Here is a 43977-nt window from a genome sequence, read left to right as displayed (position 1 = left end):
CCGTCCTCGGCCGCCTGGTCGCCGACGCGGGCGGCCTCGGCGCTCTCCGCGACCCCGTGACCGAACGCCCGTACCGGAAAGTCAGCGTAGACTGCCCGGACCACGCCAAGGATGCAGTGATGGCACAGGTCGAGACGGAACTCCCGGGGGTCTTCGATGACGCAGAGGTCGACACCGAGTACGGCGTCCGGCTGTCGTTCCCGGACGCGTCGTGGACGCTAGTTCGACCCAGCGGCACGGAACCCTACGTCCGCGTGTACGCCGAGAGCGACGACGTCGACGAGCTCGTCGAGGCGGTTTCAGACGTCGTCGCCGCGGCCGTCGAAGACGCGATCTGAGGCCGTATCACCGCCCAATACCCTGCATTTATTGCCGCGTCTTCGTGCCATCTCGGGGGTAGCACTGCGGTACGTTCGTACTGCGAAACCTCCACAAACAACGTGTACGGACCGCGACACGGCTGTTGCGTGTTCGACAGCTTTATGAATACCTGCCCGAATCTTTGTGCCATCAATGAGGGACTTCGACAGGCGCGAATTCATCAAGACGACAGGTGCGCTCGGAACCGTTGGACTGGCCGGCCTCGCGGGCTGTACGGGCGGACCCGGTGGCGACGACGACGAAGAGACGACCACCGAAGAGCCCGGAACCGAAACGGAGTCCGGCGACGACAGCGACGACAGCGACGAGACGACCACCGAAGCCGACAGTGAGGACTCCGAGACGACGAACGTCGGGATGGTGTACGCGACCGGCGGACTCGGCGACGGGTCGTTCAACGACCAGGCCCAGGAAGGCATCCAACAGGCCGTCGAGGACTTCGACGTCGAGTACGAGGACGCCGAACCCGACGAGGTTGCCCAGTTCGGGAACTACCAGCAGCAGTTCGCGAGCTCGACGGACCCCGACTACGACTTGGTGTCCTGCATCGGATTCCTCCAGGCAGACGCACTCTCGGAGACGGCCCAGAACTACCCCGAACAGAACTTCCAGATCGTCGACAGCGTCGTGGAGGCGGACAACGTCGGGAGCTACGTCTTCCGCGAGCACGAGGGGTCGTACCTCGTCGGGATTCTGGCGGGCCAGCTGACGTCGATGAGCTTCAGCGCGGGCGCCGGCTCGACGGCGTCCGACTCCACGAACGTCGGCTTCGTCGGCGGCGTGGAGGGCTCGCTCATCGGGAAGTTCGAAGCCGGATTCACCGCCGGCGTGAAGGCGGTGAACGAGGACATCGACGTCCAGTCGACGTACGTCGGCGACTTCAACGACCCGAGCGGCGGCAAGGAGGCCGCGCTCTCGATGTACTCCTCCGGCAGCGACGTGGTCTACCACGCCGCCGGCAACACCGGCACCGGCGTCTTCCAGGCCGCCCAGGAGGAAGGCCGCTTCGCCATCGGCGTCGACCGCGACCAGTCGGTCACGAAGAGCAACTACGCGGACGTCATCCTCGCGAGCATGGTCAAGCGCGTGGACACCGCCGTCTACAACGCCGTCGAAGCGACCGTCAACGGGAACTTCGAGGGCGGCGCGCTCACGACGCTCGGCCTCCCCGAGGACGGCGTCGCCTGCGTGTACGGCGACCAGCTCGGCTCAGAGATTCCAGAGGACGTGAAGACGGCAGTCACCGACGCGCGGCAGGGCATCATCGACGGCGACATCTCGGTTCCGGACGACCCCTCGAACGCATAATCGGCCCGCGGCAACGACGTTCACAAGCAGATTCTACACGCAATGACGCAAACGGATACGGCCGTCCGACTGGACGCCATCACGAAACGGTTCCCGGGAGTCGTGGCCAACGACGACGTCGACCTGGCCGTCGAGCGGGGGTCCGTACACGCGCTCCTGGGAGAGAACGGCGCGGGAAAAACGACGCTGATGAACGTCCTCTACGGGCTCTACCAGCCCGACGGCGGCCGCGTCGTCGTGGACGGCCAGCCGCGGGAGTTCGACTCGCCGCGGGACGCCATCGACGCCGGCGTCGGAATGATCCACCAGCACTTCATGCTCGTGGACACGATGACCGTCGCCGAGAACATCGCGCTCGGCAACGAACCCCGGAAGTGGGGCGGCCTCGCCGTCGACAGCGAGGCGACCCGGCGGGAGGTCGTCGAACTCAGCGACCGCTACGGATTCGGCGTCGACCCCGACCAGACGGTCGCCGACGCGAGCGTCGGCGTCCAGCAGCGCGTCGAAATCCTGAAAGCGCTCTACCGCGGCGCCGACGTGCTCATCCTTGACGAACCGACGGCCGTCCTCACCCCACAGGAGGTCGAGGACCTCTTCGATGTCCTCGAGGAACTCACCGACCAGGGGAAGACGGTCATCTTCATCACGCACAAACTCGGCGAAGCGATGCACGCCGCCGACGACGTCACCGTCCTCCGCGACGGGAAGAACGTCGCGACGGTCGACGCCGCCGACACCACCCGCGAGGAACTCGCGGAGCTGATGGTCGGCCGCGAAGTGGTGCTGGAAGTCGAATCGCGGGCGACAGACGTCGGGGACGTCGTCCTGGACGTCGACTCGCTGTCCGTCCTCGACGACCGCGAGGTCCCCGCCGTTACCGACGTCTCCTTCGCCGTCCGCGAGGGCGAGGTGTTCGGCATCGCGGGCGTCGACGGCAACGGCCAGGCGGAACTCGTCGAAGCCATCACCGGCCTGCGCGACCCAGAAACGGGCGACGTCGCCTTCGACGGCCGGTCGGTCACCGACGACTCGCGGCGCGAGCGCATCGAGGACGGCATGGCCTACATCCCCGAGGACCGCCAGGAACGCGGCCTCGTGATGGACTTCGACCTCGTGGAGAACGCCATCCTCGGCAGCCAGCACAGCCCCTCGTTCTCCTCAAGGGGCACCATCGACTGGCAGCAGTCCCGCGAGCACGCCGACGCAGTCGTCGACGAGTACGACGTCCGCCCCGGCAATCCGGACGCGAGGGCCGTCTCGCTGTCGGGCGGCAACCAACAGAAGTTCATCGTGGGCCGCGAGTTCGAACGCGACCCGCGACTCGTCGTCGCCACGCACCCGACGCGCGGCGTCGACATCGGTTCCCAGGAGTTCATCCACGACCGCCTGCTCGAACTCCGCGACGAGGGCCGCGGCGTCCTCCTGGTGTCCTCGAAACTCGACGAGGTGCAGGGACTCTCCGACCGCCTCGCCGTCATGCACGACGGCGACCTGATGGCGGTCGTCGACCCCGACGACATCACCGAGGAGGAACTCGGCCTGCTGATGGCGGGCGAGTACCCCGAGGGGTACGAGCCCCGCGACGAGCGCGACGCCATGGAGGTGCCGCAGTGAGTCTCTCCCAGCGCGCTCGCGACGCGATGGGGCGACTCGTGCGCGCCTCCGGCTTCGAGCGCTTCCTCATCAGCGCGTCCGCGCTCCTGTTGTCCGTGCTCATCGGCGCGGTCATCGTGCTCGGCGCCGGCCGCATGACGTCCTGTGAGACGGCCGCGTACACGCTGGCGTTCCCCGGCGCGTTCGTCACGCAGTTCGTCGGCGGCGACGCGCTGTTCGCGATGGGGTTCTGTTACGACCCGATCGCGCTCTACGACCTGCTGTTCCTCGGGGCGCTCGGGGACATCCTGAACGACCCGACTAACGGGCAGTTCGCGACCACCATCGCGGAGACGACGATTCTGCTGTTCACGGGGGTCGCCGTCGCCGTGGCGTTCCGCGCCGGCATCTTCAACATCGGCGCGCAGGGCCAGCTCGTGATGGGCGCACTCGTCACTGGCGTCGTCCTCGTCTACGTCGCGCCGCCGCTGGCGGGTCTGGGCGTGTTCGCGGCCGTCATCCTCCTGCCGTTGGGTCTGCTGCTGGGCGCGTTCGCCGGCGGCGTCTACGGCGCCGTCCCGGGCGCGCTGAAGGCGTACGCGGACGCGAACGAGGTCATCACGACCATTATGCTGAATTTCGTCGCCACCTCCATCGCGCTGTTCTTCGTCTCCCGAGAGCAGTTCTTCAAGGACCCCGAGAGCTTCGCGAACCAGACCGTCAGCCTCCCCGACGTCGCGATGTTCCCCGAACTCGTGTTCCGCGCACGAGACGACGTCTCCCTGCTCGCGCTCGCGTTCGGCATCGCAGTGCTCGTCGGCGTCTGGTACCTTCTTCGGCACACGTCCTTCGGATACGACCTCCGGACGAGCGGCCTCCAGCCTGATGCCGCCGAGTACGGCGGGGTGGACGCCGACCGTACCATCGTCTCCAGCATGACGCTGTCCGGCGCGCTCGCCGGCATCGGCGGCGCGGTCTACGTGATGATGGTGCTCGGGAACTTCCAGCCCGGCGTCCCGTCGTACGGCTTCGACGGCATCACCGTCTCCATCCTCGCGGGGAACAACCCGCTCGGCGTCGGGTTCGCCGCGTTACTCTTCGGCATCCTGAAAAGCGGCAGCATCGTCGTGCAGGTCGGCTCGGACGTGCCGCCGGCGCTCGTCGGCGTGCTCCGCGGCCTCATCATCCTGTTCGTGGCGATGCCGGAGTTCTTCCGGATGGCGGGACGGAAGTTCGGCTCGTTCCACCAGCCCGGCGAGCAGCCAGTCGCAACTGACGGCGGCACCGGGGGTGGTGTCGATGAGTAGCGCGGACTACGTGCCATCGGCGTCGGACGTTCGTGCGCTGCCAGAACGAGCATACGACCGCCTGTTTGCTGGCCGCAGCCGCGTCCAGCAGAGCGTCATCGCCATCACGCTCGCGGCCGTACTCTCGCTCGTCGCCTTCGGCGTCTTCGCGCCGGAATCCACAGCCGGCAGGCTGTTCGCGGTCCTGACCGCGAGTTCCACCCTCGCCGCGACGCTGCGGCTCTCGGTGCCCATCGCGTTCGCCGCGCTCGGCGGCATCTTCGCGGAGAAGAGCGGCGTCATCAACATCGGCCTCGAGGGACTGCTCATCATCGCCGCGTTCACCGGCATCTACGCGACGGACGTCACCGGCAGCGTCTGGTACGGCCTCGCCGGCGGCGTCGTCGCGAGCACGCTGCTCGCCGCCTTGTTCGCCGTCGTCTGCATCGAGTTCCGCGCCGACCAGATCATCGCCGGCCTCGCCGTCTGGCTGATCGCGCTCGGCCTCGCGCCGTTCCTCTCGTCGGTCATCTACGGGTCGAAGAACACCGACAGCGTCGCGACGTTCCCGACGCTCACGGACATGGGGATTCCGTTCGTCTCCGAATTCGTGACGTGGGAACTCGGGTTCGTCCTCGACCTCCCGGTGGTCGGCGTGCTCGACCTCCAGTCCTCGTTGGTCGGCCTCCCGTTTTTCGGCGCGCTGTTCGACGCCGGCCCGCCCGTCTACCTGATGTTCGCGGCCGTCGCGCTGTCGTGGTACACGCTCAACCGCACCGCGTTCGGCCGGTGGGTGAAAGCCAGCGGCGAGAACCCGAAAGCCCTCGACACCGCGGGCGTGAACGTCCACCGCGTCCGGTACGTCGCCGTCCTGCTGTCCGGCGTGCTCGCCGGCGTCGGCGGCGCCGCACTCGCGCTCGGCATCGGCCAGTTCACGGGCAACGGCCCGACGATGGTCAACGGCAAGGGGTTCATCGCCATCGTCGCGTACCTCTTCGGGAACTACAACCCGGTCGGGGCACTGGCCTCGACGATGCTGTTCGCCGGTCTGGACGCCACGCAGCTCACGCTGCAGGCGCGTGACGTCTTCAACGTCCCCACCGAACTAGTGCGGACGATTCCCTACATCACGGTCATCGTCGTGCTCGCGCTGTTCGGTCGCACGCGGCTCCCGTCCGCGGCCGGCGACCACTACGAGTCCGGCGAAGACGAGTAACCACGCTCACGGTCGCGGACTCGCCGCTGTTTCATCGGTCGTGTGTCGTCCGGGCTGCAACGCGGCGGGTTTTTGGTGTAACTCCGCGAACCCCCTGGCATGAACGACGACGATTTGCTCGCCGCCGCCCGCGATGCGCTCCAGAACGCGTACGTGCCCTACTCGGAGTACCCGGTCGGTGCGGCCGTCGAGACGGCCAGCGGCGACGTCTACACCGGCTGCAACGTCGAGAACGCGAACTACTCGAACAGCCTGCACGCCGAGGAAGTCGCCGTCGGCGAAGCGGTCGCGGACGGTCACCGCGAGTTCACCCGCGTGGTCGTCACGTCCGCGGCCAGGGACGCCGTCACGCCCTGCGGGATGTGCCGGCAGACGCTCGCGGAGTTCTGCAGCGACGACACGCCCGTGCTCTGTGACACCGGCGACGGCTTCGAACGCTACACCGTCGGCGGACTCATCCCCGACACTATCACGCCAGAGATGCTCGGTAAGCAACCGTAACCGGACACACTCGTCGCCGTCGGCCGTACGGAACGCGAAGACACTTTGGGCTCCGGCAGCGAAACCGGGGGTATGCCTGGCGACAGCGAGGACCCGAACGACGAGGTCCAGTATCACGTCGAACTGGCGGCGGGGGACGTCGCGGACGCCGTCCTGCTCCCCGGTAACCCCGAACGCCTCGACAAGATCACGCCGCTGTGGGACGACCACGACGAGGTCGCGTACCACCGCGAGTACCGCACCGCGACCGGCACCTACGAGGGCACCCCGATCTCCGTCACGTCGACGGGTATCGGGTCGCCGTCGGCCGCCATCGCGTTCGAGGAACTCGCGCGGGTCGGCGCCGAGACGTTCATCCGCGTCGGGTCGTGTGGCGCGCTCCAGGCGAACATGGACCCCGGCGACCTCGTCATCACCCGGGGCGCGGTTCGCCAGGAGGGCACCAGCGACGAGTACGTCCGCGAGGACTACCCCGCAGTCGCCAGCCACGAAGTCGTCTCCGCGCTGATCGCCGCCGCGGAGCGCCTCGGCCACGACTACCACGTCGGCCTCACGATGAGTTCGGACTCCTTCTACGCGGGCCAGGGCCGCCCCGGCTTCGACGGCTTCGAGGCGGCTGGCAGCGACGAACTCGTCGAGGAACTGAAAAACGCGAACGTCGCGAACATCGAGATGGAGGCCGCCGCGATCTGCACCCTCGCGAACATCTACGGGCTGCGCGCCGGCGCGGTCTGCTCGGTGTTCGCGAACCGCGAGACCGGCGAATTCCTCACCGAGGGCGAGAGCACTGCCGCCGAGACGGCGAGCCTCGCGGTCCACCTCCTCGCGCAGATGGACCGGAAGAAAGCGGAGGCCGGCGTCGACGAGTGGCACGCCGGCATGAGCCTGGAGTAGTCCGGACGCACGCGGCCTCAGTGCGGAGGCAACTCGGCTTCGACGTCCGCGAGTTCCTCCAGTTCTCCGCAGCGCAGCACCGTCAGGTCCTCGCGCCAGTTGCCACGAAAATCAATTAGTTTATCGGACTATAATTTCGACGCCTGGCATGGTCAATATATATTCCGCTCTCAGTGTTTTGTTCTTCCTCTCGGTCGGCCTATTCTCCATTTTTGGGGGTCTGATGCAACTGTATCACGCTATCCTCGGAAACGAAACGCAGTTGCGCGTCGGAGGCCGGTTCAAATTCCTGTTCGATTTCGACGAACCGACGTTGAGGGGAAAGCGACTCTTTTGGGTCGTCGGCGGGGTGTCGCTGATCCTCGGTGGCCTCGCTGTTCTCGCATTGGGAGCACTCGCGTAATCTCGGGCTCTGACTGCACAGTCCGGGCCGCTACCGGACTGCGAGTTTGCTTCGGCTGTCGACCGAGGAGCGCAATCTCACTTCCAACTACGGCTATCCGATCGGGAAATCCCACTACGTCCCGCAAGAACGGCGGCGGTTCCACCCACGCGGCGGGCTCACTTATGCGGCCCGGCGTCCTCGGAGAGGAAGATGCTGTCCTCCTCGGAGTAGAACGTGTCAAGCGCGCGCAGCGCCCCGATGTACGCGCCGATGGCGATGACCGTGACGGTGACGAGGAGCGCGAAACCGTACCAGACGAGTTCGGCGACCATACCGGCCGTTGCCAGCCCGACGCCTTCAACGTTGACGACTGTGCGCCCTGTCGACGTCTCCACAAACCCTAACACCGGCCGCGGTGAGGGCAGCGTATGCAGGAGATTTGGGACGACGACGGACTCGCCGCGTCGTTCGTCGACGCCTTCGAGGCGTGGGCGGCGGCCAACGGCGGCGAGGTCGAGGAGCAAACCGGCGGGACGCTGTTCTGCGAATTCCCACCGAGCGACGACCAGATCCGGATGCGCGTCGGGCTCTACGAGGCCGGCGGCCGCCACCGCCTGCGGTTCGACACGGTCCGCGAGGAAATCGAGTTGAAGCTGCTCACGCACTTCGAGACGACGGACAGCAAACTCATCCTGCAGTCGGACAAGGCGAGTCGCACGTTCTTCCTGGACGTCCAGGCCGGCGAATGGCGCGTCGAGAAGCGACCCGTCGCGAACGTCTCGTAACTGTCCAGCGAGGGCAGGTGGCGAACGGTACGGGCGCTTCGAAGAAACTGCGGCCGCGCTCTACGAGTCAACACAGCGCCGTGCGCCTTACAGCGCGTCCCAGGCCTTCATCGCGCGAGACCACGAGGTGATCTTCGCGATCCAGCGCGCGGCGGCGCCCTTCTTGAGGACTTTCGCGGGCACACTGTTGAACGTCCGAACCGGCGCGGACACGCCCCCGACCTCGACGTCGTGGGCGATTGCGGTTTCGCCGATGGAGACCAGCGTCCCCTGGTCGTCGTACGTCCACGTCTGCAGCGGGCGGTCGTCGATGGCGCGCGCGATGTTCTCCGCGGCGACGTCGGCGGCCTGCCAGGCGGCCTGCGCGGTCGGCGGAGCGACGTCGTCGTCGCCCTGCTCGACCATCGAACAGTCGCCGACTGCGAACACGCGTTCGTCCTCGGTCTGGAGGGTCGACGCCGTCTGCAGGCGGTTGTGTTCCGCTTCGATGTCGACGTCGGCGAGTTCTGTTGGCCCGGTCACGCCGCCGGTCCAGAGGAAGACGTCGTAGTCGAGTTCGTCGCGCTCGCCGAACTCCAGGGAGTCCGCGTTCGCGGCCGTGATGGGGTCGTCCGTGAGGATGTCGACGTTCGCGTTCTCGAGGCGGTGGCGCAGCGCGCCCTGGATTTCGCTGTCGCCCGGCGGGAAGATCTCCGGGAGCGCCTCCACCAGCGTGATGTCGATGGGGGCGTTGTGTCGGTCGCGGAACTCCGCGATTTCGCCGGCGCTCTGGATGCCCGAGAGGCCGGCGCCGCCGACGACGACCTGCGCGGGGTCCTCGCGGGTGGCTTCTTTCGCGGCGGCCTTCACTTCCTCGTGGATCTCCAGCGCGTCGTCGAGGTTCTTCAGTGTGAGCGGGTACTCGGCCATTCCGTCGATGCCGTACGTCGCCGTTTCGGAGCCGATGCCGACCAGGAGATAGTCGTAGCCGAGATCGTCGCCGTCAGCGAGTTCGACCGTCCGGTCGTCCGTGTGAACGTCGACGACCTCGTCGTGGACGAACTCGGTCCCCCGGGACGCGATGTCCTCGACGGGGATCGTGATCTTCTCCTTGACGGCAGGGTCGCGGATGACGCGGTGGGCTTCGTGGAGCACGAGGTGGTAGTCAGTGTCGGACACCCACACGAGCTCCGTCCCCGCGCCGAGTGCGGACTCCAGCGTCGATATCGCGCCAGCGCCCGCGTACCCTGCACCGAGAACGACGACTCTCGTAGTCATATGTGATTGACTCTGGTGCGAGCCGATACAAACCCTTTGAAACAGTTCTTGTCAGGCCACGGCGTCGTGCGGTTCGTCAACGCGCACCGCCCTGCTGTGCGTCCGTTCGCCCGGCCCGTCGAACTCCCCAAGTCAGTACGGCAACACTCGCTCAGTCAGTACGGCAACACTCGCTCAGTCAGCACGGCAACACTCCGCAATCAGTGCTGGGGCGCTCGCCCTGTCGGCGCGCCAACACTCCCCCAGTCGGTTCCGGAACGCCCGCCCAGTCGGCGCGGGAACACTCCCCCAGTCAGTGCGCCGGCTCTTCGGCGGGCGCGCGCATCGAGTCTATTTTCAGGATGAGAATGTTCGCGGTGTCGTCCTTGCCGTCCAGTGTTCCCTCGACGACGAGTTTCGACAGCGGCGTCGGTCCGACCGTGATGCTGTCCCCCTCGTGGAACTCCCGGATCGACCCGCGGAGGTGGATCTCGGCCCGGCACAGCTCCGGGTGGTGGACGCTCGTCAGCCCGATCTCCTCGACGTTCGCGTCCTCGACTTCCTCGCCCTCGTGTACTACCGGTACTTCGGCCGCGGACTCCAGTTGCTGGATCTCCAGCGCCTCGTACGCGTCGACGGTCGGCTTGTAGCCGCCCTTCGGCCCGGGGACTCCTTCCACGAGCTGGAGTGCTTTCAGGCTCTGCATCTGGTTCCGGATGGTTCCCGGGTTCCGGTCGACCTCCTCCGCGATGTCCTCCCCCTTGACGGCCTGCTCCCGCTCGGTGTAGAGGTCGACGAGCGCGCGCAGAATCGTCTTCTGACTGGAAGTGAGTTCAATTGATGACATACAGGAAGATTGGCCAGTGTTTTGCATAAAACCCCCGATGGGCGGGCCCAGCGTGGCGGCCCCCGACGAACAAAACGGTAGACTTTACGGACCGAACCGACACCTCAGCGTATGGACGGTAATCGCGTACTCGTCACGGGTGGCGCGGGCTTCATCGGATCGAATCTCGCGAACCACCTCGCGGAGACCAACGACGTGGTCGCGCTGGACAACGGCTACCTCGGCACCCCGGAGAACCTCGCTGAAGACGTGGAGTTCGTGGACGCCGACGTGCTGGACGAGGACCTGCCGACGGACGTGGACGTGGTCTACCATCTCGCCGCGCTCTCCTCGCGGCAGATGCTCGAGGAGAATCCCCGTGAGGGCGCTCGCGTGAACGTCGAAGGGTTCGTGAACGTCGTCGAGCAGGCCCACGCAGACGGCTGTGACACTGTCGTGTACGCGTCGACGTCGTCGGCGTACGGCAGCCGCACCGAACCCAGTCCCGAGGACATGGAGTTGGAGGCGGCGACGGGCTACGACGCCTCGATGCTGGGCCGCGAGCGCTACGGCGAGTACTACAACAGCTACTACGACGACCTCACGTGTGCGGGGATGCGCTTTTTCTCCGTCTACCAGGGGTACGGCGGCAACGAGGGCCACAAGGGCGAGTACGCGAACACGATCTCGCAGTTCGCGGACAAGATCGCGTCCGGCGAGTCGCCGGTGCTGTGGGGCGACGGCAGCCAGACGCGGGACTTTACGCACGTCGACGACATCGTTGCAGGGCTCGTGGCGACCGCCGAGCACGAACTCACTGGGGTCTACAACCTCGGGACGGGCGAGCCGTACTCGTTCAACGAGATGGTCGACATGATCAACGACGTCCTGGGCACGGACGTCGAACCGGAGTACGAGCCGATTCCGCTGGAGAACTACGTCCACGACACGTGCGCGGACATCTCGAAGATCCGCGAAGCGACCGGCTGGGAACCCCAGATCTCCTTCGAGGAGGGCGTCGAACGCGTCTGTGCCCCCTACCTGGACAGCGAGTAGTCTGCGTACCACGCCACAGCGAAGTACCCGCCGACGAGCACCGCGCCGAAGCCGGCACCCACAAGCAGGAACGAACCCACGAACGCCACGGCACCGATGGGCATTACGGCGGCCAGATAGCCGAGGACCGCGACGGTGAGCGCGAGCAGCGACAGTTGCTTGACGACGGCTGACCGCTCGACTCGCGTCAATTCACCGTAGCTCCTGCCGTGGGTCAACCGACCGGTGAGAACGACCCACGCGAGCCACACTGCGACGCTTCTAGCGAACCGACGGGCTGACTGGAGGGACCAATCGGGCATCGACAGTGTATCGATACCACCATCGTATCAAACCACTGCTGGGAAACTCGACGGAACTCGACGAACCCAGCCTGCGCCGTCCTCCGGCGCATCCCGCTCGCCAGCGGCACCGCTAGTGGTGGTACATCCGCCAGTCGAGGAATTTGCTGGTGGCTGTCGTCGTGACAATGAGCGTCCCGCCGAGGACGGCTCCGAGCATCCACACTGTCACCGCCCACGGGAGGACGGTATCCGGAACGACCAGTAGCACGTACCCTGCGGCCAGTGCGTACCCGCTTACGGGCACCAGCATCACCGCGGCTTCTCGCGGGCTCAGTCGTTTCAGTTCGCCCCACGTGCGGCCGTGCCGCAGGGTCCCCGTGAACGGTGCCCAGAGCACCACCGCCGCCAGCTTCAGGCAGAGGTAGTAAAGTTCGCGCAGCTTGGAGGGCATACGGGTGACGATTGGTAGGTATTCCCATAAGTTCTTCGCCAGCGGACGGGAAACCGTTCGGACTAAAGTCCCCTCTACGTAGGGTCGGGTATGCCCAAAACAGTCCACGTCATCGGCGCCCCGATGGACTACGGGGCGGACCGACGCGGCGTCGACATGGGACCGTCAGCGATCCGGTACGCCGACCTCGCCACCGAACTCGGAAAGGCGGGCGTGGAGGCGGTCGACGCCGGCGACCTGCTCGTGCCGCGCGCGGAGGAACGAGCGCCCGGCCACGACCGCGCGAAGTTCCTCCCCGAAATCGAGGACGTCTGCACCCGCCTCAGCGACGAGGTCGCGGGCGCAATCGAGAACGACCGCTTCCCGCTGGTGCTGGGCGGCGACCACGCCGTCGCAATCGGGTCGATGGCGGGGAGCGCGCGGAACGCGGACGTCGGCGTGCTCTGGCTGGACGCCCACGGCGACTTCAACACGCCGGAGACGTCCCCGAGCGGCAACGTCCACGGGATGCCCCTGGCCGCCGCGCTCGGCGAGGGCGAGTTCGCGGACCAGCCCTGGGCGAACGCGGCGGGACTCCGCGAGGAGAACGTCGCGCTCGTCGGCCTCAGGAACCTCGACGATTACGAGCGCGAAGCCATCCGCGACACCGACATGACCGCGTTCACGATGAGCGACATCGACGAGCGCGGCGTCACGGCCGTCGTCGACGACGCCCTCGACGTCGTCACGACTGGCACCGACGGCATCCACGTCTCCCTCGACATGGACTGGCTGGACCCAGACGAAGCCCCCGGCGTCGGTACTCCCGTCCGCGGCGGTGCGACCTACCGGGAAGCACACGCCGCCCTCGAAGCAATCGCGGAACGCGACGAGAGCGAGGACTGTCTGCGCTCGCTGGAAGTCGTGGAAGTCAACCCCATCCTCGACGAGTCCAACCGGACCGCCGACATCGCCGCGGAACTCGCGGCGAGCGCACTCGGGAAGCGCATTCTCTGAAGCGACGGCTTGCTCTGCGGGGCGCCCGCGGTGCTCGTCGCCAACCACTCGGCCAACCTACCTCCTCCTTCGGTGCGCTCGGCCGTCTCGCGTCGTTCAGGCGTCGGCAAGCGTTCACGGCGTCGCTCATCGCGGTCTGAACCGCTTCAGTGTGGTTCGAGGAACCGCTCGCTCGCAGATGCTAGAATCGAAACCGGAGTGTTGCGTTACGCTTCGTCAGCCGATTCGTCTTCGCCGTCTTCGCCGTCTTCGCCGTCTTCGCCGTCTTCACCGTTCTCGTCTTTCTCGTCGTCGGCTTCGATGGGCGTGTACACGCAGACGTCGGCGACCTCGTCGCCTTCCTCGACGTCCATGATCTTCACGCCCTTCGTGTTCCGGCCGTACGTCGACACCTCGTCGACCGGCATTCGGATGATCTGGCCTTCCTCGCTCATCACGACCAGATTGTCGCCGTCGGCGACGGTGTCGAGGGAGACGACGCTGCCGTTCCGGTCGCCGGTCTTGATGTCGACGAGGCCCTTCCCGTTCCGGGACTGCTTGCGGTACTCGTCGAGCGCCGTGCGCTTCCCGAACCCGAACTCGGTGACCGTCAACAGCGTGCGGTCGTCGTCCGGTTCGACCGCCGCGACGCCCACGACGCGGTCCTCGCCCTCCAGATTCATGCCGTGCACCCCGCGCGCAGTCCGCCCCATCGCGCGGACGTCGGTTTCGTCGAACCGGATGGCCATCCCGCGTTCGCTCCCGAGAACGACGTCGTGGTTGCCTCCGGTGACTTCCACGTCCGCCAGTTCGTCGCCGTCCTGGAGGTCGATGGCGATAATGCCCGTCGAGAGGATGTTCTCGAACTCGCCGACGGTCGTCCGCTTCACGTAGCCGTGGCGCGTCACCATCGTCAGGTACTCCTCGTCGGCTTCGAAGTCCAGGTCGTCCGCGGTGACGACAGCGGAGATCTCCTCGCCGTCGTCCAGGTCGAGGATGTTCACCGCCGAGGTGCCACGCGCCGTTCGCGACATCTCGGGGACCTCGTACGTCTTGAGCTTGTAGACCTGGCCCTGATTCGTGAAGCACAGCAGGTAATCGTGCGTGCTCGCCGTGAAGACGGCCGACACGCGGTCCTCGTCCTTGAGGTCCGTCCCGATGATGCCCTTCCCGCCGCGGTGCTGGGGGTCGAACGTGTCGGCGGGCACGCGCTTGATGTAGTCCTGCTCGGAGAGCACGACCACGACGTCCTCCTCGGGGATGAGGTCCTCGTCGGTGACCGTGCCCGTGTCCTCGATGAACGACGTGCGGCGCTCGTCCGCGTACTCGTCTTTGATCTCGCGGAGCTCGTCCTTGATGACCGAGAGGAGCTCCGACTCGCTGCCGAGAATCTCCTCGAGGCGCTCGATGCGGGCGGACACGTCCTCGTACTCGTCCTCGATCTCGGCGGTCTCCATCGACGTCAGGCTGCCCAGCTGCATCCGGACGATGTGGTCGGCCTGGGCCTGCGTGAACCCGAAGTCGTCCTTCAGGGCGTCCTTCGCTTCGTCGCGGTCCTCGGAGTTCTGGATCGCGTCGACGACCTCGTCGGCCTGTTCGAGGGCCTTCAGGCGTCCCTCGAGGATGTGCGCGCGGTCCTCGGCTTCCGCCAGGTCGTGCTCGGAGCGCCGCCGCACCACTTCCTTGCGGTGGGCGACGTACTCCTCGAGCATCTCCTTGAGCGTGAGGACCTTCGGCTGGCCGTCCACGAGCGCGAGGTTGATGACGCCGAACGTCCGCTCCAGGTGGGACTCCAGGAGGTGGTTCTCCACGACGTCCGTGTTCGCGTTCCGCTTCAGTTCAACGACCACGCGGATGCCGTTCCGGTCGGACTCGTCGCGCAGGTCGCGGATGCCCTCGAGTTTCTCGTCCCTGACGTCGTCGGCGATGCGTTCGACGAGCTTGGACTTGTTCTGCTGGTAGGGCAGCTCCGTGATGACGATGCTGTCGCCGGAGTCGTCCTCCTCGACGTGGTACTCGGCGCGCATCCGCACGCGCCCCCTGCCAGTCTGGTAGGCCTTCTTGACGGCCGAACGACCGACGATGTTCCCCGCCGTCGGGAAGTCAGGCCCCTTCACGTGGTCCATCAGGTCCAGGACCGTGCAGTCGGGGTTGTCGATGAGGTGGATGGTCGCGTCGATCACCTCGCCGAGGTTGTGCGGGGGAATGTTCGTCGACATCCCGACCGCGATACCCGAACTGCCGTTGACCAGCAGGTTCGGGAACGCCGACGGCAGGACCGTCGGCTCCTGCAGGCGGTCGTCGTAGTTCGCCTGGAAGTCGACCGTGTCCTTCTCGATGTCCGTCAGCAGCTCCTCTGCGATGGACGCCATGCGGGCCTCAGTGTACCGCATCGCGGCCGCGGGGTCGCCGTCGACGCTCCCGAAGTTCCCCTGCCCGTCGACCAGCGGGTACCGCATCGAGAAGTCCTGGGCCATCCGAACGAGCGCGTCGTAGATGGGCGAGTCGCCGTGCGGGTGGTAGTCACCCATCGTGTCCCCGACGATGTTCGAGGACTTCCGGTGGCTCGACCCGCTCGTGACACCGGCCTCGTGCATCGCGTAGAGGATGCGGCGGTGCACGGGCTTCAGGCCGTCCTCCACGCGGGGGAGCGCGCGGCCCGCGATGACGCTCATCGCGTAGTCGATGTACGACTGCTCCATCTCGTCGTCGACGCGGACGTTCTTCACGCGGTTCGCAACGTCGTCAGGGACGTCCGGGTCTGGTGCGTCGGAACTCATGTTAGATGTCCACCCACTCTGCGTCCGTCGCGTGGTCCTGGATGAACTGCTTGCGCGGCTCGACGGCGTCCCCCATCAGCACGGAGAACATCTTGTCCGCCGCGGCCGCGTCCTCGACGTTGATTCGCTTGAGGATGCGGTTCTCGGGGTCCATCGTCGTGTCCCAGAGCTGCTGGGGGTTCATCTCGCCGAGGCCCTTGAACCGCTGGACCTGCGTCGGGTTGCCGTCGCACTTCTCCTCGATGATGCGTTCGCGTTCGTCCTCGGTCATCGCGTCGTACGTGTTCCCGCGGTACCGGATGCGGTACAGCGGCGGTTGGGCGGCGTACACGTAGCCGGCCTCCAGCAGCGGCTTCATGTGGCGGTAGAAGAACGTCAACAGCAGCGTTCGGATGTGGGCGCCGTCGACGTCGGCGTCTGTCATCATCACGATCTTCTTGTACCGGAGCTCCTCGATGTCGAACTCGTCGCCGATGCCGGTGCCCAGGGCGGTGATGATGTGGCGGATCTCGTCGTGTTCGAGGATCCGGTCGAGGCGGTGTTTCTCGACGTTCAGGATCTTCCCGCCGAGCGGCAGAATCGCCTGGAACTCGGGGTTGCGGCCCTGTTTGGCGGAGCCGCCCGCGGAGTCGCCCTCCACGATGAACAGTTCGGCGTCGTCGGGGTCTTTCGTCTGGCAGTCCGCAAGCTTGCCGGGGAGGCTCGTCGACCCCAGCGCGGACTTCCGGCGCGTCAGCTCCTCGGCCTTCTTCGCGGCTTTCCGGGCTTTCGCGGCCTCGACGGCCTTGTTGACGACGGCTCGCGCGGTGTCGGGGTTCTCCTCGAAGAACGTCCCGAGGCCGGCGTGCACCGTGCTCTCGACGATGCCCCGTACCTCGCTGTTTCCGAGTTTCGTCTTCGTCTGTCCCTCGAACTGGGGGTCGGGGTGTTTCACGGAGATGACCGCGGTCAACCCCTCGCGGATGTCCTCGCCCTTGAGGTTCTCGCCGTCGAGTTCCGACAACAGGTCGTTCTCGTTGGCGTAGTCGTTGACGGTCCGGGTGAGCGCCGTCTTGAACCCCGTGAGGTGGGTGCCGCCCTCGCGTGTGTTGATGTTGTTCGCGAAAGCGTGCGTCGAGGACTGGAGGTCGTCGGTCGCCTGCATCGCGATCTCGACCTGGATGCCCTCGTCCTCCCGTTCGAAGTAGATGACGTCGTCGTGGAGCTCCTGGCGGCTCTCGTTGAGGTACTGGACGAACTCCTTGATGCCGCCCTCGTACTCGAACGTCGAGGACTGCACGTCGTCGCCGCGCTCGTCGACGAGCGTGATTTCGACGCCCGAGTTCAGGAACGCGAGCTCGCGCAGCCGGTTCTCCAGCGTCGAGTAGTCGAAGTCCAGCGTCTCGAAGATGTTCTCGTCCGGCCGGAACCGGATGAGGGTGCTCGTGTCGTCGCTCTCCCCGATCTTCTCGAGGTCGGTGACGGGCTCGCCGTACTCGAACTTCTCGCGGTACTTCCCGCCGTCGCGCTCGACGACCACCGCGAGGCGCTCGGAAAGCGCGTTCACGACGGAGACGCCGACGCCGTGCAGGCCGCCGGAGACCTGGTAGGACTTCGCGTCGAACTTCCCGCCGGCGTGCAGGACGGTGAGGATGACCTCGACCGCCGGGCGGTCGTACTCCTCGTGGGTGTCGATTGGGATGCCGCGACCGTCGTCTTCGACGCTCACGGACCCGTCGTCGTGGAGCGTCACCTCGATGTGGTCGCAGTATCCAGCCAGTGCTTCGTCGATAGAGTTGTCCACGACCTCGTAGACGAGATGATGGAGGCCACGAGAGTCCGTGGAGCCAATGTACATCGCCGGCCGCTTCTGGACGGCTTCGAGGCCCTCCAGGACCTGGATTTGGCCAGCGCTGTACTCGCTTTGGTCAGACATGAACGTTGCATCTTCCTAGACCCCCTGGGGGTAAAAAAGGCACGCACGCGTGCGCGCGAAAATTGACTGACGGCAGCCACTTCGCGTCAGACGGCGTCCCGTGCCCCGATGCGGACGTTCAGTCGGGTTATGCGGGGGATAGACCGGCGGTAACGCGGTGTTTCCGGAATCGTGGCGCGGTAATCACTTCCTACGCGGATTTGGCGCGGGCAGTCGCCCCGTCGGGCGACCAGTTTCACTTTCACCCCGCACACCGCTGGGGTTTTACCCTCTCGCCGGAAACACAGAGGCACCGAATGACGTCCTTCCAGCAGACACTCGGTGAGGAAGACGGCATCGCGGAGGAGCTCGCCGCGAGCCAGCGCGAGATCTCCATCGCCGAGTTCTTCGAGAAGAACAAGCACATGCTCGGCTTCGACAGCGGAGCGCGAGGGCTGGTCACGGCCGTCAAGGAAGCCGTGGACAACGCCCTCGACGCCACCGAGGAAGCCGGCATCCTCCCCGACATCTACGTGGAAATCCAGGAGAACCGGGACTACTACACCCTGATCGTCGAGGACAACGGCCCCGGCATCACGAAAGAACAGATCCCGAAGATCTTCGGGAAGCTCCTCTACGGGTCGCGGTTCCACGCCCGCGAACAGGCCCGCGGCCAGCAGGGCATCGGGATTTCCGCGGCGGTGCTGTACTCACAGCTCACGTCGGGGAAGCCGGTCCGCATCGAGAGCCGCACCCAGGACAACGGTGTCGCCCACTACTACGAGCTCATCATCGACACCGACACGAACGAACCCGAGATCGACGTCGAAAAGGAGCTGTCGCCCGCGGAGAGCAACCTCCGGGGCACGCACGGCACGCGCATCGAGATGGACCTCGAAGCGAACATGCGCGCCCGCTCACAGCTCCACGACTACGTCAAGCACACCGCGGTCGTGAACCCGCACGCCCGCATCGAACTCCAGGAGCCGGCGGGCGAGATCAAGGCCGAGCGCGCCGAGGGCGCCGGTCTCCCCGACGAGACGGAGGAGATCCGCCCGCACCCCCACGGCGTGGAACTCGGAACCCTCATCAAGATGCTCGGGGACACGGACTCCCACACCATCTCCGGGTTCCTGCAGGGCGAGTTCACGCGCGTCGGGAAGAAGACCGCCGACAACATCGTCGACGAGTTCAAGGACCGCCACTACGGCCGCGAGATGCGGTGGCGACCGCCCGGCGTCGACAGCGACACCGACCTGAACGCGGTGGTCGTCGGCGCCGTCTCGAACAAGGACGCCACGCACACGAAGCTGTACGCGGACCGCGTCGTGGACGCCATCGAGGACGCCGGGCGGGTCGCGTACTCGGAACTCGAGGCCATCGTCGCCGACGTCGCCGACGACATGGAGTCCGAGACCGGGACGGTCTTCGGCGACACGGTCCAGGAGAACGTCGTCGACGCGGTCTGGGCGGAACTCACTGCAGACCGCGCCGGAGACGTGTTCGTGGCCGTCGACGACGCCACCACCAACAAGAAAGACGACGCCACTGTGCGCGGCCTCGCCGAACGCATCGCCAACAAGTTCGGCGGGGAGGACGCCCGCGACCGCGCCACGCGCGACGAACTCGGCGAGTACGTCTACCGCGCAGCCGAGAACACCGAGGAGTACGACGACGCGACCATCGGTGAAACCGCCCGCGAGAACGTCGTCGACGAACTCTGGGCGCAGATGACGACGGTACCCGACGACCCGCCGCTCGTCCGCGAAGTCGCCGGCGACCGCGACACCGCCAGCGAACTCATCTCCGCGATGGAACAGGTAGACGTGATGGCGCCGCCGACGTCCTGTCTCTCCCCCATCGACGCCGACCTCCTGGAGGCCGGCCTCCGCAAGGAGTTCGACGCCGATTTCTACTCCGCGGCCACCCGGGACGCGGAAGTCCACGGCGGCGACCCGTTCATCGTCGAAGCCGGCATCGCGTACGGCGGCGAACTCCAGGACGAGGGCGGCGTCGACCTGATGCGGTTCGCGAACCGCGTGCCGCTCGTCTACCAGCGCGGCGCCTGCGCCACGACGAACGTCGTCAAGGACATCGGCTGGCGGAACTACAACCTCGACCAGCCGGGCGGCTCCGGCCTCCCGCAAGGCCCCGCCGTCATCATGGTGCACGTCGCGTCGACGAACGTCCCGTTCACCAGCGAATCCAAGGACGCGGTCGCCTCCGTGCCCGAGATCGAGGACGAGATCGAACTCGCCGTCCGAGAGGCCGCCCGCGACCTCAAGTCCTTCCTCAAGAAGCGCCGGTCGATGCGGAAACGCCAGGAGAAACAGAGCGTCATCATGGACATCCTGCCGACCATGGCCGAGAAGGTCTCCGAGATGACCGACCGCGGCCAGGTCGACGTCGAGGATTCGCTGGCGCGCATCATGAACAACGTGCTCGTCGAGCGCGAACGCGAGGACGGCACCGTCACGCTCCGCGTCGAGAACCACGGGAGCTCCGCGGCGGACGTCGACGTCACGGACATCGTCGACGCCGAACCCGGCGACCCGTCCGACGGCAACGTCGTCGAGATGGACGGCGAGTGGTTCGTGAAGTGGTCGCCGTCGGTCTCCGGCGGCGAGACGGCCGAACTGACCTACGAGGTGCCCGAGGACGCCTCCTCGGACATCTCCGTGAAGGGCGTCGAGGACGCCCGCCTCACCGTCAACCAATGACCCAGCCCACCAGCACTACCAATGAGTGACGCAGAATCCACCGAGCCGGACACGCCGAAGGGCGACGACGCCCGCGACCAGCTCATCGAACTCGCCGAACAGTTCTACGACCAGTTCGAAACCGGGGACGTCCCCCGGATGACGCTGCCGACGCGGTCGAAATCCAACATCGAGTACGACGAGGACGCCAACGTCTGGGTGTACGGCGACCGCACCAGCACGCGCTCCGCGAACTCCGTCAGGGCGCCCGCAAACTCCTGAAGTCCGTCTACACCATCGACTTCCTCGCCCAGCAGCTCGACGAAGACCGCTCGTCGACCCTGCGTGAACTGTACTACCTCTCGGAATCCTGGGACGAGACGGAAGCGCAGTTCAACGACCAGAGCGAGAGCGACAAGCTCGTCGAGGACCTCGAAATCGTCTCCGGCGTCAAACGCGAGGACTTCCACATGCGACCGGAGGAGTCCGGCGCGAAAGTCATGGGGCCGCTGTTGCTCCGCGAGCAGACCAACCGCGGCGACCGCGAAATCCACTGCCAGGACGACGTCGGCCAGGGCGGCTACCAGATCCCGAACAACCCCGATACCATCGAGTTCCTGGAGTGCGACGCCGACTTCGTGATGTGTGTGGAGACCGGTGGGATGCGGGACCGCCTCGTCGAGAACGGATTCGACGACGAGTACAACTGTCTCGTCGTCCACCTCGGCGGGCAGCCCGCACGCGCCACGCGTCGGCTCACCAAGCGCCTCCACGACGAACTCGACCTCCCGGTCATGGTGTTCACTGACGGCGACCCCTGGTCGTACCGCATCTACGGCTCCGTCGCCTACGGCTCCATCAAGTCCGCGCACCTCTCGGAGTACCTCGCGACGCCCCAGGCCCGGTTCGTCGGAATCCGCCCCCAGGACATCGTCGACTACGACCTCCCGACCGACCCGCTGGGCGACTCCGACACGAACGCTCTCGAATCCGAACTCGAAGACCCCCGCTTCCAGAGCGACTTCTGGAAAGAACAGATCGAACTCCAGCTCGACATCGACAAGAAGGCCGAACAGCAGGCACTCGCCGCCCGCGGCCTCGACTTCGTGACGGATACCTACCTCCCGGACCGCCTCGACGAGATGGGCGTCCTCTAACCCACTTTTTGCGCTGTCACGGACAGAGCGCGGAGCGCTCTGTCCAGATGACGAGACACGCCGAAGGCGTCTCTCGAACCACGTGGGGCGCGCTCCGCGCGCCCGACTCGGCAAGAACTTGGGAAAATGCGCCGTCGGACCACCGTCAGAGCAGAGCTCTGACGTACTCTCGTTCGCTCCGTTCACGAGAACCCCACTACGGGGTCCTCGGCGCCCGAGCGCTCCGCGCTCGATGAACCGCTCGCCTCGGGTTCTCCGAACCGCTCGGCTCGCGGATGCTTGTATCGGTTGTCCGGCCAGGAGAAATTCGGCGGTTAGCTGAATCCCGCAGCCTGCGCACCGCCGGCGATCGCGCTGTCGGCATCGCTTGGGTCGACGGCTTCGAGCGCTTCCTCGAAGTGGTCGCGGGTGACGACGACGTCGTCGAGGTCGGGGTCGTCGCCCTCGTGGACGGCCTGGACGTACTCCCGGACCGCAGCCTGGGAGGCCTCACGACAGACCGCTTCGACGTCGGCACCGACGTACTCCTCGGTGCGGGCGGCGAGGTCGTCGAGGTCGACGTCGTCGCCGAGCGGCGCGTCGCGCGTGTGGATGGCGAAGATTTCGCGGCGGGCGTCCTCGTCGGGTTCCTCGACGTCGACGTGGTGGTCGAGGCGGCCGGGCCTGAGCAGCGCGTCGTCCACGAGGTCCGGGCGGTTCGTCGTGGCGATGACGACGACGTCCTCCATCGCTTCCAGGCCGTCCAGTTCCGTGAGGAGCTGGCTGACGACGCGCTCGCCGACGTTCGAGTCGCCGACGCCGCTGCCGCGCTCGGTCGCGATGGCGTCGATTTCGTCGAAGAACACGACCGCGGGCGCGTTCGAGCGCGCCTTCTCGAAGACTTCGCGGACGGCCTTCTCGGATTCGCCGACGAACTTGTCGAACAGCTCCGGCCCCTTCACGGAGATGAAATTCGAGTCGGCCTCGTTCGCGACGGCCTTCGCCAGCAGGGTCTTCCCGGTACCGGGTGGACCCCGTAGCATGACGCCCTGGGCGGGGTCGAGGGCGACGTGCTCGTAGGCCTCGGGGTGTTCGAGCGGCCACTGCACCGTCTCGCGGAGGCGTTCTTTCGCGTCCTCGAGGCCGCCGACGTCAGTCCAGGAGACGTCCGGGACTTCAACGAACACCTCGCGCATCGCGGACGGTTCGACGCCGCGCATCGCCGCCTGGAAGTCGTCGTCGGTAACCGCCACGGACTCCAGGACTGACGCGTCGACCTCGTCGCCGTCCAGGTCCAACTCCGGCCGGATGCGCCGGAGCGCGTGCATCGCGGCCTCCTTCGCGAGGTTCTCGAGGTCCGCGCCGACGAACCCGTGCGTGTTCTTCGCGTACCGCTGGCGGTCGACGCCGTCGCCGAGCGGCATCCCGCGCGTGTGAATCTGGAGGATCTCCTCCCTGCCGTCCTGGTCGGGGACGCCGATCTCGATCTCGCGGTCGAAGCGGCCGGGGCGGCGGAGCGCGGGGTCGACGGCGTCCACGCGGTTCGTCGTTCCGATGACCGTGATGCGGCCGCGTTCCTCGAGGCCGTCGAGCAGCGACAGGAGTTGCGCGACGACGCGGCGCTCCACGTCGCCGCTGACCTCCTCGCGCTTCGGCGCGATAGAGTCGAGTTCGTCGATGAAGACGATCGCGGGCGCGTTCTCCTCGGCTTCCTCGAAGACGTCCCTGAGTTGCTCCTCGCTCTCGCCGTAGTACTTCGACATGATCTCCGGCCCGCTGATGGTCTGGAAGTGCGCGTCGATCTCGCTGGCGACGGCCTTCGCGATGAGGGTCTTCCCGGTGCCCGGCGGGCCGTAGAGGAGCACGCCCTTCGGCGGTTCGATGCCGAGCGTCTGGAACAACTCCGGGTGGCGCATCGGCAACTCCACCATCTCGCGGACGCGGTCGAGTTCCTCGTCGAGGCCGCCCACGTCCTCGTACGTGACGGCCGGCGCATCAAGTTCCGGGACGCCCGTATCGGCGCCTTCGCCAGCGGCGACGTCGGCCTCGCCGGTCGTCCGGTCGGCGACCTCGACCCGCGTCGCATTTTTGACGACGACAGTGCCGCGGGGATCCGTGTCGATCACCTGGAGCGGGACGCGTCGGCCGCGGGTCCCGAGACCGCTGAACCCGATCGGGACCGTCTGGCCGACCGTGACTGGCTGGTCGGAGAGTTCCTCGCGGACGTAGGACGCGAGGTCGCCGCGGATCCGGAGGGTCTGCGGGAGCGCGACCGTGACGCTGTCGGCGGGTTCGACGTCTGTGGGCTCGACAGTCACTCGGTCGTCGACGCCGACGTTCGCGTCCGACCGTAACTGCCCGTCGATGCGGATGAACCCGCGGCCCGCGTCCTGCGCGTCGCTCGGCCAGACGCGCGCGACGGCCCTGCCGTCGTCGCGGCCCTGGACGACGACGAACTCGCCACTCTGAACGCCCAGGTCGTCGAGCGCCTCCCTGTCGATGACTGCCATCCCGCTGCCGGGGTTGCGATTCTTGAGCGGTTTGACTGTCAGTCGCATGGCCCTCGAATTGCAGAAGTGCGGCGGTTGGCGAGCAGTGCGCTTGAGGCGCCGGGGTTACCCGGTCACTTCGATGCGTTTGCCGTCTATCGTCGGAGTCGACTGGATCGGCAACCGGACCTCGAGGATGCCGTTCTCGTACTGCGCCTCGATGGCATCGTCGTCGACGTCCTTCGGGACCCGGAAGCGCCGGTGGTAGGTCCGTTCACCGCGTTTCTCGTCCTCGCGTTCGGCGGCGACGTTCAACAGCCCGTCGTTCCACGTCACGGTGATGTCCGCGGTCTCGAAGCCCGGCAGTTCGATGCTCAGTACGTACTCGTCTTCGGTCTCGTAGAGCTGGTAGTCGGTGTCCTGCGAGCCGCTGCGTCGGTTGCTGCGGCCGAAGCCACTTCTCCGGGGTCGGATGGATGACCTGAACGGAGTCATAACTGCTCACCCGAGTACATGAAAACCTTGTTTGAGCTTCTATATAAATCTTATTGTAGTCGTCGCACGTGACTTGTCGACCAGCTCGCGGACGCAGACGACCGGACTGCTCGATTCCGCCCGACCTTGCGCGGTCAGCCCGTTCGCGAGTCCACGGCGACCGGAATTCCTCGCCGCGCGACGGCCGCGACGAACGCGTCCTCGTCGGCGGCGAGGCCAGCGAACGTGTTGTAGTGAATCGGGACGACGAGGTCCGGCGCCAGCGTCGCCGCCAGCGTCGCCGCCTCGGACTCGGTCATCGTGATGCCGGCGCTAATGGGCGGCAGAAAGACGTCCGGGGCGAGCGCCTCGTGCGCATCCAGGGGGTCGGTGTCGCCCGGCCAGAACGCGCTCCGGCCGCCGCGGGTGAGCACGAACCCGCAGCCGAACCCGGGTGGATGCGAGGATGTGCCGCCCGGCTCGTCCGGTACTGTCTCCGCGGGCAGCACGGAGAGGTCGACGCCCGCTGCGGTCAGTTTGTCGCCGTACGCGACGCGCACCACGTCGTAGTCTAGTTCGTCGACGGGCGCGACGTCACGGGAGATGTTGGCCGCGTCGACGGCTTCGTAGACGACGACTGACGCGTCCGCCGCCGCTACGCGCTCGATGCCGTCCGGGTCGTAGTGGTGGTCGTGGGTGACGACCACCAGGTCCGCGTCCTCGGCGCGATAGTCCCGGGCTGCCGGGTGGGCCGCGGCGGTGTCGAACGCGCCCGGCGTCCACTCGCCGGTGAGGACGCCGTACCGGCCCGGGTCGGTGTAGGCGACGGTGGCGTCCGGCCACTCGATGCGGGTCGTCGCGTACCCAAGCCAGTCCACGGTCACTCCGCCCTGACGAACCGTCATGCCCGAGGATTGCGCCGAATCCCGGAAAAGGATTGCTCCGGTCAGTCGAGCAAGTCCACGACGTCCGCCAGCGAGTCCACCACGTAATCGGGCGACACGTCGCCGGCATCGACGTCCTCGTCCTCGCTGACGCCCGTGCGGACCAGGACTGTCGTCATCCCCGCCTGCTCTCCCATGGCCACGTCGGTGTCGAGGCGGTCGCCCACCAGCACGCACTCGCTGGCCGGGACGCCCAGTCTGTCCGAAGCGAGGCGCGCAGTCGTCTCCGAGGGCTTGCCGAGGACTTCGTCGGCGTCGCGACCCACGACGCCCGCGACGGCGTTGATTATCGCGCCAGAGCCCGGCGTCAGGCCGTCCTCGGTCGGGACCGTGCGGTCGGGATCAGTCCCGACGAACGCGACGTCTCCGTCGGCGAACGCGTCGAGCGCGGCCTGCATGTCCCGGTAGTGGAACTCGCGGTGGTAGCCCGCGACGACGACCTCGGCAGCCTCCGGGTCCTCGGTCACGTCGACGCCCGCCGCGCGCAACTGGTCGACGATGGCGTCCTCCGCGACGGGAAACACGCGCTCCCCGTCGTGTTCCGCATGGAGGTACTCGATTGTCGCCACCGCGGCCGTCAACACGTCCTCGGCAGTCGCTTCGACGCCGAGGCTCCGGAGGTGGTCGGCGTACTCCGCCGGCGGCACGGTCGGATTGTTCGTCAGGAAGAGGACGCGGTCGGCGTGCTCGCGGAGCGCTCCCAGGCTCTCTATCGCGCCGGGGATGGGCGACCCGCCGTGCAGGACGGTCCCGTCCAGGTCGACGACGACGCCGCGGAATGACATGGCGGTCGTTGGGTGGCTCGCCAGTTCAAGCCACCGACACCGGCACGCACGCGCCGGTCCGGGCGGCCGTCGTCTCCATTACAGGATGAAGGAGACGATGGCGAGCACGACGAAGATGATGACTAGCCACTTCGCGATAGTCATGCTGAGTCCGGCGATGCCACGAGCGCCGAAGATCGCGGCGACGATGGCAAGTACGAGGAAGAGGATGGCGTACTCGAGGAAGCCGCCGCTGGACTGCAGCGGGAGCGGTTCGGCCAGCAGGTCGGCCACCGTGAGCCCGAGCGTTGGAATCGAAACCATACTAGCGAGACGCACCTCGCACAGAAAGGTAATCTGGCCGTCTGTAAAGAAATGATATCTTACAGGTTCGCGGTCTGTGCCAGACTGGTTGCTTGCTCCCCGCCCGTATCGGGTCCGCTACGACTGCTGGTCGGCGAGTCGCTCGACGCGCTCGATGGTGTCTGCCGCGTCCGGCGTCTTGTCCTCGCGCACGGAGACGAACCGCGGGAACCGGAGCGCGTACCCCGACGAGTAGGTGGGCGACGCCTGGATCTCCTCGTAGCCGACCTCGAAGACGACGGCCGGGTCGATGTCGACCTCCTGGCCGTCCTCGGCGCGGATGTGAGGTTCGAGCAGGTCGGTGAGGTCCGCGAGTTCCGCGTCGGTGATGCCGGTCGCGACCTTCCCGATGGTGGCGAACTCGCCGTTCGTGTCTTCGCGGTCGTCGCGGGCCGACAGCAGGAACGTCCCGAGGAACGAGGCGCGCCGCCCCTCACCCCACTCCGCACCAGTCACCACCAGGTCGAGGGTCTCCACGTCGGGTTTGCGCTTGAGCCAGTGCTTCCCCCTATCGCCCGGCGTGTACGCCGCGTCGGGGTCTTTCAGCATGATGCCCTCGTGGCCGGCCTCGAGGGCGTCAGCCTCGACGTCCGCAATCTCCTCGGGGTCGTCGGTGACGAGGAGGTTCGAGACGGCGGACTCGTCGTCGACGACGGACGCGAGGCGGTCGTGGCGCTCCCGGAACGGCTGTTCGAGGAGGTCGTTCCCGCGAGCGTGCAGGCAGTCGAAGGCGTGCAACCGCACGCGGATCTCGTCGCGCATCTCCGCGACGTCGTGCTTCCGACGGAACCGCTTCAGAATCTCCTGGAACGGCAACGGACTGCCGTCGTCGTCGACGGCGACCGCTTCCCCGTCCAGAATCACCGGGGGTTCGACGTGCTCCTCGACGAACTCCACGAGTTCCGGGAGCGCGTCCGTCACGTCCTCCATGTTCCGCGAGTACAGCGCCACGTCCTCGCCGTCCCAGTGGACCTGGACGCGCGCCCCGTCGTACTTCGTCTCCACGGCCGCCTCGTCCCACTCCTCGAGCGCGTCCGTGACCGTGCCGGCCTGCGCGAGCATCGCCTGCACGGGTCGCCCGACCTCCAGGTGCATGGCTGACAGGCCCGCCTCGCCCTCATCGCGTGCGGTCACGGCGACGAGGCCGTAGTCGTTGGACACCTGCAGCGCCCGCTTCACCACCTCGACGTCCACGTCGAAGGCGTCCGCGATGGCGTCCCTGACGGTTCCCTCTCCGACGCCGATGCGCATCTCCCCGAGGACGAGGCGGGCGAGGTAGCGGGCTTCCTCCCCGGAGCAGTCGTTGAACAGGCCGAACAGCAGCGTGACTTTCTCGTCCTGGCTACCGTCGCCCGCCGCGGCCGCGAGCGCCTCCAGGTCGCCGTAGACGTCGGCGACGGTCAACGCGTCGTCGTCGTTCCCGCCGCCGAACGCGCCGAGGCCCGCCTGTCCGCCGAGGTCCAGGGCGGACGCGACTTCGCCGATGTCCCCCGTCTCGGCGAGCCGGCTCTCCACGTCGTCGGCGGTGACGTTCGTGGACGCCGCGCGCGCCAGCGCCTCGTAGCAGAGACGCGGGCCGATGTCGAGTTTCGTCTCGGAGTGCGCGGGAAACACCCGGCCCTGCACGAACCGCGCGACGACGACGAGGTCGTCGCCGGCCTCCGCGAACAAGTCCGCGACCAGGTCGACGACCTCGAGGTCCGCGTCGGCCGCCTCCACGTCGGCGGCGTGCGCGGCGAACGAACCGAATTCCATTACTCGGCGGTAGCCCGGTCCCGTAGTTAAAACAGTCGAACCGCCTCCGCGCTCGGCTGGCGCCTGACCGCCAAGCCCTTCTTAAGCCAGGAGCGCCAACCCCACGCTCATGACAGGGTCGGACCTCGTGGACCGGGTGCAGGAGGTGCTCGACGTGGACGCGGAGGCATTCCAGCGACAGGTCCGCGAGGACGCGGAAGTCGTCAAGACCGAGATCGCCGCCGGAACGTTCGACAACCCCCAGGCCATCGTCGGCCTCGAGTACGAGTTCTACGCAGTCACCGACGACGGGTCGCTGGCACGCGTCCCGCGTCGCGTCCTCGAGTTCGTCGGCTTCGAGAAGGAACTGGGCCTCCACAACGCCGAGATGACGACCAGCCCGCAGCCGTTGAACGAGCGCGGCCTCCGCGCGCAGGAGGCCGAGGTGAAAGCCAACCTCGCAGCGGCCGAGGAGCCGATGGCCGCGGAGGGCCTCCACCTCGTCAGCGACGGCATGTGGACGATTCCGCCGGAGGGCGAGACGGCACGCAGCTACCTCACCGACAGCGTGGAGCGCGACGGCGTCGAGATCGCGACCAACATGAGCGCGTCGGCGCGCTACCACGCGATGGCGAACACCGACGATCCCGCGGGGATGCGCCTGGACTCCCCCCACGTCTCCCTGGATGCGGCGACTGTGATGCCGGAGGCGCTCATCACGTCGATCCAGCCGCACTACCAGGTGCCGCAGGCCGTCGACCTGCCGACGTACTTCCGGTACGCGCTCCGGTTCGCCGGCCCGCTGCTCGCGCTGTGCGTGAACTCGCCGCTGTTCCCGCCGGACCTCTACGACGAGGACGCCACGCCCGAGGCGATTCTCGCGGACGGCTGGCAGGAGTCCCGCATCGACGTCTTCGAGACGGTACTGAACGTCCCCGGCGAGCGCGAGAAAGTCCGGTTCCCGGCCGACATGGGGAGCGTCGCGGACGCCGTCGACCGGGTCGCAGCGGACGAGACCATCGTCCCGATGCCGGCGTCCGACGGCGGGCGCTTCGACGACGAGTTCGCGCACTGGCGCCGGAAGCACGGGACGTACTGGCGGTGGGTGCGGCCCGTGTTCGGCGGGTCGTCGACGGAGAACGCGAACGCCCGCATCGAGTTCCGCCCCATCGCCGGGCAGCCGACGGTCCGCGACACCATCGCGGTGCAGGCGGCCTTCGCGGGCCTCCTGGAGAATCTCCCGCGGACGGAGCACCCCCTGTACGACCTCGACTGGGAGACCGCCCGCGAGAACTTCTACAACGCCGCTCGGAACGGCCTGAGCGCCGACCTCACCTGGATCGATACGGACGGCGACCGCGTCACGGACACGAAGGAGCTGTACGCGGACCTCTTCGACCAGGCCCAGGCCGGTCTGCACCGTCGCGGCCTCTCGGACGAACAGGCGGCGAAGTACCTGTGGCCGCTGCGCCAGCGCGCACGCCACGAAATCACGCCCGCCTCGTGGAAGCGCGACCGCGTGCGGAGCGCGCTCTACGACGGCAACACGTTCGAGAACGCCGTATACGCGATGCAGTGCGAGTACATCGAGAACCAGCGCGAGACGCTGCTGTCGGGGAGTTTCGCCGACTGGCTCGGCCGCGGCGACGAACTCGAGTAACGCGGCTGCAGAGCGGCTGGAGCGGCGACAAACTTGAATAATGCGCCTCCAGAGACTCGGCAACGCCGACGAATTCGAGTACAGCGGCTTCGCGGGCGCTGGAGTAGTCGGGGAGAGACGAGAGAGAAATCGGGATTGCGACGGCCTGGGCCGCCGCCGACGATGACGTCCCGTGGTAGCTGTTCGGGTCCGGGTGCGGCCTCAGAGAACCTCGTCGATGTCCTTGTGGCCGACGATTTCGACTGCTTCCTCCGTGATTTTCGTGATGTGGATGCCGTTGCCCGACGCCGTGTCGCGTTCGCTGGCGGAGTCGATGGCCTGCGCGGCGACGCCGACGGCGTCGTCCATCGTCAGGTCCTCGGAGAACTCCTGTTCGAGAACACCGAGCGCGTACGGCATCCCGGAGCCCTGTGCGGTGTAGTTGTCGGAGAGCGAGCTACCGGATGGGTCGAGGCTGAAGACGTGGCCGCCCTCGTCGTCGACGCCGCCGAGAATCGGGACGACGCGGAAGAACGGGCCACCGCGCAGGAGGTTCGACCCCATCGTGGCGAGCGCGCTGATGGACATGTACTCGCCGCGCCGGGCCTCGTAGAGGTTCGCTTCCGCGCGCAGCGACCGGATGAACGACTGGGCGCCGCCGACGGACCCCGACATCGAGAGGGCGGCGTTGGGCTGGATCTCTTCGACCTTCTGGACGTCCTTGTTGGAGACGACGCGGCCGCCGAGGCTGGCGCGCATGTCCGAGGCCATCACGACGCCGCTGTCGGTGGTGAGGCCGACGATGGTGGTGCCGGTCTTGTTGATGTTGGCGTCGTCTGCGCCTGCCTGATTGCCGTCGGGGAGGGTACCGATTTCCGGCTCGTAGGGGTTCTGGGTGCCGCCGAAGCGGTCCTGGTTTCGGGCGAACTCAGGGCCGTCGTTGCTGTTGAACATTACCGGAAGTTACCAGTCCGCCACTGATAAAACCATCTTTTCCGGGGATTCGCGGCCTCGAAGAACCAGCGGGGAGCGGCCGTCACGGCGGCGTCCGCAGTCGGCGGCCTGGGCGGTCAGTTGACGGCCGGAGTCGTCACTTGCAGTTGGAGGCGGGTAGTTTCTGGCGTGAGCCGTGACGTGCCGTTTGTACGGTGGTCTGCGGCGGCAGTCGTCAGGTGGCGGGACTGAGAATCAGTTGGCGGCTTCGTACGCACGCTCGGTGCGTTCGACGAGCTGGTGGACCGGGAGTGTGACGCCGGCCTGGCGGACGAGCAGCGCGACGGGCAACAGCAGGATGCCCAGCGCGAGGCTGGACTGGTACAGCGTGAACAGCGCGAGTCGGGTGGTGCGGTCGAGCATCGGAGTACTGCTGCCCAAGACGCACCCATATATAAGTCTTCCGGGCGGCGGGGTCGACCGAAACCCGCGCTGTATGGCGGTTTTGTTTTCGTCGGACGGGGGCGGTTGGATGTTGCGGTCCTCCCGTAGCGAGTCGTAGGGGCTCTGTTGCTGTCCCGGCACCACGCCATAACTTACAGGGACCATTTTGGTGACGTGCGCTGTGAGGCGGCCAAACCACAAAGCACGACTATCCGCGCCCCGATGAACACGTATGAGCAACTACGTCGTTGCGATGGAAGCCGCGTGGCTGGTCCGTGACGTCGAGAACTCCGACGACGCCATCGGCGTCGCCGTGAGCGAAGCCGGCAAACGACTGAACGACCAGGACCTCGACTACGTCGAAGTCGAGGCCGGGGTGACGACGTGTCCAGCCTGCGCGGAACCGCTGGACGCCGCGTTCCTCGCAGCGAAGACCGCGCTGGTCGGTCTCGTCCTGGAGCTGACGGTGTTCAACGCGGACAGCGAGGAGCACGCCGAGCGCATCGCGAAGAGCGAGGTCGGCGGCGCGCTCCGCGACGTCCCTCTCGAGGTCATCGAGGTCATCGAGGAGGGCGGCGAGGTCGAGTCCGAGGACGCGTAAGCCTCCCGAACATTTATTAATAACTGTTGGTTATTCGGGCGTATGCGACTGCCGACGCCCAAGGACCTGCGCGAACGGCGCACGTCGCTGGAACTCACCCAGAGCGAACTCGCCAACCGCGCGGGCGTCTCACAACCACTCATCGCCCGCATCGAGGGTGGAGACGTCGACCCGCGACTGTCCACGCTGCGCCGGATCGTCGAAGCGCTCGACGAAGCAGAGGGCGACGTCGTCCGCGCGAACACCCTCATGAACGAGGAGGTCATCAGCGTCGCGCCCGAGGACACCGTCAGCCACGCCGTCGAGAAGATGCAGGACGCCGGCTACTCCCAGCTTCCGGTCATCACGAACGGCGTCCCCGTCGGCTCGATCAGCGACAGCGACGTCGTCCACGCCGGCGAAGACGTCGGCGACCACCCGGTGCGTGACGTGATGAGCGAGAGTTTCCCGACGGTCTCCGGGGACGCCACGCTCGACGAGATATCGAGCCTCCTCGACCACTACAAGGCCGTGATGGTCACCGAGGACGGCGAGACGGTCGGCATCATCACGCAGGCCGACGTCGCCGCCCGCATCAGTTAGCGGCGCAGTTCCGGCTGTCGTCCGGCTGGCGTGGCCTACAGCGACAGCCCGCGGATCTCCACGCTGCCGCCGTCCTCCGACGGGTCCGCGACGCGACCGATTCGCTCGCCGTCAGAATTATCGACGAGGCCCTCGGCGGCGTCTTCCGGGAGCGCGACGACGAACCCGGTGCCCATGTTGAACGTGCGGTGCATCTCCTCGTCGCTGACGTTTCCGGCGTCCTGCACGAACGCGAAGACGTCGTGTGCGGGAAGCGGGTCCGTGACTTCGTAGCGGAACTCGCCCATCCGCTCGAGGTTCGTCCACCCGCCGCCGGTCACGTGGGCCGCGGCGTGCGCGTCGTATTCGTGCAGCGCATCGAGGAGGTACGCGTAGATCCGGGTCGGCTCCAGCAGCGCTTCGCCGACAGTGTCGTAGCCGTCGCCCGGGAACGGCTCGTCGAACCCGCCTGCGCGGTCCGCGGCTTTCCGCGCGAGCGTCAGGCCGTTCGAGTGGATGCCGGACGACCGGAACCCGACCAGAACGTCTCCAGCCTCGGCCTCGCCCGGCAGCAGGTCGTCGTCGGTGGCGAGGCCCGCGACGGTGCCCGCCAGGTCGAAGTCCATCACGACTTCCGGCATGACGGCGGTTTCGCCGCCGATGAGCGCGACCCCGGCTGCCTCGGCGCCAGCCGCGAGCCCTTCGCCGAGTTCCGCCTCGCGGCGCTCGTCCGGTTCGTCCACGGCCAGGTAGTCCACGAACGCCGCGGGTTCGACGCCCGCCGCGACGAGGTCGTTGACGTTCATCGCGATGCAGTCGATGCCCACCGTCGAGTAGTCGCCCAGGGCCTCCGCGACCAGCAGTTTGGTCCCGACGCCGTCCGTCGCCAGCGCCAGGTACCGGTCGCCCATGTCGACGAGCCCCGCGTACTCGGTCGTATCTGCGACCTCCGAGACGGCGCCGACGAGTGCCGCCGTGGCCGCTTCGCTGTCCTCGATGTCCACGCCCGCGTCGGCGTACGTCAACTCCGCCCCGTTGTCGTCCTCGCCTCCGTTCTCGTCGCTCTCGGTCATACACGAGCGTGCGTATCTCGCGGCGTTAAACGTGCCGGTCTATGCGTCGAAGCACAACACGGGCGAGCCGAGTGCGGTCGAAGCGACCGGCGGAACGAACCCCGTCGTCAGCCGAAGAACAGGAAGAGCGCGGGGCCGATGGTCGGGACGGCTGCAGCCGCGTACGCCACTGGGCTCCAATCGAGGACCGTGCGGCCGTCCAGCGGTCCGAACGGGATCATGTTGAACCCGGCGAGCAGGACGTTGATGAACAGGCCCCGCCACGCGAGGTCCGGGAACACCGTCAGCAGACCGAGGGAGACGGCGGCGAGCGCGACGTTCGTCAGCGGCCCGGCGACTGCGATGAGGCCGTGCTCGCGGGGCGTGATGCGGCCGCGGTGGTGGACTGCGCCGGGCGCGGCGAACAGGAACCCGGCGAGGCCGCCCGCGACGGCCAGCGCGAGCATCCCGAAGTCCGCGCGGAACTCCGCGTGCTGACCGAAGTGCACGGCCACGAGCTTGTGCGCGAGCTCGTGCAGGAGGAACGCGACGCCGACCGTCGCCAGACTCAACCCGAACTCGAACGCGAACGTCTGGCTCACGAGGACATCCGCCATCGTCGTCGCGGACACGGGCACGTAGAGGAGGCTGAACGCGAACCCGAGCGCCACCCACGCGATGAGGAGGTCGCGCAGTTCACGGCTGCTGAACTGCATCAGAACAGCCCCCAGATGGCGTCGATGCTGTTCTCGACGCCGCGGAGCATCGCGTCAGTCACCGCGCCGACGCTGTCGAACGGCCCGCCGATGAGCGGCAACACGACGAACGGGAACAGCGCGCTCGCGACGAAACTCCCGACGTTCGTCATCGCCACGACGGAGATGAGGCGGAACAGCGGGACGTCCAGCATGTCCGAGAGGATGTCCCGAATCGGGCGGGTCTCGTCGTCCAGGAGTTCGTTGAGCGTCCCGATGTCCGCGACCCGAACGGAGAGATACCGGAGTTCGACGTAGCCCGCGAACCAGCCGGGCGCGAGCAGGGGGTTGACGCTCGTCAGCCACGCGACGGCGCCGCCGACGCCCGCGCTCGACCAGTGCGCGCCGGCGAGCTTCGCGGCGGTCATGGAGATGACGCCGTTGAACAGAAACCACGCGCCGAACACCTTCAGCAGGACGGTGTTGCTCACGCCCGCCATCACGAGCAACACGAAGAACACGAGGAAACCGACAGTCAACAGCAGGCCGAGCAGCCGGAACACCGAGAAGCGCTTCTTCTGGGTGCCCTGCAGTGACGCCATCGGCGGGAGTTCGCCGGGGTTCGCGAGGTAGTGTTCGATGCCCTCGCGGTGGCCCGCGCCGACGACGGCGACGACGTGCTTGCCCTGCTCGCGGAGCGCGACGAGGTTGTGCGCGATGTACGCGTCGCGCTCGTCGATGAGCGCCTGGGCGCCCGACGGGCTGAACCGGCGGAACTCCTCCATCATCGCGGACACGACGTCCGCGTCCGTCAGGTCGTCCATCGAGAACTCGTCGACGTCCTCTGGCTCGGTGCGCGCGAACAGCACCGCGAACACGACGCCCAGCACGACGGCGCCGGCGCCGGCGAACAGCAGTGCTTCCGCCAGCCCGGTCGCGAGCAACACTGGCGTCGCCAGGAAACCGACGTCGACGGGCGGCGGCGGGATGAAGAACGGCCCGGCGACGAACTCCGCGGCGACGCCCACGAGGAACCCCGCGAGCGCGCCCACGCCGAGACCCAGGGTTCGGCTGTCGGTCACGCCGAGCGCGAGTTCGCCGACGAGGCGGAGTTTCTCCACGCCCGTCATGCGCGCCCAGAAGCGCTGGATCGTCACCTGGATGTCTCGGTCCACGAGCGCGACGTCCGCGCCGATGCGCTCGGCGGCGTCGACGCCGGCTTTCATGTCCGCGCCGGGCTCGATGCCGAACTTCTCGCCGAGCCGCTGCTGGACGTACGACAGCAGCCAGTACGCCAGGAACTGGAACGCCATGCTCCCCTTCAGCAGGTCGCTCGCGTCGAGGTCCTCGGGCGTCTCGCCCCGCATCTGGCGGAACCGGCCTTCGTCCAGTTCGACCGCGACCGTGTCCGGCTGCTCCGCCTCGACGACGCGCTCGACCTCCTCGACGCTGTCCGCGGAGACGTGCGCGGTCCCGACGACCCGTACCGAGCCCTCGTGGGTCGCCGCGGGTTCCTCGCTCATTGCCCCAGAGTTAGTCGTGGCGGCCTTACGCTTGTCGGAACCCTGCCGAGAGTGGGCCGCATGCGAATCCGAGCGGGCGCCGAACCCGGACGCCGCAGCCCCGAAATTGAAGCAACTCCCCGCACTATACTCGGATATGTCCGGTACGCGACTCGCTGCGGACGTCCGCGAGGTACTGGACACGGACCTGGCGTCGTTCGGCGAGGCCGTCCAGCGCGAAGCCCGCTTCCTGAAGGAGGAACTCGACGCAGGGACGTTCGACAACCCGCAGGCAATCGTCGGCCTCGAGTACGAGTTCTACGGCGTCACCGAGGACGGCGCGTCGCTGCGCCGGGTGCCGCGGCCGCTGCTGGACCTCATCGGCTTCGAGCCGGAGCTGGGGCTGCACAACGCCGAACTGTCCACGAGCCCGCAGCCGCTGAACTCCCACGGTATCGCCGCCCAGGAGCGCGAGGTGAAGGCCCGGGTGTCGGCCGCGATGGACGCCACGACCCGCGCCGAGAACATCCAGCTCGTCAGCGACGGAATGTGGACGATTCCGCCGGAGGGCGAATCGGCTGTCGACTACCTCACAGCGTGCGTGGAGCAGGACGGCGTCGTGCTGTCCACGAACATGACCGAGTCGCCGCGGTACCAGGCGATGGCGAACTCAGAGCTCGACCCGGGGCTCCGCATCGACGTTCCCGGGGTCACGCTGACCGCCGACACAGTCGCACTCGAGAGTCTCGCGACGTCCATCCAGCCGCACTACCAGCTCCCGACGGCCGACGACCTCCCCGAGTACTTCGGGTACGCGCTCCGGGCGGCGGGGCCGCTACTCGCGCTCGGCGTGAACAGCCCGTTCTTCCCGCCGGAGGTCTACGACGACGACGCCACGCCGGAGGCAGTGCTGCGCGAGGGCTGGCTCGAGAACCGCGTGCACGTCTTCGAGGGCGTGATGAACCCCGAGGACGGCCCGAAGAAGGTCAGATTCCCCGACGACGTCGACTCGGTCCGGGACGCCGTCGACCGAATCGTCGACGACCCGCCGGTGGTTCCGGCGTCCGTCGAGGCCGCGGGCCGCTTCGACGACGAGTTCGCGCACATTCGCCACAAACACGGGACGTACTGGCGGTGGGTGCGGCCGGTCTTCGGCGGAGCGTCGCGCTCGGCGGCGAACGTCCGCGTGGAGTTCCGCCCGCTCCCGGGCCAGCCGACGGTCCGCGACACCGTCGCGTTCCAGGCGGCGTTCGCGGGCCTCCTGAAGAGCCTCGTCGCGACCGACCACCCGGTCCGGGAGCTGGACTGGCAGACCGCACGCGAGAACTTCTACGCCGCCACGCGTGACGGCCTAAACGCCGACCTCACCTGGATCGACGCCGAGGGCGACCGCACGACCAACACGGACGTGCTGTACGCGGACCTCTTCGAGCACGCCGCAGACGGCCTGGAACGCTGCGGCCTCTCGAACGACGAGGCCGCAACGTACCTCCGGCCGCTCCGCCAGCGCGTCGACCGCCAGGTCACGCCGGCGTCCTGGAAGCAGGACCGCGTCCGCCGGTATCTCGCCGACGGCGCGTCCTTCGACGACGCCGTCACTCGGATGCAGCGCGAGTACGTCCAGCGCCAGCGCGAGACGCTGGTCGACGGCGACTTCGCGTCCTGGCCCGACGCGGCCGTCGAGTCACGGTGACGCGTCGCGGCTATCGAGCCACGGTACCGCGGCCCGACGCCGCCGGACTCGGAAGCTTTCAAGCGCCCTCCCGCGCAACCACGAGGCATGCCAGAGTCGGCGCGCCTCATGGACTCCTACACGGAGATGACGGAGATGCTGTTGCCCAACGACACTAACAACCTCGGCCGCGCGCTCGGTGGCGCGGTGCTGCACTGGATGGACATCTGTGCGGCGATTGCGAGCATGCGGTTCTCAGGCCGGCAGTGCGTCACGGCGTCGATGGATCACGTCGACTTCATCGCGCCCATCGAGATGGGTGAGGTCGCCGTCGTGGAGGCGTACGTCTTCGACGTCGGGTCGTCCAGCATCGACGTGAAGGTGGACGTCCACGCCGAGGACCCACGGGAGGGCACCGAACGCAAGACCACCACGTCGTTTTTCACGTTCGTCGCGCTGGACGACGACGGCAAGCCGACGCAGGTTCCGCGCCTCGACTGCGACTCCGACGCCGAACAGCAGCTCCGCGACTCCGCGCTCGAAGAACGCCAGAACCAGCGGTAACCCACGCCCGCGTCGGATCCGCTCCGCCCGACGCCCCCACAAGCCTATTGTCCTGCTCGTCGTCGATTCAGACACGACAATGTCCGAACACACTGACCAGCTCGTCCGGGACATCGACGAGGTCGTGACGGACGTCTTCGACCTCGCGGACCGGAGGCGCGCGAAGGAACGCGCGGGGTCGCGCCGCGACGCCTACGAGAAGGGGCTGACGGAGGTCCAGCGCATCGCTGGGAAGCCGCAAGCGACGAAGCTCGCTGAGTGGATTCAATCACAGATGCGCGAGCGCGAGGCGTTCCCGTCCGCCCGCGAGGTCCGCAAGCAGGGCGCGCGCATCTGCCGGGAAAGCGGCCACGAGGTATCGACCAGCAGCTGGCTCGGCGCGTAGGCTTCTACTTACAATGGGGGTCGCGGCCGTCCCGGTTCACTTGCCATGTCTGAAACGACGAAGGTCATCGAACTCATCGGGAACTCCCCGGACTCGTGGGAGGACGCCGCACAGAACGCCCTGGACGACGCGGACCAGACGCTGGAGGAAATCACCGGCATCGAAGTCATCTCCCAGACGGCGAAGGTATCGGGCGGCCAGATCGACCGGTACAAGACGACGCTGCACGTCGCGTTCGAACTCCAGCGGTGACGCCAGTCGCGTTGCCGCGCCGGCCCGTCCCGGCAACAGCCACGCTTAACCGTGGTCTGTCCGTAGGAAACAGCGTGACGCTGCGCGTCGCTCCCCCGGACCCGCCGGCCCTCGGCGAGACGGATCCCAACGAGTACGAGGACGCCGAGGTGGTCGGTGACACCGACTACAAGCGCGAGGAACTGGAGTCGCTGCTCAGCGATGGCGCGTGGGCGGACGCCTTCGAGGAGTGGGCGGCCGACACGCACCTCGACGAGGAGGCGTTCGGCATCGTGACCGACCTCGAGATGATACAGGAGTTCGACTTCTTCTGGGACGACTTCGCTGACCGCGTCGGCTACCACGCGCCCGGCCTCCCGGAGAACTGGCGGGAGCGAGCCGTCCATCCCGACCTCGACTCGTGGGAGACGGTCTCCGCTATCAACGCCGGGCTCGCCGAACTCGGCGAAACGGTCAGCCAGACCCTGAAGGCCGATTACATCGACTGGGAGGCCGAGTACGACGCGCCCGACGACCTCCCCGACTTCTGAGACCCGGTGTGTCCGGGCTTACGCCACTGCCGTGGGCTTCGAACCGGACGACGACGCTACGATCGCGGACACCAGCTGGTGGTGGTGTCCCTTCCCGGCCTCAGTTTCGGTTCCGCCCTGACCGCCACAGTTTGCGTCGGCGAAGACTCCGCGCTCGAAGTCCGCGTTGAGCACCGAGTACTCGAAGTAGACGCGGTCGTACGCGGTCGTCTCGTACTTCCCGTACAGTTCGACGTCGCCGTTCTGGCCGAGGAACGGTGCGAGGTCCGACATCGCGAACTCGACTTCGACGGTTTCCTCCCCGATGGTAACCGATTCGGCGGCGACGCGCTCGGAGGAATCCGCGTGGGTGACGTAGAAGCTGTCCGGTGCGGTGCCGTTGATGCCTTCGGGCGCGTCGAGCGCGACCGTGGCTGCGCCCTGTCGGACCGAGACCGACTCCACCGCCGAGAAGTCGTCGACGCGACGGATGCGGTTCGCGTCGTCCGGCGTCACTGGGGAATTCGCCTGGAGGTACTCGAGGAGCGCGGTCCCGTACAACACGTCACTCGTGCTGACGCGGGGCGCATCGGCCAGCACGGAGCCGTCCCAGCCCGCCATGTAGGAATTGACGGTGACATCGTACGTCGCGTCGTCGTCCACGGGTTCGCCGTTCACCCAGGCGTCCCGGATGGGGTCCTGGCTCTCGTGGCTCGCCCACTCGTAGGTCACGCCGCTGACCTGCAACTGGGCTTCCGGCCCGTACCGCCGGCCGGTCTCGCTCTCCATCGTGACGACCTGGCTCGCCAGCAATTGCTCCAGTTCGGCACCGGTGAGTTCGACGGTCACGAGCGTGTTCCGGAACGGGAGGACGTTGTATACGTCACCGACAGTGACGTTCCCCGGGCCGTAGACGCTGTTCGACCGGATGCCGCCCGCGTTCGTGATCGCCACGTCGGCGCCGGTCTGCGCGCGGAACGCGTCGGTGATCGTGTTCCCGAGTGCGGTCTCGTCGTGATAGTTCGACGAGAAGCGCGCGTCCAGCGGCTCCGTCGTGCGGCCCGCGACCTCGTTCAGTTCGTCCTCGCGGGCGTCCGAGATGATCGCGGACACTGTCTCGTTCTTCGGGACGTCCTCGGTCACGTTGAGGAGGCGGCCGTTCCACGAGGTGACGTCGCCGTCCTCGACGGTGAGGTTCACTTCGCCGACGTGTTCGGCTCTGGCTTCCGCCTCGACGATGACCGTGCCATCGGTTTCCTGTGGCTCGTACTCGACCTCGTCGTCCCCCACCACGACGACGTCGACGTTGTCCGTCGTGCGCGCGAGAGTTTTCGATTCGGGAATGCCGATGTGCGCCGCGGCGACGACGACGTCCACGTTGTGTTCGTCTGTCAGCATCGTCGCGTACTCGCTGGCGACCGTCGAGTAGTTCTGCAGTTCGTAGCCCGCCTCGTCGAAGTCGACAGCGGTCTTGCTCTCGATGGCCTCGTCGGCGAGGCCGACGACCCCGACGGTCACGCCGTCGCGCTCCACGATGGTGTACGGCTCAGTCCCGGGGATGGGGTCGCCGGTCTCCGCGTCCACGATGTTCGCCAGCAGCCACGGGAACTCGGAGTCCGCCGAGACGTTCCCCACGCTATCGAACCCGTAGTCGAGGTCGTGGTTCCCGATCACCTCGGCGTCCGGATCGAGCACGTTCAGCGCATCGACCGGGACTCGCCACTGGCTGAGCGGCGAGAGCGCGTGCGGGCTCACCTCGTCACCGCCGCCGACCGTGACAGTGGGATTGTCGTGTGCAGCGCGCCGCTCGTTCAGCAGCGTCACCATCCGCGGGAGTGTCGTGTTCTCCGCGGCCGCTGTCTGGACGTCGTTGTAGGTGAGGAGTGTGAGCGTCGTCTCCCCGGAGGAGTTGTTGGTCGAATCCGTCGCGACGGCCGTCACGACAGTGTCGTTCGATAGGGTATCCTGTGCGTCACTACCGTCGGTGGTCGCGGGAGCAGCGCTCGCGGGACCGGCAACGCCCGCGAGCACGAGGCCCGCCACGACCAGGAGTGCGAGCACCCTGGACATGCAGTATTTTACTCACTGTGCGATTGCATAAATCTAACTAGTAGGGAAACAAACTGGAACGCCTGTATCGGTGATAACAAGGAGTCCTCCCTACCCGAACGTACCGGGCTCGCTTGGACGGCAGGACTCGATACCGCTGCATCGCTTCGGAAGCGAACGTGCCGATTTCGGATCGAGAACCAGGGACCGCCGTTATTCCAGCGCAGCGGCGGCGTTGATGATGGTTTCCTCGCCGAACGCCGGGCCGACCAGCTGGAGGCCGACCGGGAGGCCGTCGGCTTCCCCGGCGGGCACCGAAATCGCGGGGAGGTTCGCGAGGTTCACGGGCGTCGTGTTGGCGTCTGCGAGGTACATCTTCAGGGGGTCGTCGAGGCTCTCGCCGAGTTCCGGCGGGAGAATCGGCATCGTCGGGGACGCCAGCACGTCGACGTCCGCGAAGGCGTCGTCGAAGTCCTGTTTCACCCACGCGCGGGCTTCCTGGGCTTGCTTGTAGTACTTGTCGTGGTAGCCCGCTGAGAGCGCGTACGTGCCGAGGAGGATGCGGCGCTTCACCTCGTCGCCGAAGCCCTCCGAACGCGCCTTCGCGAACGACTCGTTCCAGTTGCCCTCGTAGCCGCCCGAGTGGCCGTACCGCACGCCATCGAAGCGCGCGAGGTTCGAGGACGCCTCGCTCATCGCGATGACGTAGTACGCCGCCACCGCGTACTCGACGGACGGCAGGCTGACCTCCTCGACGGTCGCGCCCTGGTCGCGCAGGTCGTCGAGCGCGTTCTCGAACGTCTCCACGACGCGGTCGTCCGCGCCGTCCACGAGTTCCGTCGGCACGCCGATAGTCAGGCCGTCCACGTCGCCCCTTGCGGCGCTCCCGTAGTTCGAGTCCTCGCCTTCCTCGCGCGTCGTGCCGTCGTTCTCGTCCGGACCCGCGATGACGTCGAGGAGTTCCGCCGCGCCCTCGACGGTCGGCGCGATGGGACCGATCTGTTCGAGGCTGTTCGCGTACGCGACCAGGCCGTACCGAGATACGAGGCCGTACGTCGGCTTGATGCCGACGACGCCGCAGAACGCCGCCGGGCAGCGAATCGACCCGCCGGTGTCGCTGCCGAGCGCGTAGTCAACGTCGCCCGCGGCCACGAGCGCGGCGCTCCCGCCGGAGGAACCCCCGGGGACGCGGTCCTCGTCCACCGGGTTCTTCGTCGCGCCGAAGTACGACGTCTCAGTCGTCGTCCCCATCCCGAACTCGTCCATGTTCGCCTTCCCCGGAATGGTCGCGCCCGCGTCCTTCAGGCGCTCGACCACGGTCGCGTCGTACGGCGGTTCGTAGTTCTCGAGCATCTTCGACCCGCAGGTCGTGCGGACGCCGTCCGTCGAGATGTTGTCCTTCACGGCGACGGTCTTGCCCGCGAGGGGGCCGTCGTCGCTGCCCTCGATGGTCTCCTCGGTGATGTAGGCGTTCAGCGACATTACGACACCTTCGGTCCCTTGAATCGGCCGTCTTCGCTGTCGTCGGCGTTCTCGAGCGCCTCCTCCTGGCGCAGGCTCTCCCGGATCTCGTCGTCGCGCATCACGTTCACGAGGTCGGGTTCGGCCTCGACCTCGGGCACCTCCTCGAGCGCTTCGAAGTGCCCGAGGATGTCGCCGAACTGGTCGGCGAACGCCGCGAGTTCGTCGTCGTCGAGGTCGACCCGCGCGAGGTCGGCGACGTGCTCGACCTCGTCGGCGTCCACAGAATCGCTCATGTCTGGGGATTGCCCGTCGCGGCGGTAAGCGTTTCGATGCCCTACGCGCGAGACGCGCGAACTCGGCTGTCTACGCAGGGGTAGCCTCGTCGCACTGTGACCGCCGCCGGACCGGCGAGTCGTGTGAGGTTTTGCCACAGTCCTTTTGTACGCTCGAGTTCTCTATCTACACGTATTAGACGTTCTCGCGACCACAGAAATCGCCCACCCCATGAGTGACCGAAAAACGCGGGAGACCGAACGCGAATCGGACGACGACGGCGAGTCCCCGCCGCAGGAAGCCAGCGGCCGAATCGGGGACGCCGACCGCGAGGCCGAACAGGCGGACGACGAGAAACAGCGCCAGGAAGACGCCGACGCGTCCGCCAGCCTCCAGTGCCCGGAGTGCGGGGGCGACCTCGTCGTCGACGAGGAACGCGGCGAAACCGTCTGCGAGGACTGCGGGCTGGTCGTCGAGGAGGACTCCATCGACCGCGGCCCCGAGTGGCGGTCGTTCGGGAACGACGACGGCGACCAGAAGTCCCGCGTCGGCGCCCCGACTACGAACCTCATGCACGACAAGGGGCTGTCGACGAACATCGGCTGGCAGGACCAGGACGCGTACGGCAACTCGCTGTCCAGCCGGCAACGACGCAAGATGCAGCGCCTCCGCACGTGGAACGAGCGCTTCCGCACGCGCTCGGCGAAAGAACGCAACCTCAAGCAGGCGCTCGGCGAGATCGAGCGGATGGCCTCGGCGCTCGGCCTCCCGAAGAACGTCCGCGAGACCGCGTCGGTCATCTACCGGCGCGCGCTCGACGAGGACCTCCTGCCAGGCCGCAGCATCGAGGGCGTCGCGACGAGCGCGCTGTACGCCGCCGCTCGACAGGCCAACGCGCCCCGGAGCCTCGACGAGGTGGCCAACGTCA

General features: G+C 67.2%; 40 protein-coding genes and 2 pseudogenes. 21 read left to right on the top strand and 21 right to left on the bottom strand.

Annotated elements, in window-relative coordinates; all coding sequences use genetic code 11:
* The 7 genes and pseudogenes from GRX66_RS02705 to GRX66_RS02675 form a co-directional block, all read left to right on the top strand.
* Positions 1 to 338 (top strand): annotated as a pseudogene (locus GRX66_RS02705) (phosphomannomutase); the annotation flags it as partial.
* A gap of 175 nt (positions 339 to 513) precedes the next feature.
* Positions 514 to 1689, top strand: a complete 1176-nt coding sequence (locus tag GRX66_RS02700; RefSeq protein WP_159525152.1) for a BMP family lipoprotein — start codon at positions 514 to 516, stop codon at positions 1687 to 1689.
* A gap of 42 nt (positions 1690 to 1731) precedes the next feature.
* Positions 1732 to 3303 carry an ABC transporter ATP-binding protein gene (locus GRX66_RS02695; RefSeq protein ID WP_159525151.1) on the top strand — a complete coding sequence of 524 codons (1572 nt, stop codon included), beginning with the start codon at positions 1732 to 1734 and terminating at the stop codon, positions 3301 to 3303.
* Positions 3300 to 4589 carry an ABC transporter permease gene (locus tag GRX66_RS02690; protein WP_394351506.1) on the top strand — a complete coding sequence of 430 codons (1290 nt, stop codon included), beginning with the start codon at positions 3300 to 3302 and terminating at the stop codon, positions 4587 to 4589. Before GRX66_RS02695 ends, GRX66_RS02690 begins: the two co-directional genes overlap by 4 nt.
* Positions 4582 to 5784 carry an ABC transporter permease gene (locus GRX66_RS02685; protein ID WP_159525150.1) on the top strand — a complete coding sequence of 401 codons (1203 nt, stop codon included), beginning with the start codon at positions 4582 to 4584 and terminating at the stop codon, positions 5782 to 5784. Before GRX66_RS02690 ends, GRX66_RS02685 begins: the two co-directional genes overlap by 8 nt.
* A gap of 99 nt (positions 5785 to 5883) precedes the next feature.
* Positions 5884 to 6285, top strand: coding sequence for a cytidine deaminase (gene cdd, locus GRX66_RS02680; RefSeq protein WP_159525149.1), 402 nt, complete (start codon positions 5884 to 5886; stop codon positions 6283 to 6285).
* A 72-nt stretch (positions 6286 to 6357) separates the two neighbouring features.
* Positions 6358 to 7179, top strand: a complete 822-nt coding sequence (locus GRX66_RS02675; RefSeq protein WP_159525148.1) for a nucleoside phosphorylase — start codon at positions 6358 to 6360, stop codon at positions 7177 to 7179.
* Positions 7180 to 7740: 561 nt separating this feature from the next.
* On the opposite strand, the gene GRX66_RS19400 is transcribed toward GRX66_RS02675, so the two are convergent.
* A complete protein-coding gene (locus tag GRX66_RS19400; protein WP_201292892.1) occupies positions 7741 to 7896 on the bottom strand; it encodes a hypothetical protein in 156 nt (51 codons plus the stop codon).
* A gap of 96 nt (positions 7897 to 7992) precedes the next feature.
* Here GRX66_RS19400 and GRX66_RS02670 point away from each other — a divergent pair, with 96 nt between their 5' ends.
* Positions 7993 to 8349, top strand: a complete 357-nt coding sequence (locus GRX66_RS02670; protein WP_159525147.1) for a hypothetical protein — start codon at positions 7993 to 7995, stop codon at positions 8347 to 8349.
* Positions 8350 to 8436: 87 nt separating this feature from the next.
* Here GRX66_RS02670 and GRX66_RS02665 read toward each other — a convergent pair whose 3' ends face one another.
* Entirely contained in the window at positions 8437 to 9606 is a 1170-nt protein-coding gene (locus GRX66_RS02665; RefSeq protein ID WP_159525146.1) for an NAD(P)/FAD-dependent oxidoreductase, read from the bottom strand.
* Between the two features lie 292 nt (positions 9607 to 9898).
* The gene (locus tag GRX66_RS02660; protein WP_159525145.1) at positions 9899 to 10432 is read right to left on the bottom strand and encodes an Rrf2 family transcriptional regulator; all 534 of its coding nucleotides are present in this window, start codon (positions 10430 to 10432) and stop codon (positions 9899 to 9901) included.
* Positions 10433 to 10543: 111 nt separating this feature from the next.
* Between GRX66_RS02660 and GRX66_RS02655 the strand changes: the two genes are divergently transcribed.
* Complete coding sequence (locus GRX66_RS02655) at positions 10544 to 11467, top strand: NAD-dependent epimerase/dehydratase family protein (RefSeq protein WP_159525144.1); 924 nt, start codon at positions 10544 to 10546, stop codon at positions 11465 to 11467.
* Here the strand turns inward: GRX66_RS02655 and GRX66_RS02650 are convergent.
* Positions 11449 to 11658, bottom strand: a complete 210-nt coding sequence (locus GRX66_RS02650) for a hypothetical protein (RefSeq protein ID WP_159525143.1) — start codon at positions 11656 to 11658, stop codon at positions 11449 to 11451. The genes GRX66_RS02655 and GRX66_RS02650 overlap by 19 nt on opposite strands.
* A gap of 223 nt (positions 11659 to 11881) precedes the next feature.
* Complete coding sequence (locus GRX66_RS02645) at positions 11882 to 12202, bottom strand: hypothetical protein (RefSeq protein WP_159525142.1); 321 nt, start codon at positions 12200 to 12202, stop codon at positions 11882 to 11884.
* A gap of 90 nt (positions 12203 to 12292) precedes the next feature.
* Here GRX66_RS02645 and rocF point away from each other — a divergent pair, with 90 nt between their 5' ends.
* Positions 12293 to 13198, top strand: a complete 906-nt coding sequence (gene rocF, locus GRX66_RS02640; RefSeq protein WP_159525141.1) for an arginase — start codon at positions 12293 to 12295, stop codon at positions 13196 to 13198.
* A 206-nt stretch (positions 13199 to 13404) separates the two neighbouring features.
* Here the strand turns inward: rocF and gyrA are convergent, their stop codons facing one another.
* Entirely contained in the window at positions 13405 to 15957 is a 2553-nt protein-coding gene (gyrA, locus tag GRX66_RS02635; RefSeq protein ID WP_159525140.1) for a DNA gyrase subunit A, read from the bottom strand.
* A 1-nt stretch (position 15958) separates the two neighbouring features.
* Entirely contained in the window at positions 15959 to 17872 is a 1914-nt protein-coding gene (gyrB, locus tag GRX66_RS02630; protein WP_159525139.1) for a DNA topoisomerase (ATP-hydrolyzing) subunit B, read from the bottom strand.
* 296 nt (positions 17873 to 18168) lie between these two features.
* Between gyrB and GRX66_RS02625 the strand changes: the two genes are divergently transcribed.
* Both GRX66_RS02625 and GRX66_RS02620 read left to right on the top strand, forming a co-directional pair.
* The gene (locus tag GRX66_RS02625) at positions 18169 to 20571 is read left to right on the top strand and encodes a DNA topoisomerase VI subunit B (RefSeq protein ID WP_159525138.1); all 2403 of its coding nucleotides are present in this window, start codon (positions 18169 to 18171) and stop codon (positions 20569 to 20571) included.
* A 21-nt stretch (positions 20572 to 20592) separates the two neighbouring features.
* A pseudogene (locus GRX66_RS02620) lies at positions 20593 to 21707 on the top strand (DNA topoisomerase IV subunit A).
* Between the two features lie 314 nt (positions 21708 to 22021).
* Here GRX66_RS02620 and GRX66_RS02615 read toward each other — a convergent pair.
* The 6 genes from GRX66_RS02615 to ligA form a co-directional block, all read right to left on the bottom strand.
* Complete coding sequence (locus tag GRX66_RS02615) at positions 22022 to 24244, bottom strand: CDC48 family AAA ATPase (protein ID WP_159525137.1); 2223 nt, start codon at positions 24242 to 24244, stop codon at positions 22022 to 22024.
* Positions 24245 to 24301: 57 nt separating this feature from the next.
* Entirely contained in the window at positions 24302 to 24670 is a 369-nt protein-coding gene (locus tag GRX66_RS02610) for an Hsp20/alpha crystallin family protein (RefSeq protein WP_159525136.1), read from the bottom strand.
* Between the two features lie 134 nt (positions 24671 to 24804).
* Positions 24805 to 25554 (bottom strand): MBL fold metallo-hydrolase, encoded by a 750-nt coding sequence (locus tag GRX66_RS02605; RefSeq protein ID WP_159525135.1) that lies wholly within the window; start codon positions 25552 to 25554, stop codon positions 24805 to 24807.
* A gap of 41 nt (positions 25555 to 25595) precedes the next feature.
* Positions 25596 to 26378 (bottom strand): HAD-IIA family hydrolase, encoded by a 783-nt coding sequence (locus GRX66_RS02600; RefSeq protein WP_159525134.1) that lies wholly within the window; start codon positions 26376 to 26378, stop codon positions 25596 to 25598.
* A 78-nt stretch (positions 26379 to 26456) separates the two neighbouring features.
* Positions 26457 to 26681, bottom strand: a complete 225-nt coding sequence (locus GRX66_RS02595; protein WP_159525133.1) for a DUF1328 domain-containing protein — start codon at positions 26679 to 26681, stop codon at positions 26457 to 26459.
* Positions 26682 to 26798: 117 nt separating this feature from the next.
* Positions 26799 to 28475 (bottom strand): ATP-dependent DNA ligase LigA, encoded by a 1677-nt coding sequence (gene ligA / locus GRX66_RS02590; protein ID WP_159525132.1) that lies wholly within the window; start codon positions 28473 to 28475, stop codon positions 26799 to 26801.
* A 109-nt stretch (positions 28476 to 28584) separates the two neighbouring features.
* On the opposite strand from ligA, the gene GRX66_RS02585 reads away from it, so the two are divergent.
* Entirely contained in the window at positions 28585 to 30114 is a 1530-nt protein-coding gene (locus GRX66_RS02585; RefSeq protein ID WP_159525131.1) for a hypothetical protein, read from the top strand.
* Between the two features lie 201 nt (positions 30115 to 30315).
* On the opposite strand, the gene psmB is transcribed toward GRX66_RS02585, so the two are convergent.
* Together psmB and GRX66_RS19395 are read right to left on the bottom strand one after the other, a co-directional pair.
* The gene (psmB, locus tag GRX66_RS02580) at positions 30316 to 31047 is read right to left on the bottom strand and encodes an archaeal proteasome endopeptidase complex subunit beta (RefSeq protein WP_159525130.1); all 732 of its coding nucleotides are present in this window, start codon (positions 31045 to 31047) and stop codon (positions 30316 to 30318) included.
* Between the two features lie 234 nt (positions 31048 to 31281).
* On the bottom strand, positions 31282 to 31449 hold the full coding sequence (locus GRX66_RS19395; protein ID WP_201292891.1) for a hypothetical protein: 168 nt from the start codon (positions 31447 to 31449) through the stop codon (positions 31282 to 31284).
* A gap of 253 nt (positions 31450 to 31702) precedes the next feature.
* Between GRX66_RS19395 and GRX66_RS02575 the strand changes: the two genes are divergently transcribed.
* A complete protein-coding gene (locus GRX66_RS02575) occupies positions 31703 to 32071 on the top strand; it encodes a DUF555 domain-containing protein (RefSeq protein ID WP_159525129.1) in 369 nt (122 codons plus the stop codon).
* A gap of 42 nt (positions 32072 to 32113) precedes the next feature.
* Positions 32114 to 32653, top strand: a complete 540-nt coding sequence (locus tag GRX66_RS02570; RefSeq protein WP_159525128.1) for a CBS domain-containing protein — start codon at positions 32114 to 32116, stop codon at positions 32651 to 32653.
* 35 nt (positions 32654 to 32688) lie between these two features.
* Here GRX66_RS02570 and purM read toward each other — a convergent pair whose 3' ends face one another.
* The 3 genes from purM to GRX66_RS02555 form a co-directional block, all read right to left on the bottom strand.
* Positions 32689 to 33705 carry a phosphoribosylformylglycinamidine cyclo-ligase gene (purM, locus tag GRX66_RS02565; protein WP_159525127.1) on the bottom strand — a complete coding sequence of 339 codons (1017 nt, stop codon included), beginning with the start codon at positions 33703 to 33705 and terminating at the stop codon, positions 32689 to 32691.
* 107 nt (positions 33706 to 33812) lie between these two features.
* A complete protein-coding gene (locus GRX66_RS02560) occupies positions 33813 to 34400 on the bottom strand; it encodes a metalloprotease (protein WP_159525126.1) in 588 nt (195 codons plus the stop codon).
* Positions 34400 to 35902, bottom strand: a complete 1503-nt coding sequence (locus tag GRX66_RS02555; RefSeq protein ID WP_159525125.1) for a TraB/GumN family protein — start codon at positions 35900 to 35902, stop codon at positions 34400 to 34402. Before GRX66_RS02555 ends, GRX66_RS02560 begins: the two co-directional genes overlap by 1 nt.
* Before the next feature lie 136 nt (positions 35903 to 36038).
* Here GRX66_RS02555 and GRX66_RS02550 point away from each other — a divergent pair, with 136 nt between their 5' ends.
* The 5 genes from GRX66_RS02550 (at position 36039) to GRX66_RS02530 (ending at position 39284) form a co-directional block, all read left to right on the top strand.
* Positions 36039 to 37574 (top strand): hypothetical protein, encoded by a 1536-nt coding sequence (locus tag GRX66_RS02550; protein WP_159525124.1) that lies wholly within the window; start codon positions 36039 to 36041, stop codon positions 37572 to 37574.
* An 87-nt stretch (positions 37575 to 37661) separates the two neighbouring features.
* On the top strand, positions 37662 to 38117 hold the full coding sequence (locus GRX66_RS02545; protein ID WP_159525123.1) for an acyl-CoA thioesterase: 456 nt from the start codon (positions 37662 to 37664) through the stop codon (positions 38115 to 38117).
* Between the two features lie 79 nt (positions 38118 to 38196).
* Entirely contained in the window at positions 38197 to 38502 is a 306-nt protein-coding gene (locus GRX66_RS02540; protein WP_159525122.1) for a hypothetical protein, read from the top strand.
* A gap of 45 nt (positions 38503 to 38547) precedes the next feature.
* A complete protein-coding gene (locus GRX66_RS02535; protein WP_159525121.1) occupies positions 38548 to 38754 on the top strand; it encodes a dodecin family protein in 207 nt (68 codons plus the stop codon).
* Positions 38755 to 38828: 74 nt separating this feature from the next.
* The gene (locus tag GRX66_RS02530; protein WP_325063921.1) at positions 38829 to 39284 is read left to right on the top strand and encodes a hypothetical protein; all 456 of its coding nucleotides are present in this window, start codon (positions 38829 to 38831) and stop codon (positions 39282 to 39284) included.
* 18 nt (positions 39285 to 39302) lie between these two features.
* Here GRX66_RS02530 and GRX66_RS02525 read toward each other — a convergent pair whose 3' ends face one another.
* The 3 genes from GRX66_RS02525 to gatC form a co-directional block, all read right to left on the bottom strand.
* Entirely contained in the window at positions 39303 to 41333 is a 2031-nt protein-coding gene (locus GRX66_RS02525) for a bifunctional metallophosphatase/5'-nucleotidase (RefSeq protein WP_159525120.1), read from the bottom strand.
* 192 nt (positions 41334 to 41525) lie between these two features.
* Positions 41526 to 42794, bottom strand: coding sequence for an Asp-tRNA(Asn)/Glu-tRNA(Gln) amidotransferase subunit GatA (gatA, locus tag GRX66_RS02520; RefSeq protein ID WP_159525119.1), 1269 nt, complete (start codon positions 42792 to 42794; stop codon positions 41526 to 41528).
* Complete coding sequence (gatC, locus tag GRX66_RS02515; protein WP_159525118.1) at positions 42794 to 43069, bottom strand: Asp-tRNA(Asn)/Glu-tRNA(Gln) amidotransferase subunit GatC; 276 nt, start codon at positions 43067 to 43069, stop codon at positions 42794 to 42796. The genes gatA and gatC overlap by 1 nt, the downstream gene beginning before the upstream one ends.
* Before the next feature lie 211 nt (positions 43070 to 43280).
* Here gatC and GRX66_RS02510 point away from each other — a divergent pair.
* Positions 43281 to 43977: transcription initiation factor IIB (locus tag GRX66_RS02510; protein WP_325063920.1), on the top strand; the 697-nt coding region annotated here is incomplete at its 3' end.

This window comes from Halobacterium bonnevillei (assembly GCF_009831555.1).
Taxonomy (GTDB): Archaea; Halobacteriota; Halobacteria; order Halobacteriales; family Halobacteriaceae; genus Halobacterium; species Halobacterium bonnevillei.
This window is presented reverse-complemented; position numbering and strand designations above follow the sequence as displayed.

Excerpts from the sequence above, each read along its gene's own strand:
- GRX66_RS02615 (WP_159525137.1), bottom strand. The coding sequence starts at position 24,244 with ATGCGACTGACAGTCAAACCGCTCAAGAATCGCAACCCCGGCAGCGGG.
- GRX66_RS02645 (WP_159525142.1), bottom strand. The coding sequence starts at position 12,202 with ATGCCCTCCAAGCTGCGCGAACTTTACTACCTCTGCCTGAAGCTGGCG.
- GRX66_RS02600 (WP_159525134.1), bottom strand. The coding sequence starts at position 26,378 with ATGTCATTCCGCGGCGTCGTCGTCGACCTGGACGGGACCGTCCTGCAC.
- GRX66_RS02670 (WP_159525147.1), top strand. The coding sequence starts at position 7,993 with ATGCAGGAGATTTGGGACGACGACGGACTCGCCGCGTCGTTCGTCGAC.
- GRX66_RS02610 (WP_159525136.1), bottom strand. The coding sequence starts at position 24,670 with ATGACTCCGTTCAGGTCATCCATCCGACCCCGGAGAAGTGGCTTCGGC.
- GRX66_RS02695 (WP_159525151.1), top strand. The coding sequence starts at position 1,732 with ATGACGCAAACGGATACGGCCGTCCGACTGGACGCCATCACGAAACGG.
- ligA (WP_159525132.1), bottom strand. The coding sequence starts at position 28,475 with ATGGAATTCGGTTCGTTCGCCGCGCACGCCGCCGACGTGGAGGCGGCC.
- cdd (WP_159525149.1), top strand. The coding sequence starts at position 5,884 with ATGAACGACGACGATTTGCTCGCCGCCGCCCGCGATGCGCTCCAGAAC.
- GRX66_RS02540 (WP_159525122.1), top strand. The coding sequence starts at position 38,197 with ATGTCCGAACACACTGACCAGCTCGTCCGGGACATCGACGAGGTCGTG.
- GRX66_RS19395 (WP_201292891.1), bottom strand. The coding sequence starts at position 31,449 with ATGCTCGACCGCACCACCCGACTCGCGCTGTTCACGCTGTACCAGTCC.
- GRX66_RS02675 (WP_159525148.1), top strand. The coding sequence starts at position 6,358 with ATGCCTGGCGACAGCGAGGACCCGAACGACGAGGTCCAGTATCACGTC.
- GRX66_RS02535 (WP_159525121.1), top strand. The coding sequence starts at position 38,548 with ATGTCTGAAACGACGAAGGTCATCGAACTCATCGGGAACTCCCCGGAC.
- GRX66_RS02625 (WP_159525138.1), top strand. The coding sequence starts at position 18,169 with ATGACGTCCTTCCAGCAGACACTCGGTGAGGAAGACGGCATCGCGGAG.
- gyrA (WP_159525140.1), bottom strand. The coding sequence starts at position 15,957 with ATGAGTTCCGACGCACCAGACCCGGACGTCCCTGACGACGTTGCGAAC.
- GRX66_RS02655 (WP_159525144.1), top strand. The coding sequence starts at position 10,544 with ATGGACGGTAATCGCGTACTCGTCACGGGTGGCGCGGGCTTCATCGGA.
- gyrB (WP_159525139.1), bottom strand. The coding sequence starts at position 17,872 with ATGTCTGACCAAAGCGAGTACAGCGCTGGCCAAATCCAGGTCCTGGAG.
- GRX66_RS02660 (WP_159525145.1), bottom strand. The coding sequence starts at position 10,432 with ATGTCATCAATTGAACTCACTTCCAGTCAGAAGACGATTCTGCGCGCG.
- rocF (WP_159525141.1), top strand. The coding sequence starts at position 12,293 with ATGCCCAAAACAGTCCACGTCATCGGCGCCCCGATGGACTACGGGGCG.
- gatC (WP_159525118.1), bottom strand. The coding sequence starts at position 43,069 with ATGAGCGATTCTGTGGACGCCGACGAGGTCGAGCACGTCGCCGACCTC.
- GRX66_RS02595 (WP_159525133.1), bottom strand. The coding sequence starts at position 26,681 with ATGGTTTCGATTCCAACGCTCGGGCTCACGGTGGCCGACCTGCTGGCC.
- GRX66_RS02585 (WP_159525131.1), top strand. The coding sequence starts at position 28,585 with ATGACAGGGTCGGACCTCGTGGACCGGGTGCAGGAGGTGCTCGACGTG.
- purM (WP_159525127.1), bottom strand. The coding sequence starts at position 33,705 with ATGACCGAGAGCGACGAGAACGGAGGCGAGGACGACAACGGGGCGGAG.
- GRX66_RS02665 (WP_159525146.1), bottom strand. The coding sequence starts at position 9,606 with ATGACTACGAGAGTCGTCGTTCTCGGTGCAGGGTACGCGGGCGCTGGC.
- GRX66_RS02545 (WP_159525123.1), top strand. The coding sequence starts at position 37,662 with ATGCCAGAGTCGGCGCGCCTCATGGACTCCTACACGGAGATGACGGAG.
- GRX66_RS02575 (WP_159525129.1), top strand. The coding sequence starts at position 31,703 with ATGAGCAACTACGTCGTTGCGATGGAAGCCGCGTGGCTGGTCCGTGAC.
- GRX66_RS02525 (WP_159525120.1), bottom strand. The coding sequence starts at position 41,333 with ATGTCCAGGGTGCTCGCACTCCTGGTCGTGGCGGGCCTCGTGCTCGCG.
- psmB (WP_159525130.1), bottom strand. The coding sequence starts at position 31,047 with ATGTTCAACAGCAACGACGGCCCTGAGTTCGCCCGAAACCAGGACCGC.
- GRX66_RS02700 (WP_159525152.1), top strand. The coding sequence starts at position 514 with ATGAGGGACTTCGACAGGCGCGAATTCATCAAGACGACAGGTGCGCTC.
- GRX66_RS02555 (WP_159525125.1), bottom strand. The coding sequence starts at position 35,902 with ATGAGCGAGGAACCCGCGGCGACCCACGAGGGCTCGGTACGGGTCGTC.
- GRX66_RS02550 (WP_159525124.1), top strand. The coding sequence starts at position 36,039 with ATGTCCGGTACGCGACTCGCTGCGGACGTCCGCGAGGTACTGGACACG.
- GRX66_RS02570 (WP_159525128.1), top strand. The coding sequence starts at position 32,114 with ATGCGACTGCCGACGCCCAAGGACCTGCGCGAACGGCGCACGTCGCTG.
- GRX66_RS19400 (WP_201292892.1), bottom strand. The coding sequence starts at position 7,896 with ATGGTCGCCGAACTCGTCTGGTACGGTTTCGCGCTCCTCGTCACCGTC.
- GRX66_RS02685 (WP_159525150.1), top strand. The coding sequence starts at position 4,582 with ATGAGTAGCGCGGACTACGTGCCATCGGCGTCGGACGTTCGTGCGCTG.
- gatA (WP_159525119.1), bottom strand. The coding sequence starts at position 42,794 with ATGTCGCTGAACGCCTACATCACCGAGGAGACCATCGAGGGCAGCGAC.
- GRX66_RS02605 (WP_159525135.1), bottom strand. The coding sequence starts at position 25,554 with ATGACGGTTCGTCAGGGCGGAGTGACCGTGGACTGGCTTGGGTACGCG.
- GRX66_RS02560 (WP_159525126.1), bottom strand. The coding sequence starts at position 34,400 with ATGCAGTTCAGCAGCCGTGAACTGCGCGACCTCCTCATCGCGTGGGTG.